The sequence below is a fragment of the Bradyrhizobium sp. MI1.10 genome (genome assembly GCF_055811035.1).
In genome coordinates this window covers 54,870-96,903 of the sequence record NZ_JBVVPN010000029.1, presented here as the reverse complement: position 1 = coordinate 96,903, position 42,034 = coordinate 54,870, and the positions used below count along the sequence as shown (strand labels likewise).

The window sequence follows — 42,034 nt, the reverse complement described above, 5'->3', positions numbered from 1 at the left end:
CCCGCAATCTCCGCCACTACTGCCGCTATCGCTGCTGGAACAGCTGCCGCCGTCGGTCGAGCTGCCGGAACTATCGCTGGAAAACCAGCTCCCCCACGAGAAGCCGTCGCTCGAGCCGGTGGCGGTGTCGCCACCGCCATTGCCGCCGGCCCCGGCGCGGGAGCGCCGCTGGCTGCGGTTCTGAAGATGGGTGATCCAGCCGTAGCCGATCGCGAAGACGACCCCGGCAGCGATCAATGCATTTATCATCGCGCTACCCATCATCGCCCTCCCCTGGCTGAGCTGCGGTCCATGTTAATTGGTCGCCCCCGGCAAAGGTGCCGTTCATTGATCATTCAATCGAAATATGGAACTTTACCCTCAAAGAGTTCCCGTGTGCTTTGTTCGAAAGGTCAGCCAATGAAGAAGTCGCTCCTGGCAATCGCTGCCGTCGCCGCGGTGGCCCTTAGCGCCGCTACACCAGCCCAGGCGCAACGCGGCGTCGCGGCGGGCGTGGCAGCCGGAATCATCGGCGGCGCCATTGTCGGCGGGGCGCTGGCCTCTCCGTATTATTACGGACCGAGCCCCGGCCCCGGCTACGCATATGGTCCGGGATATAGCCCGGGCTACTATCCGCCGCGCTACTACGCACCGGGCCCGGGCTACGTCGCCGACGACTATTATGGCGACGGCTGCGTCTGGCAGAAGCAGCGCTTCTGGGACGGTTATGCCTGGCGCGTCCGCCGCGTCAGAGTCTGTGGCTGAAGTCGCCCCAAGCAGATTCATTCCAGATGCGCCGTTCATCTCCGGGCCTGAAAAAGACCGCTTTTTCTCGTCACAGCTCCGTGTGCGTTTACCGGGGATTGACCATTTGCGCGCTTCCTAACTGCAAGGCCAATTCCATCAGAGTCTGCGTGAACCTTTGAACCCCGGACGCTCCTAACAAGGAGCATCCATCTCTCAGGAGAGCCAAGAGTATGAAGAAGACTTTAGTTGCCGCCCTTACGGTTGCGACGATCGCCGGTTCGCTGGTGACCGCCACTCCGTCCGCCCAAGCCCATGACGGCGTCGGCGCCGGCATCGCAGCCGGCCTGATCGGCGGCGCAATCGTCGGCGGTGCCATCGCATCGAGCCGTCCCGCCTATGGCGGACCGGTTTATGTGGCCGAGCCCGGCCCGCCGCCGCCGCCCTGCTACTGGCAGCGCCAGCGCTACTGGGACGGCTACGGCTGGACCGTCCGCCCGGTTCGCGTTTGCTACTGATCTGATCGCACGGCGTTCATGAGCGCCGCGATCGAAGCCCGGCCGAGCACCTCGGCCGGGCTTTTTCTTTGGCGAAGAACTGCGGCTCGCTATCGCGCCTGGATCGAGCGCAGCACCTCTTCGCTCGGCCAGCAATCGACCTTGAGGCCTGCCGACTTCTGGTAGGCGCCGAGCGCAGCGCGCGTCTGCATGCCCGCCTTGCCGTCGATCTTGTCCTTGTAGAGCCCGACGCGCGTGAGCCCGCGCTGCATCGCCTCGACATCCTTGGTGCGCAATTGCTTCGAGGCAGACCACGGCGTCGCGAACGGCTGCGGGCTCGTCATGCGGTCGGCGAGATGGCCGACGAACAGCACGTAGAGATCGGAGAAATTGTATTCCTTGATCACGAAGTAGTTCTTCGTGGTCAGGAAGGACGGGCCGTAGATGCCTTCCGGCTGCAGCAGCGAGGCCGGCTGCGCCTGCTCGGCGGCAGTGAGCTCTTGTCCGCGCACCGGCACAAAGCCTTCGCGCAGCCACTGGCCGATCGGCTTCGTCACCTCGGGCACGCCGGCGGTGCAATCGACCTTGGCCGGAGCTTGCACCTCGTAAGCCCAGCGTACGCCGCTCTGCCAGCCCTTGTTGACGAGCTGCTGCGCGGCGGAGGCCAGCGCATCCGGCACCGAATGCCAGATGTCGATGCGGCCGTCGCGGTCGAAATCGACGCCGTGCTTGTAATATTCGGACGGCAGGAATTGCGTGAGCCCGGTCGCGCCGGCCCACGACGAGCGCATGTCCTTGCGTGTCACCACGCCGTCACCGAGAATTTTCAGCGAGAGGATGAACTCGTTGCGATAGGTGTCCTTGCGGCGGCCGACATAGGCCTGCGTCGCCAGCACGCGCACGAGATCGTAAGGCAGCGTGTAGCGGCCATAGTCGGTTTCGCGGCCCCAGATCGCCAGCATGACGGTGGCGGGCACGCCGGAGTTTTTCTCGATCTCCGTCAGCGCGGGACGATATTTTTGCAGCAGCCGCTGCCCCTCGCCCGCGAGGCGCGCGATCGAGGCTTCCCTGACATAGTCGGCCGGCACCTGCACGAACTCGGCCTGCGACGGCGCCCCCGTTGCGGGCCGCCCCGGCAGGATCAGATCCGGCAGCTTGTAGTCAGGCTCGAGCCCGCGCGTCTCTCGCTCGAACGTCGCGCGCGACACGCCGGCGGCCTCCGCGTCCGGCCACAGCGAGGCGATGAACTGCGCGAAGGCGGCGTCGGCAGCGCGGGCGGGCGACAGGCCGCAGGTGATAGCGATCACCGCAGCTATGAGCACCCGCCGCATCATGCTGAGATCACCGCGTCAGCTTCTTGTACTTCACGCGATGCGGAATGATGCTGTCCTGGCCGAGCCGGCGCATCTTGTCCTTCTCGTAGTCCTGGAAGTTGCCCTCGAACCATTCGACATGGCTGTCGCCTTCGAAGGCCAGGATGTGGGTCGCGATGCGATCGAGGAACCAGCGATCATGGCTGATAATGACGGCGCAGCCGGCGAAATCCTCCAGAGCCTCTTCGAGCGCACGCAGCGTGTCGACGTCGAGGTCGTTGGTCGGCTCGTCGAGCAACAGAACGTTAGCGCCGGATTTCAGCATTTTCGCAAGGTGCACGCGGTTGCGTTCGCCGCCGGAGAGCGCGCCGACTTTCTTCTGCTGGTCGGCGCCCTTGAAGTTGAACGACGAACAATAGCCGCGTGAATTGACTTCCCTCTTGCCGAGCAGGATCAGCTCATTGCCGCCGGAGATCTCCTCCCATACGTTCTTGCTGCCATCGAGCGCGTCGCGCGACTGGTCGACGTAACCGAGATGAACGCTCTCGCCGACCGTGATGGTGCCCTTGTCCGGCTCTTCCTGCTTGGTGATCATCCTGAACAGCGTGGTCTTGCCGGCGCCGTTGGCGCCGATCACGCCGACGATTCCGCCGGGCGGCAGCTTGAAAGTGAGATCGTCGATCAGCATGCGATCGCCGAAACCTTTGCTGAGCCCTTCGAAGTCGACCACGTTCTGACCTAGGCGCTCGGCCACTGGAATCGTGATCTGCGCAGTCTGTGTCTGCTTTTCGCTCGCCTGCTTCAGCAGTTCGTCATAGCGCTGATAGCGCGCCTTGGATTTGGCCTGGCGGGCTTTCGGCGAGGACGCGATCCATTCCTGCTCGCGGGCCAGCGTCTTCTGATGCGCAGCGTCCTCGCGGCCCTCCTGCTCGAGCCGCTTCTGTTTCTGCTGCAGCCAGGACGAGTAATTGCCCTCGTAGGGAATGCCCTTGCCGCGATCGAGCTCGAGAATCCAGCTCGTGACGTTGTCGAGGAAGTAGCGGTCATGGGTGACGATCAGGATCGCGCCGGGATAGTTGCGCAGATGGCCTTCCAGCCACGACACCGATTCCGCGTCGAGATGGTTGGTCGGCTCGTCCAGCAGCAACAACTCAGGCTGGTCGAGCAGCAGCTTGCACAGCGCGACTCGGCGGCGCTCACCGCCAGAGAGTTTCGACACGTCGGCATCGTCAGGCGGACAACGCAGCGCGTCCATGGCCTGGTCGACCTTGCTGTCGAGATCCCAGAGGCCCTGGGCCTCGATCTCGTCCTGCAGCTTGGTCATCTCGTCGGCGGTCTCCTCGGAGTAGTTCATCGCCAGTTCGTTGTAGCGATCGAGGATAGCCTTCTGCTTGGCGACGCCCAGCATGACGTTCTCGCGTACGCTGAGTGCCGGATCGAGATGCGGCTCCTGCTCGAGATAGCCGACGCGGGCGCCCTGGGCGACCCAAGCCTCGCCGTTATATTCCTTGTCGAGGCCTGCCATGATCTTGAGCAGCGTCGACTTGCCCGAGCCGTTGACACCGAGCACGCCGATCTTGGCGTCCGGGTAGAAGCTCAGATGGATGTTATCGAGCACCTTCCGGGTCGGGTAGCTCTTGGTCAGGCCCTGCATGAAATAGATGAACTGGCGCGCCATCGGTCCCGAAAACCTTCGATTTGAGGAAATTTGCTTGCCGCCGATGTAGCGATCCCGCCCCCAAAGGGCAATGTTTTCCCTCCGTTCACCACGGATGAATACGGGCCGGACACCATCCCGCCACCGATCCGGACAATTGAAACTATCTTTTAATAAATCAGGCCAAAGCTCGGTTTCGCGCGGAAACAGCGCCACCCGCTCAGAATGAACGGGAGCACAGCGAGACAGCGTCATGGCCGTGATCGAGACCCATTCCCTTCCCGTTCCGGCGGAAGCCGGCAGCGCCTCCGCATTTGCCTCGGAGATCAAGGGCTTCTGGAAGCGCTTCTTCGCCACCGCTTTCAACCCCTACCGGCCCGAACTGCATTACATGCGCGGCCCCGGCCCCGCCTGGCGCGCCAAGCACGGCATGAATGCGCCGTTCCGGCTCAAGCCCCGCGACCTCTGAGCCCTTATCACCTGTCGGATTTTTGAAGACGCGAACGGCTTGCGCACGGTCCTGATTGCGCGCAACCATGGCCTGGTTCCACCTCTCGCCATGGAAGAACGCTGATGACGCGGCTGCGCAGTGCAATTCTGGACGACTATTTCAATCTCGCCCTCGAAGTCGCCGATTGGCAAAGCCTGTCCGACCGCATCGACGTCACCGTGTTCAGCCATCCCTTCGCCTCCGAGCAGGCCGCGGCGAGCGCGCTGGCCGATTTCGAGATCGTCTGCGCGATGCGCGAGCGCACCGCGTTCCCGAAGAGCCTGTTCGAGAGCCTGCCGAAGCTGAAGCTGCTGCTGACATCAGGCATGCGCAACGCCTCGATCGACATGGAGGCCGCCAAGGCGCGCGGCGTCACCATCGCCGGCACGCAATATTCACGCGATCCGACTGCGCCCCTCACCATGGGCCTGATCCTGGAACTGACCCGCGGCATCGGCCGCGAGAACGCGCGCATGCATGCGGGCGAGCCCTGGCAGACCTTTGCCGGCGTCGAGATCGAAGGATTGACGCTCGGCGTCGTCGGGCTCGGCAAGCTCGGCAGCAAGATGGCCGGCATTGCGAAGGCGTTCGGCATGAACGTGATCGCCTGGAGCCCGAACCTGACCCCGGAGAAGTGCAAGGATGCCGGCGTCGGCTACGCCACGAAGGAGGAGCTGTTCGCCAAGGCCGATATCGTCAGCATCCATGTGGTGCTGAGCGAGCGCTCGCGCGGGCTGGTCGGGGCTGCCGATCTCGCGCGGATGAAACCGACGGCCTTCCTCGTCAACACCGCGCGCGGGCCGATCGTGGACGAGCAGGCGCTGCTCGAGGCGTTGCAGCAGAAGAGGATTGCAGGCGCCGGCATCGACGTATTCTCGGTCGAGCCGCTGCCAACAGAGCATCCCTTCCGCAAGCTCGACAATCTCGTGCTGACGCCGCATCTCGGCTACGCCACCGAGGACGGCTTGCGCATCCACTACAGCCAGATGGTCGAGGCGATCGACGCCTTCACCAAGGGCGGCGAGCTGCCGCGGAAGCTGGCGTGATGCCTCAGGCCGCCGAGCGGTGGCTGGTGGGCTGCCGTGCCGCATCGGCAAAGCCGTCGCGCCAGGAGGCATGCGCCGGCAGCCAGCCGAGCTCGCGCTTGGCCTTGCCGTTGGAGGCTCCGCGCACCTCCGTCATCATCGCAACCATATGCTCGCCCGCAAGCAGGCGGCCGAGCCAGGCGGGAATGTGACGCGGCGGCTTGGCACCGAGCAATTCGGCCAGCGCGGGCAACCAATCCTTCACCTGCGCCGGATGATCGTCGACGATATTGTAGATGCTGCCGGCGCGCCCGCGTTCGAGCGCGGCAAGCGTGGCAGAGGCGGCATCTTCGGTGTGAATGAACGACCACGTGCCGCCGCCATCGCCGATCACCGGCACACGCCGGTGGCGCAGCTGGTCGATCATCGCAGGCGAGAGCGTGCCCGTGCCGGGTCCATAGAAGAATCCATAGCGCAGCACGATACCCTCCGGCTTCGTCGAAGCGGTGACGCTTCGCTCCAGATACCGGATTGCCTCAAGCGTGCGTCGCAGCTCTCGCGGCGGATGCGGGTCGAGCTCATCGGTCTCGGTCTTCACCGTTCCCCCGGCGCGACTGAAGGTCCAGCCGCAGAAGCTTTGCGCGATGAAGCGCCTGGCGCCGGCCTCGCGTGCGGCATTCAGCAGAATGTCGGTTCCGCGGGTGCGGAGCTCGTTGGTTCGCGCGAAGGCCCGATCGAAATGCCGGAGGTCCGTGGCGGCCGCGAGATCCGTCATCAGATCAATTCTTGCGAGGCCGATTCAGCGCACGGTGACCGGTGCGGGCAGCGGCGGCACCACTGTCGGCTGGGTGCCTCCGACCGGGCCGGCCTGCGCGGCCATCGGAGCGGGGCCGGCAGCGCCGGGCACGGGCGCGGCGGATGCGGTCGCAGTTCCCGGCGGCGGACCACCCGGCATCACGACCACGCGGGTGCCGACCTTGACGCGATCGAACAGGTCGGAGACGTCCTCGTTCAGCATGCCGATGCAGCCGGAGGACACGAACTTGCCGATGGTCGAGGGCTGGTTGGTGCCGTGGATGCGGTAGACGGTCGAGCCGAGATACATCGCGCGGGCGCCGAGCGGATTGCCGGGACCGCCGGCCATGAAGCGCGGCAGATAGGGCTGTCGCTCGATCATCTCGGTCGGCGGATGCCAATCCGGCCACTCGGCCTTGCGGGTGATCTTCTGCACGCCCGTCCAGGTGAAACCGTCGCGGCCGACGCGGACGCCGTAGCGGATCGCACGACCGTTGCCGAGCACGTAATAGAGGTAGGTATTCGGGGTATCGACGATGAGCGTTCCGGCCGGCTCCTTGGTCGCCAGCGAGACCTCCTGGCGGCGCAGGTTCTGCGGCAGCTGCGCCGGAGCGGCGTCAGGCTGCTCCTCGGGCGGCAGCGAGGCGATCGCCATCGGCCGGCCGTCGGCACCCACGGGCGGCTGACCGGCCTGGACCGTTCCGGTCGCGCCGGGACCACCGACCGCCTCGGGCGGACGCAGGCCGTCACTGCCGGGCGCCTGTGCCGGACGATCGGCGTAGATCACCGCGGGCGGGCCGGCAGGGCGGCCATAGCGCGGATCGTCGGGCGACGTCACGGGACCCTGCGGCGGCGCAGCCGAGTAGACGGGGGCACCTGCGGGACGGCCATAACGGGGATCATCCGGCGACATCACCGGACCCTGCGGCGGCGCGGCGGAATACACCGGGGGAGCGCCGGGCGGACGGCCGTAGCGCGGATCCGGGCCGGGCGGCGGCAGCGCTGCCTGCGGCATCGAATCGTCTTCATCGTCCATAGCGTCGAAATTCGGCGCGCGGTCGCCGGGCCGGTATTCGGCTGGCGCGCCATAGCTCGGCGCCTGCTGGACCGGATAGCTCTGAGCCTGTGCGAGCGAGGTTCCCGCCGCAGCGACTGTTGCGGCAGCGCATATCGTCAGAAAATGTTTGATCATCATCGCTCTTGTATAGTCCCCGGGCCCCGTCCGGACCGTTAACGGCCAGATGACGGAAGATAGCGGCACATTCAAGACATGACAGGCGGATTTGTGCCTGATTTGCCGATTTGTGATCCGCAAGACTACCGTTGCCTGGTTGCATCACGGGACGAAAATCAGCCCACGCCCGAGATTGCTGGACTAGCCGGCTCTGTTTTTTACGGAACGGCGCGGAATCGTTGCGGTATGTTCGAATCAGCCTGATTCGCCTCCGCTTTGAGCTTCGATCCCCCGCGTGGCGAACGCGGCAAGCAGTACCGTCACCGCGTTCAGATGGCTCATGGGCCCTGGCCACTTCGCCGCCGGGGCGGAAATTCGCAATCCCTCGATGCTTCCCGGCTTTCGCTTTCTGTTTGCCGCGATCCTGCTGTCAGCCTCCATCCTGGTATTCGGCCTGGGCGCCGCCGCGCTGCTGCGGGCGAGCCACGAGCAGTATGTCAGCAACCCCTCCTGGCGGAATGGTCCGCAGGAGCAGGTGTTTGCACAAGCTCCCGAGCCGGCCCAGCCGGTGCTCGCGGTCCTGCGCGCCGAGCCGGAGGCGGCCACCGATCCGACGCCGTCGCTGCGCGATCAAGTCCCGACCATCGCGCTGCCGATGAGCGAGCCCGAGCCGGTCGTCGTGGTGACAACCGAGACCGACGGTCAGCCGCAGGTCGTTGCAGCTCCGGCTGACGTCCCGGCCGAACCGGCCAATGTCGAGGCCAAGGCCGAGACGACGACGGACGCCGCGGCGCCGGCCTCAAGCAACACGCTTACTCCGGCCGACGCCAGCGCATCCATCGCCGAGGCCAAGCCGGTTTCGATCGCTCTCACAAGCAAACCAACACCTGCCGCCCCCAGCGCAGCCTCGGCTTCGTCCACGTTCGACATGGCGAGCGCGAAGTTCGCCGCATTGAATAACCTGGCGACCACGGCCTGGAAGGATCCGCCGGCGAAGGCCAAGGCCGACGCTAAGGCCGACAGCAGTTCGCCGGAGAGCAAGGCGACTAAGCCGCGGGCGCACCGGGTGAAGAAGCGCCGCCGCATTGTCCGGCGTCCGCCGCCGCCGGTTCAGCAACTCGATCCGTTCGGGCAGCCGCAACCCACGCTCGCCGCAACGACGACCGCGCGCGCACGCCAGTAGGGTTACGCCGGCCCCGTTGCGATTGGCGGTCCCTTTTCCTGGCCCCATTCTGACCATGAGCCGTCGTAGAGCGCGGTGTCGGTGATGCCGAGGCGATAAAGCGCCAGCGTCAGCACGCCGGCAGAGACCCCGGAGCCGCAGCTCGTCACAATCGGCGCATCGAGCTTGACGCCGGCGTTCGTGAAGGCGGCGCGGAGATCATCGAGCGGCTTCATCGTGCCGGTCGCGGCGTCGAACAGCAGGTTATAGGGCACGTTGCGAGCGCCCGGGATATGGCCGGAACGAATGCCCGCGCGCGGCTCCGGCGCCCGGCCCTCGAACCGGTCGGCGGCGCGCGCGTCGATCACCTGCTCGACACGGCTTTCGACGTTGGCGATCAATTGCTGCATGCTACGCACGCGCTTGGAATCGTAGCTCGCCTTGAACGTCGCGGGCTTCGGCTTCGCCTCGCCACTTTCGACCGGACGCCCCTCGGCGCGCCACTTCTTCAGGCCGCCATTGAGGATGCGCACATTGCCGTGGCCGAAGGCCAGGAACATCCACCACGCGCGGGGAGCAGCGACCCAGCCGCCGGCATCGTAGAGCACGACAGTATCGGCATTGGAGATGCCGAGTTGGCCGACGTCGCGGCCGAACTGCTCGGCGCTCGGATACATGTGCGGCAGCGGGTTGGAATGGTCCGAGACCGCATCGACGTCGAAGAACACCGCGCCCGGCAGATGCGCGGCGAGGTAATCGTCCTTCGGCAGCGGCAGCACGCCCGGCAGCTTGAAGCTGGCGTCGAGCACCTTGACGTTGGCATCGTTGATGTGGGCGGCGAGCCATTCGGTGGAGACGAGGGGATCGGTGGGGGTGGTCATTGGCTTTTCCTTGCAGTCATTACGGTGCGCGCGCAGCGCGAGAGAGTTTGATACGGCGCGCGGCAAATTCCGCTGTCATCGCCCGGCCAGTGCGCAATTGCGCACTAGGAACGGGCGATCCAGTACGCCGAGACGATTGTGCTTCAATCGATAGGCCGCGGCGTACTGGATTCCCCGCCTTCGGGGAATGACGCCGAAAATTGGAGCGGCAGCGCAGGACCCTCACCCCTTCTTCTTCGGCTCCCATTGCTCCACCGGCCCGCCGGCGTCGCGCCAGGCGGCGTAGCCGCCGGCGATGTGGGCGACGGGCTTGAGGCCCATGTCCTGCGCGGTCTTGGCGGCGAGCGCGGAGCGCAGGCCGCCGGCGCAATGGAAGACGAACTTCTTGTCCTCCTGGAACACCGGCTTGGCATAAGGGCTCTGCGGATCGATCCAGAATTCGAGCATGCCACGGGTGCAGGCGAACGCGCCGGGGATGCGGCCGTCGCGCTCGATCTCGCGGGGATCGCGGATATCGACGATAACGACGTCGCCGTTCTTCGAGATCTCGATGGCGTCCTTGGCGGTGAGCGTCTCGATCTCGGCATTGGCCTCGTCGATCAGCGCCTTGATGCCGCGGGTGATGGTCTGGGGCATGTGGCTCTCCCTCTTGTTGTCATTCCGGGGCGTGCGCAGCACGAGCCCGGAATCCATTTGTCTACACGTGCTGCGGCCCGATGGATTCCGGGTTCTCGCTGCGCGAGCCCCGGAATGGCAACAGCTAGTGCGTCAATTCCTTCATCGCACCCTCGAGCCCCTCGATCGTGATCGGATACATGCGGTTGGCGAAGATGCGTTTGATGATGGTGGTGGATTCCGAATAGTCCCAATGCTTCTGCTGCACAGGGTTGAGCCACACCGCATGCGGATAGGTGCGGATGATGCGGTCGAGCCAGACCGAGCCGGGCTCCTCGTTGACGTGCTCGACCGAGCCGCCGGGTACCATGATCTCGTAAGGCGACATCGAGGCGTCACCGACGAACACGATCTTGTAGTCGTGCGGGTATTTGTGCAGCACGTCCCAGGTCGGGGTGCGGTCGGTGAAGCGGCGCTTGTTCTGCTTCCACACGCCTTCATAGAGGCAGTTGTGGAAGTAGAAATATTCCATGTGCTTGAACTCGCTCTTCGCCGCCGAGAACAACTCCTCCACCTGCTCGATATGCGCGTCCATCGAGCCGCCGATGTCGAAGAACACCAGCAGCTTCACCGCGTTGCGGCGCTCGGGCCGCATGTGCACGTCGAGATAGCCGTGATTGGCCGTTTCGCGGATGGTGGTGTCGAGGTCGAGTTCATCAGGCGCGCCGGTGCGCGCGAATTTGCGCAGGCGCCGCAGCGCCACCTTGATGTTGCGGATGCCGAGCTCGACATTGCCGTCGAGGTCTTTGAACTCGCGCTTGTCCCACACCTTCACGGCGCGGTTGTTGCGGTTCTTGTGCTGGCCGATGCGTATGCCTTCGGGATTGTAGCCATGGGCGCCGAACGGCGAGGTGCCCGCCGTGCCGATCCATTTCGAGCCGCCCTGATGGCGGCCCTTCTGCTCCTCGAGGCGCTTCTTCAGGGTCTCCATGAGCTTGTCCCAGCCCATGGCCTCGATCTGCTTCTTCTCGTCGTCGGTCAGGTATTTCTCGGCGAGCTTCTTCAGCCATTCCTCGGGGATCTCGGCCCCCTCCATGGCGTCGAGCAGGCTTTCCAGTCCCTTGAACACGGTGCCGAAGACGCGATCGAACTTGTCGAGGTTGCGCTCGTCCTTCACCAGCGAGGTGCGCGACAGATAATAGAAATTCTCGACCGAATAGTCCGACAGATCAGCATCGAGCGCCTCCATCAGCGTGAGGTATTCGCGCAGCGTCACGGGGACCTGCGCATCGCGCAGAGAAGTGAAGAATTGCAGGAACATGGGTGACAGATTGCCCGTCGGGGGGCGAACGTCAAGGGGCGGAGGCCACTGCTCTGCGCTGGACCGGGAGGCTTTTTGCTCTAGAATTGGCGGTCTCACGGGGTTGTTTTGGGGACGTTTGCAATGGGAATTCTCGCAGCGCTCATCATTGGCGCGATCGCAGGCTGGCTTGCCGGCAAGATTGTCCACGGGGCGGGATTTGGGCTGATCGGCAACATCGTCGTCGGCATCATCGGTGCACTCGTGGCCGGCTGGATTCTGCCTCAGCTGCACATCCAGCTCGCAACGGGCACGGTCGGAGCCATCGTGGATGCCACGATCGGCGCGGTGATTGTGCTCGTCATCCTTTCGCTGATAAAACGGGTCTGAAAGCCTGACCGAACCAGGAACGGCCGCCACGCGCGGCCGTTCCCATGTCGCGACCGGGGCAATGCCGGGACGACGACCAACAAGGACGCGCGATGAAATTTACCGGCACCAAGGACTATGTTGCGACCGACGATCTCAAGGTCGCGGTCAATGCCTCGATCGTGCTGGAGCGCCCGCTGCTCATCAAGGGCGAGCCCGGCACCGGCAAGACGGTGCTGGCGGAGGAAGTGGCGAAGGCGCTGAACGCCCCGCTTCTGACCTGGCACATCAAGTCCACCACCAAGGCACAGCAAGGCCTCTACGAATACGACGCGGTGTCGCGCCTGCGCGACAGCCAACTCGGCGATGCGCGCGTGTCCGACATCAAGAACTACATCAAGCGCGGCAAGCTGTGGGATGCCTTCACCGCCGAGCAGCGCCCGGTGCTGCTGATCGACGAGATCGACAAGGCCGATATCGAATTCCCGAACGATCTCTTGCTCGAGCTCGACCGCATGGAATTCCATGTCTACGAGACCGGCGAGACGATCAAGGCCAAGCAGCGCCCGATCATGATGATCACCTCCAACAACGAGAAGGAGCTGCCGGACGCGTTCCTGCGCCGCTGCTTCTTCCACTACATCAAGTTCCCCGATGCCGATACCATGACCCGGATCGTCGATGTCCACTTCCCCGGCATCAAGAAGCGGCTGGTCGAGGAAGCCCTGCGCATCTTCTTCGAGGTCCGCGAAGTGCCCGGGTTGAAGAAGAAGCCGTCGACCTCGGAGCTGCTCGACTGGCTCAAGCTGCTGCTCAACGAAGACATGAGCGTCGAGCAGTTGCGCGAACGCGATCCGCGCAAGCTGATCCCGCCGCTGCACGGTGCGCTGCTCAAGAACGAGCAGGACGTGCATCTGTTCGAGCGGCTGGCGTTTCTGAGCCGACGGGAAGTGTAGACAACGGCTCTGCACGCTCGCAATCGCAAGGCGAACGCGCGACGAGCGAACCTGCCTGGACCGGGGGCCCGATCACAGCAGGACAATTCCGTAGTCCTGGCGATCGCTGCTGTTTCGCAACGGGCCAGAAATCCGTCGCGGGCATATGCCGCAAGCCTTCGCGTTGCCGAATTCGTCACCCGGAGCTCAAGCTCGGACGTCCGGGCTGCGACGAGCACTGGTGTTGCGTTGCCTGGCTTTCCGGCGATCACCAGCTTTTCCACAACGCTCTCGACATTGCGCGATACGCGCGCGAGCTTCCTTGGCGCCGGACCACTCATCGGTGTCGAAGGCCCGTTCCCATTTGCCGGCAAATGGTCGTTCGATATGCCGGCGACGCCGCCCTGCTCCTCGGCCGGCAACGGTCGGCGACCAGTTCGTCGAACCTGTTCTCGGTAACGCCGTCGGTCCTTTCTCTCCTCGTTCCAATCGCGAATACGCTCAACACGGGCAACGATCGGCACGGCCCCCGCGTCACGCTCGCGGGAGGTCCGAGGCCAGGTAGGCCACCCGGCCATCCGCAGACCGGTACGCGAACGGGATCTCTGGGCGATTTCGAGCCGCCCTCGCGCAACCGGATGCTCGGCGGTGACCTGCCCTTCGCCAAATCCACTGGTTGCGCACCGGGAGCCACGCTAGAATTCCCCCATGACAGTGACCGACATTGCGAGCCGAACCTATAATCACAGCTGGCGGCTGGATCCCATCATCCGCAGCCTGCTTGATACCGACTTCTACAAACTATTGATGTTGCAAATGATTCGGGAATCTTACCCGCATCAGCAGGTGACATTCTCGGTCATCAACCGATCGCGCCATGTGCGGCTCGCCGAAATCATCGACGAGGGCGAGCTGCGCGCCCAGCTCGACCACGCCCGCACCATCCGCTTCACCAAGAAAGAGCTGATCTGGCTTGCCGGTAACACTTTCTATGGCAAGACCCACATGTTCTCGGCGGACTTCATCCGCTGGCTCGCCGAATTCCGGCTGCCCGAATACGAGCTGCGCAAGGTCGAAGGCCAGTACGAGCTGCACTTCCACGGGCCGTGGAGCCATACCACGATGTGGGAGATTCCTGCGCTCGCCATTCTCAACGAATTGCGCTCGCGCGCAGCGATGAAGGGCCGCGGCCGCTTCGAGCTCGACGTGCTCTATGCCCGCGCCAAGGCCAAGCTTTGGACCAAGGTGGAGCGGCTGCGCAAACTGGATGGCTTGCGGCTCTCCGATTTCGGCACCCGTCGCCGCCATGGCTTCCTTTGGCAGCGCTGGTGCGTGGAGGCCGTGAAGGAAGGCCTGGGCCCGTCCTTCATCGGCACCTCCAACGTGCTGCTCGCGATGGACAATGATCTCGAAGCCATCGGCACCAATGCCCATGAACTGCCGATGGTCGCCGCGGCGCTCGCCAAGGACGACGAGGAATTGCGCTGGGCGCCCTATCGCATCCTCGACCAGTGGCGCCAGACCTATGGCGGCAACCTCCTGATCGCGCTGCCCGACGCTTTTGGCACCAAGGCGTTCCTGCGCGATGCGCCGGAATGGGTTGCAGACTGGACCGGCTTCCGCCCCGACAGCGCGCCGCCGATCCAGGCCGGCGAGGAGATCATCAAATGGTGGGAGCAGAAGGGCCGCAATCCCAGGGACAAGCTGCTGGTGTTCTCCGACGCGATGGACGTTGGCTCGATCGAGGAGACCTACCACCACTTCACCGGCCGGGTGCGGCTCTCGTTCGGCTGGGGCACCAATCTCACCAATGATTTCGTCGGCTGCACGCCGGACGGATCGTTCAATCTCGATCCGATTTCGCTGGTCTGCAAGGTGTCATCGGTCGACGGACATCCGGCCGTCAAGCTCTCCGACAATCCCGAGAAGGCGACCGGCCTGCCTTCGGAGATCGAGCGCTATTTGCGCGTCTTCGGCGACGCCGGCCGCGTGCGCAAGCCGGTGCTGGTCTAGCGGCAGGGCAATCTCTCCATCGGGTAAACCACTTGGGGCGAATGCGCGACATCGGCTCGCCGATGTCGCGTCAGTTCCGGTTCGACGGCATTTGCAACGATCTGCCAGCATCCGCTTCACAACGCCTTCACCCTGCGACGCAGTCTCCCGGCATTTTCAAGTCGAGTTAAGCACCTTTCGCGCGTAATCCGCGTTATGAGCGGATCGCTCCGCTGGGGTCGTTGAGCGACTTGGGGAAACGCAACGTGTTTCGCAGAACAGCGCCGTCAACGAAGGGACGCAACTTCCTTCACGTCGTCAAACTCGTCTCGCCTTTCGTCACGGTCGTTCTGCTGCAGGCGGCGATCGCCGGATTCAGCCTGGAGGTTATGTCCTCGGTCCGCGCCTATGTCGCGGGCGAAGCGCTATGGTCGCGCTCGCAGAAGAACGCCGTCTATTTCCTCAATCTCTATCTGCATTCGGGCGACGCCAGCCAGTTTGCGCAATATCAGACCTCGCTGGCCGTTCCCATCGGCGACGAGTTCGCGCGCTGGGCACTCGAGCGCGATCCGGTCGACGTCGAGGCCGCCCGCATCGGCTTCCTGCAAGGCGGCAACCATCCCGATGACGTGCCGGGACTGATTTGGCTGTTTCGCTACTTCAAACAGGTCAGCTTTCTCAAGGAAGCGATCCGCGAGTGGGCCGCCACCGACCCCATGCTGCTGGAGCTGAGCGTGTTCGGCGAGGTCATCCGGTCAGAGTCGAAGAACGGGCCGGTTCAGGACGGCAAGCGCCGGCAATTGTTGTCGTCGCGGCTGTCGGAGCTCAACACTCAGTTCACGGTGCACGCCAACCGGTTCTCCACCGTTCTCGGTGAAGGCTCGCGCGCCATCAAGATGACGCTGACTGGCGTCAATATCGTCACAGCCGCGACGCTGATCCTGCTCCTGATCTGGCACACGCGGCGATTGGTGCTGCAACGACAGGCGTTCGAGGATGCCCTGCATGCCGAGAAAGAGCGCCTGGCCTGGCAGGCGTCGCACGACTGGCTGACCGGCCTGTCCAACCGTCGCGCCTTCGAGGCCCGCCTGCAAAGCGAGTTGGACGACACCGCGGCGGGTTCGGTGGGCCTGATCCTGCTCGATCTCGACCAGTTCAAGGACGTCAACGACAGTTGCGGTCACCTCGCCGGCGACCGTCTGCTCCGCCAGATTTCGCGCCTCCTGCTACAGGAGCGGCGGTCGCATGACCTGGTGGCCCGGCTCGGCGGTGACGAATTCGGCTTAATCCTTCCCCGATGCACGCCGTACGACGCCGTGGATATCGCCGAACGGCTGCGCCGGTCGCTCGAGCTATCCGTCTTCGCCTGGGACGATCGTTGCTTTGCAGTGACGGCCAGCATCGGCGTTGCCTGCATCACCGACGGCAACGCCACGCTCGAGGACGCGATGCGGCGCGCGGATGCCGCCTGCTATCGCGCCAAGGAGAACGGACGCAACCGTGTTCAGGTCGACAACGGGACGACGGACGTCGTCGTCGTCACCTCGCGGCAGCGCAAGGCCGCCAGCGCATAGCAGCGCTCAGCACGTTATCGCATTGGCAGAATCCCGAGCCCCGCGAGATGCGCATCCAGAAATTGTTCGACCTGCTGGCGCAGCATCTGCGGCGGTACGGCCACCATGCGCTCTTCGAGGCCGAGCGAGATGATCCCGTGCACGGCGGAAAACAGGGTGCGTGACAGCAGCGCGATCTGCACGTCGTCTGCCTTCGGAAGCAGCCGCACCAGGGGCGCATGCATCAGCGCGAAGGCCTCCATCACCATCTGAAGGATGTCATCGGGGTAAGGGCGGTCGTCCTCCATCCGATGTTCGAACAGCGAGCGCAGCAGATTGGCGTGCTCCGCGAAGAATTCGAGGTAGGTCGCAGCCAGCCCATAGAGCTGGCGAACCGGATCCTCGGCTGGAACTTGGCCCAGCCGCACCGTTAGGACATTAACGGTCTCCCGATTCACGGTCAGGATTACGCCGTCGAAGTCGCCGAACTCGTTATAGACACTTCCAACCGAGCAGCCGGCGGCGTCAGCGACGTCCCGGACTTTCAACGATTTCAGCCCTTTAGTGGCAATAATGCTGCGAGCGATCTCCACGATCTGCTGCCGCCGTCGAGTTTTTTTGCGGTCTCGCAACGATTCGTCTTGAACATTGTTCATTTTCGGGCTACTCATCTGAACAATGTTCAAGTTAGCCCGGAGACCTTCAAAATGCAAACCCTCGCTGTTGATATCGCCTTCACCTTCGTCGATGACGCCACAGCTCTCGTGACCGGATTTGGCCGCGCGCTCCTGCGGCTCGCAATGGGGCCGATCGATCGCATCGCAAATGCCTGCGACATTGCAGGCGTCCTGACTGAGCGCCGCGCGACCTTCCGGATGTGGCGGGCCAACCGCCGCGTTCGTCATGAGGGCCGCCGCTTTAACCTGCTCGGCCGCCTCTCGCCCTTTCGCCGCCTCGCCCATCTCACCTGAGGCGCGCACGCCTCCTTGCCGGAGCGTGATAGAGCCGCGACCAACCATTTGCGAACCAAATGTCGCCACGCGGAGACCAACAGGATCGGAAGGCAAAGAGCAGGCCGGGGACGATCGTCGTCAACCCGCAAATGCCCGTCGCATCTCCTCCGGTCCCGACGCCCATCGGACAATGAAACAACCTCAGACAGCGTTTCCAAAACAGGACTAGTCATGATCAGGGATTTGATGTCGTCACGCCGCTTCGCGCCGCTGTTCTGGGCGCAATTCTTCTCGGCGCTGAACGACAACGTGCTCAAGAACGCACTCGTCATCATCCTGCTTTACAGTGCCGCGACCGGCCACGGAGATGCGCTGGTGACGGTCGCGGGCGCCGTCTTCATCTTCCCCTACTTCATCCTGTCCGGGCTCGGCGGCCAGCTCGCCGACAAATATGTCAAATCCGTCGTCGCAAGGCGGCTCAAATTCGCCGAGATCTTTGCCGCGGGCTTTGCCGCGGCCGGTTTCTTCCTGCACTCGGTGCCGCTGCTGTTCGCAGCGCTCGCACTGTTCGGCGTCATCGCCGCGCTGTTCGGTCCCGTGAAATACGCGATGCTGCCGGACCAGCTCGAGCTCGGCGAGCTCGCGACCGGCAACGCGCTGGTCGAAGGCGCGACCTTCATGGCCATCCTGCTCGGCACCGTTGCCGGCGGCCAGTTCGTGGCCGGCTCCGCGCATATGGGCTGGGTCGCATCGGCCGTGGTCGTGCTGGCCCTGCTGTCCTGGGCCTTCGCCTCCCGCATTCCCGCGACGACGCCGTCCGCACCCGATCTGCCGGTCAACGGCAATCCCTGGACCTCGACGCTCGGCCTGTTGAAGACCTTGCACGCCGACCACCGGCTGTGGGACGGCACCGTGATCGTCTCCTGGTTCTGGCTGGTGGGCGCCATCGTGCTCTCGCTGCTGCCGGCGCTGGTCAAGGAGGTCATCGGTGGCACCGAGGGCGTGGTGACGTTGTGTCTCGCGATCTTCGCAATCGGCATTGCCATCGGCTCGCTGTTCGCCGCGAATCTGAGCCATGTTCGCCCGAACCTCGCGCTGGTGCCGATCGGCGCCATCATGATGGGGTTTGCCGGCCTCGACCTCGCCTGGGCGATCGGCGTGACCGCCAAGGGCCAGGACATCACCGCCGCCGACTTCGCGACCTCGTTCGCGGGCCTGCGCATGCTGGTCGATTTCGTCGCCTTCGCATTCGGCGGCGGGCTGTTCGTCGTGCCTTCCTTCGCCGCCGTCCAGGCCTGGTCCGCCCCCTCCGAGCGCGCCCGCATCATCGCCGCCGGAAACGTGCTGCAGGCCGCCTTCATGGTAGCCGGCTCGCTGTTCGTCGCGCTGTTGCAGGCCGGCGGATTGCACATCGGCTGGATTTTCTTCGGCCTCGGCGTCGCCAGCTTCGGCGCAGTCTGGTTCGTGCTGACGAAGTGGGGCAAGGAAGGCGTTCGCGACTTTGGCGGGCTGCTGTTCCGCGCGCTGTTCCGCACCGAGGTCCGCGGGCTGGAGAACCTGCCGCCTGCTGGCACGCGCATGCTGATCGCGCCCAACCATGTCAGCCTGATCGACGGCCCGCTGCTGCACGCCGTGCTGCCGATCGACGCGAGCTTCGCGGTTGATACCGGCATCGCCAAGGCCTGGTGGGCCAAGCCGTTCCTGCGGGTGGTCAAGCACTACACCATGGACCCCAGCAAGCCGCTGGCCGCGCGCGACCTCATCAAGCTCGTCGCCGCCGGAGAGCCGGTGGTGATCTTCCCGGAGGGACGCATCACCGTCTCCGGCTCGCTGATGAAGGTCTATGACGGCACCGCGATGATCGCGGACAAGGCCGACGCGGTCGTCGTCCCGATCCGCATCGAAGGCGCCCAACGCTCGCATCTCAGCTATCTCAACGGCAGCCAGATCAAGCGCACGTGGTTTCCGCGGGTGACCGTCACCATCCTGCCGCCGGTTAAGCTGCCGGTCGATCCGTCGCTCAAGGGCAAGACGCGCCGCAATGCCGCGGGCGCAGCACTTCAGGACGTGATGATCGACGCCATGGTGAAGAACGCCATGCTCGATCACACTCTCTTCGAAGCGCTCGGACACGCCTATCGCGACCGCGACACCGGCAAGGTCATCGTCGAGGACGCGCTCGGCACCAAGCTGACCTATCGCAAGCTGATCCTGGGCGCCCAGGTCTTGAGCCGCAAGCTGGAGAACGGCACCGCTGTCGGTGAGAATGTCGGCGTGCTGCTGCCGAATTCCGCAGGAGTCGCCGTCGTCTTCATGGCGCTGCAGAATATCGGCCGGGTGCCGGCGATGCTGAACTTCTCGGCCGGCCCGGTCAACGTGCTCGCCGCCATGAAAGCCGCGCAGGTCAAGACCGTGCTGACGTCGAAAGCCTTCATCGAGAAGGGCAAGCTCGACAAGTTGATGGCCGCGATCTCCGCAGAGGCCCGAATGGTCTATCTCGAGGACGTCCGTGCTTCGATCGGCACGGCCGACAAGATCAAGGGCCTGCTCGCCGGTACCACGCCGCGCGTCGTCCGCCAGGCGGGCGATCCGGCCGTCGTGCTGTTCACGTCGGGCTCGGAAGGCACGCCGAAGGGAGTGGTGCTGTCCCACCGCAATATCCTTGCCAACGCCGCACAGGCGCTGGCGCGGGTCGATGCCAACGCCAATGACAAGGTGTTCAACGTGCTGCCGGTGTTCCATTCTTTCGGGCTGACCGGCGGAATGGTGATGCCGCTGCTCGCGGGCATTCCGATCTACATGTACCCCTCGCCGCTGCACTACCGGATCGTTCCCGAGCTGATCTACCAGACCGGCGCCACGATCCTGTTCGGCACCGACACGTTCCTCACCGGCTATGCACGCTCGGCCCATGCCTACGACTTCCGCACCCTGCGTCTGGTGATCGCCGGCGCCGAGGCGGTCAAGGATCGCACCCGGCAGGTCTTCATGGAGCGTTACGGCATCCGCATCCTCGAAGGCTATGGCGTCACCGAGACCGCGCCGGTGCTGGCGATGAACACGCCCATGGCCAATCGTCCCGGCACGGTCGGCCGCCTGTCGCCGCTGATGGAAAGCCGCCTCGACCCCGTCCCCGGCATCGAGGAAGGTGGACGCCTGTCGGTGCGCGGACCGAACGTGATGCTCGGATACTTGCGGGCCGAAAATCCGGGCGTTCTCGAACCGCTCGCCGAGGGTTGGCACGACACCGGCGACATCGTCGCGATCGACCCGGCCGGCTTCATCACCATCAAGGGACGCGCCAAGCGCTTTGCCAAGATCGCCGGCGAAATGGTCTCGCTGTCGGCGGTCGAGAACATCGCGACGACGCTGTGGCCGCAGGCCGCATCGGTCGCGGTGTCGATCCCGGACCCGCGCAAGGGCGAGCGCATCGTGCTGCTGACGACGGAAAAGAACGCCGAGCGTAGCGCCATGCAGGGCCACGCAAAGACGATCGGCGCGTCCGAGCTGACCGTTCCCGCAGCGATCATGGTGGTCGACAAGGTGCCATTGCTCGGCACCGGCAAGACCGACTACGTCACCGCAACGACGATGGCCCGCGAGCAGGCATCCGCGCCGGAGCGCGAGGTGGCGTAAGAGAGATGCACGAGGCGTCTCAATCAAGCGAGGCGCGATGCCCTGGAGTGGTTCTGCTTCACGGCATCGCGCGCACCTCGGCGTCCCTGATCAGACTGGAACGGGCGCTCCGGGCCAGCGGCTTTGCAACGCTCAACATCGACTATGCCAGCCGCCGCAAGACGATCACGGCGCTCGCGGACGATATTCACCTGGAAGTCGCCCGCTTCGCCGAGCGTGAGGCGCCGCTGCATTTCGTCGCGCATTCGATGGGCGGTCTGGTGACGCGCGCCTATATCGCGAAATATCGTCCGGACCGGCTTGCCGGCGTGGTGATGCTGGGCACGCCAAACGGCGGCAGCGAGGTCGCCGATCTCCTGAGCGGATATCGCCTCTACAGCGCATTCTACGGACCCGCCAGACTCGAGCTCACCACCACGTCCACGCGCCGGTCTGACGTCCTGCCCGCGGCGGACTATCCCGTCGGCGTGATCGCGGGAAACCGCTTCATCGATCCCGTCGCCGGCCTCTTGGTTCTGCCGAAGCCAAATGACGGACGGGTCTCAGTGCAAAGCGCGATGGTCGCCGGCATGGCCGACCATATCGTCGTGAAGGCGTCCCATACCGGACTTCCGCGTCACGCCGCCGCCATCGAACAGACCATCGCTTTCCTGCGCGATGGCCGCTTCCGCACCATCTGAATCAAGAACCGGCATCGCTGCGTCGCTCCTGCGCGTAACGCACCAGTGCCGCAAAGCGATAGATGCCGTGCACGAACTTGCCGTACGGCATGGTGACGAACAGCGCGAACACTGCACCCAAATGCAGCGCCAGCAGCGGCCCCATGGCTGCAGTCTCGCGCAGAATCAGAAGCAGCATGCCGATGAAGCCGGTGAGGAATAACATGGCGATAAAGCCGACATCCATGCCATAGCGCTGCTCGTCGAGCAGCGCCGGATCGCGCCGCATCTTGGCGACGAACAGGCCGATCGGCCCGATGATCAGACCGATGCCACCGAGCGTGCCGAGCACCACCGGCAGATCCCACCACGGATACGGCGCCTCGCGCCCGAGCAGATAGTGATACAGCGTGGCGACCGAGGTCGCGGCGAAGCAGAGCAGGAAGCCGTAGAAGGTCAGGTGATGGAAAAGCTTGCGCCGGTCGGTCGGCTTGTCATCCTCATTGTAGCAGCCGACGCCGCCACCATGGAGATAGCGCAACTCACCAGCGTCCCGCATCGCCTGAAAGATCGAGCCACCGTCCGCACGGCCGCCGATCGGTGGACCGATATCCCGCCAGAACGCGCGCACGCTCATCACCAGCGCGAAGATCGCATAAAGGAAGGCCGCGCTGAACAACGCCGCCATCGCGTTGTGCGGCATCAACTTGTAGAAAGCGCCGGGGCCGGTGTGCACGCCGAACAGCACGGTGCGGTCGTTCAGGGCCGCGAAGCCGAGGATGAAGGCGGCCATGCTGAGCGCGGCGACGATGCTGATGACGAGACCGTTACGCGCGAAGACACCGGACAGCGCCTGCGGCCAGGCATAGGCCGCGTAGGATTCCGCGCGCGCGATCGCCAGCGTCTGCGGAACGTTGACGTTGAATTCGTGCGGCGGCGAGAACTGGCAGTCGACGTAGCAGGCGCCGCAGCCATGGCAGAGATTGGCGAGATAATTGAGGTCGCCGTCGGAAAAGGCGCGACGCATCTCCATGGCGGGAAATACCGCGCAAAGACCCTCGCAGTAACGGCAGGAATTGCAGACCGTCATCAGGCGGTCGGCTTCGTCCAGAATTTTGGTTCCGTGCATGGCTTTACTTCGTCAGGCCTTTGCTCTCGAGCCATTTCTGGATCAGGGCTGCGACCTCGAGGTTGTTCTTGTCCATCATCACCATATGCGAATTGCCCTTGATGCCGGCCTGCGGGAGATCGACGATGCCGACGCTGCCCCCGGCCGCCTTGACGGCGTCCGCAAAGGCGATGCCGTTGGCGCGGATCTTGGGCCAGCGCGAATCGCGCTCGATATAGTCGCCGTAGATGATGAGGGTCGGAATGTTCTTCAGCACATCCGCTTTGGCGGGATCGCCGATGCCGGCCGGCTCGATCGCAATCAGCGCCTTCACCTTGTCGGGGCGGGCTTGCGCGACCTTGAAGCCGAAGGTGCCGGCTTGGCTGTGGAACAGCAGCACCGAGGGGCCGACGCGATCGATCTCGGCGATATAGGCGGCGATGGTCGCATCGTCGGTCGTGGTCCAGCGGGGCACGTTCTGCTTGACGAAATTCTCGTAACCCTCGACGGGGAATTGGTTGCCCGGCAACAATTTTCGCTTGGCGGGATCGGGATCGTAGGAGTTCGGTCCATCGCCGATGCGGAAACGCTCGAACGGATTGGCCGTGGTCAGGAAGACCGGCTCGCTCTTGAAAATATCGGGGTACTGCGCCCAGCCCGCGCGTCCGCGCTCTACCGCGTCGGAGTTATAGACCGCCCACCCCTTGCGCAGAAAATAATTCAGCCAGCCTTCGCGTCCGTCAGGCGTGGTCTCGTAGGTGACGCCGGTCAATCCGCCGCCGTGCCACATCAGCAAAGGATAGGCACCCTTCTCGTTTGCCGGCAGGAAATACTGCACGTACATCTGCTCGACCTGATACGTGCCGTTGGGATCGACCTTGGCCGGCACTCCGCCGGGCGCGAACACGACCTCCCTCACCGGCTTACCGGAGATTTCGACAAGACGCCCACCGACATGGAACGAACCCATGTCTCGCAGCGTGATCGGCTCGGCCGCGTGGGCGTGGCCGACGATCAGCAGCGCCGCGATCGAGGCAATGGCAATGCGTGACATGGTTCCTCCCTCGTGTCTTTTCTTCGTCCTAGTTCTTGGCGTGGCGTGCCGCTTCCCGTCCTGCGATCCGCCCGAACACGCTGCCGATGGTCATGCCTATGCCGGCGGCATAGCCCTTGCCGAGCACGTTGCCGGCCATGATCTCGCCGGCCGCGAACATGTTGGCCGACGGCTTGCCGTCAGCCATCAGCATCCGCGCCTCCCTGGTCACGCGCGTGCCGAGATAAGTGAAGGTGATGCCGGGCCGCACCGGATAGGCAAGGTAGGGCGGCGTCTCGATCCGCCGCGCCCAATGGGTCTTCGGCGGTGTGATGCCTTCGGTGCGGCAATCGTCCAGAATGGTGTGGTCGAAGGTGCCGGGCCGCACCGCGGCATTGAATTCGGTGATGGTCTTTTCCAGCGCGGCCGGATCGAGCTCGAGCTTGCCGGCGAGCTCGGCAATCGTCTGCCCTGCGATCGGCGGGAACAGCGTCGGCATGAAGCTCGTGACCACGGTGGAATCGAATATGATGTAGGCGATCTGGTCGGGTTGCGCGGCCACCAGCCGGCCCCAGATCGCGTAACGCTTCGGCCAGATGTCCTCACCTTCATCATAGAAGCGCTGCGCGTGCTTGTTGACGACGATGCCGAACACAACGGAGTCGTGGCGCGTGATGATGCCACCGTCGAATTTCGGCGCGCGCGCGTCGATCGCGACCGCATGGCATTGGGTGGGATCGCCGACCTCCTGCACGCCCTTGGCGAGCAGCATCTTCAGGATTGAGCCGCGGTTATAGGGCGTGCCGCGGATCAGGAAATTGTCGGCGGCCTCGCCCCAATATTGCTTCAGCCATTCGATGTTGGCCTCGAACCCGCCGGCGGCGGCGACCAGTGACGTCGCGCGTATCTCGGTGTCGCCCTTGATAGGCCGCTTGAGGCAGGCGGCGAGAAACATGCCGTCCTCGATCACGAGGTCGGTGACCTCGGCGTCGTATTCGACTTCGACGCCGAGCTTCTCGGCGGTGAGATAAAGTGCGTTCAACATCGCGCGGCCGCCCCCGAGAAAGAAGGAGTTGGTGCGACCGAGGCTCAGCGTGCCGCCAAGCGAGGGCTGCCAGCGCACGCCCTGCTCGACGATCCAGTTCAAAATGTCCTTGGACTCGCGGATCATGTGCCGGGCGAGTATCTCGTCGGTCTGGCCGCCGGTGACGCGCAGGAGATCCTCCCAGAACTCCTCCTCGGTGTAGGGGCCGGTGAGGATTTCGGTCGCCTCGTCATGCGCGCAGCGCATGTTGCGGGTGTGGCGCGTGTTGCCGCCACGATAGAATTTTGGCGCGCCTTCGAGCACCAGCACCGACGCACCACCGCGTCGCGCGCTGATCGCCGCACACAGTGCCGCGTTGCCGCCGCCGATCACCAGCACATCGTATTTTCCGCTCATGCCGTCTGCCCGATGCGACGAAGTTGGAGACATTCTGCCCGCCGGCGGCCCCGGTCAATGTGGCTGGCCATTGCGCACCTTTGTATACAAAGATATACACACGTCCGGCAAGCGCCGTCCCTGCATGGGCAGGATGCGCGTGGCGAGCCCACGAGGATGGATGGCAAGACGCCCGACAAAGGCAGGCGGCTCGATCGCGCGCGGCGGCGGCGTGGCGCTCGGCGAAGCCGTGTTCCGCTCGCTCTGCGAGGCGCTGCAGGCCGGCAGCTATCGCGCTGGCGACCGCCTGCGCGAGGAAGAGGTCGCCCAGCGGCTGAAGGTCAGCCGCACGCCGGTGCGGGAGGCTCTGGGCCGGCTTGCGGCCCGCGGGTTCGTCGAACCTGCCGGCGGCCGCGGCCTGATCGTACGCAACCTCGACATCTCTGAGGTACTCGAACTCTATGCGATGCGCGAGATCATGGAGGGCGCCGCCGCCCGACTTGCCGCCGAGCACGCCTCGGCGCCCGAGGTCGATGCACTCAGGGATATCGAGCAGGCTTTCGTCGAAGCGTCCGAGACCGACGCGGGCGAGATGGCAGGAGAAATGGCAAGGCTCAACCGCGCCTTCCACGAAGCGATCTGCCGCGCCGCGCGCAACCGCTATCTCGACAACGCTTCGCGGGAATTGCAGGACTGGATCGCTCTGCTCGGTCCGACTACGTTCACCGTATCGGGCCGCCCTTCGACCAGCCACGGCGAGCACCAGGCCATCATCGACGCCATCGCGGTTCGCGACGGCGGCAAAGCGGAGCAGCTTGCGCGTGCACACATCGGCGAAGCGCTGCGCTGTCGGCTGAAGCTGTTGCAAAAGCAGTAGCAGAACGCCGCGCTCAGGCGACCAGTTCCGCGACGATCGCCTTCAACACGTCCCGCACATCGCCTGGACTGAGCCGCACCTGCAGTCCGCGCTGACCGCCATTGACGTACACTTGGTCATGTGCGAGCGCGCTCTGCTCGATCACGGTGCGCACGGGCTTCCGCTGCCCGAACGGGCTGATACCGCCAACCTTGTAGCCGGTGAGGCGCTCGGCCTCAGGCGGCTTCATCATCTGCGCCGACTTGCCGCTAACAGCAGCGGCGAGCTTCTTCATCGAGACTTCCTGATCGGACGGGACGATCACGCAGACCGGCTTGCCGTCGACCAGCGCCATCAGCGTCTTCAACACGCGCGCGGGGTCCTCGCCGAGTGCGGCAGCCGCCTGGAGGCCGATGCTTTCGGCGTCGGGATCGTAGTCGTAAGAGTGGACGGAGAAGGCTACACTGGCGGCTGTGAGGGCGCGTGTGGCGGGGGTGGCTTTGGACATATGCGATGTCTAGCACCGCCGCTGCGAGGAGCGAAGGGACGAGTACGGCGCAGTCTCTCCCCGAGTCGTCCTGGCGAAAGCCAGGACGCATTACCCAGGGAGGCGTTTGGCGAAGACCAGTCGTTCGATACTACTATCACCCGAAATCGATAGATTCCGCGGTATGGGTCCTGGCCTTCGCCAGGACGACACTGAGGGTTGGCAACGTCGTGCCGCCACAACACCACCGAGCGCCTACTCGGCCGCGTCCCGCAACTCGGCGCGCTCGGCTCTCGCCGCGCAGAACTTGAACTCCGGGATCTTGCCGAATGGATCGAGCGCCGGGTTGGTCAGGAGATTGGCCGCCGCCTCCGCGTAGCAGAACGGCATGAACACCATGTTCTCGGGCACGTCGCGGTCGGAGCGGACCTTGACCTCGACGGCGCCGCGGCGGGTCTCGAGCCGGATGAAATCGCCCGGCGCGAGCTTCTTCCTGTGCATGTCCTTCGGCGACATGAACGCGACCGCCTCCGGCTCGATCTGGTCGAGCACCTGCGCGCGGCGGGTCATCGAGCCAGTGTGCCAATGCTCGAGCACGCGGCCGGTCGAGAGCACCATCGGATACTCGGCGTCGGGAATCTCGTCCGGCGGGATGACGTGGGCCGGAACGATCTTGCCGCGGCCGCTCGCGGTCGGAAATCCCGTGGTGAAGATGATCTCGTTGCCGGGCACGTCGGGACCGTCGACGGGATAGGTGACCGCGCCCTCGCGGACCAGACGTTCCCAGGTGATGTTCTTCAGCGACGGCATCAACTCCGCCATCTCGGTGAAGACCTCGCCGGGACCAGCATAATTCCACGGCAGCCCCATGCGCTTGCCGATCTCCTGGATGATCCAGAGATCCTGCCGCGCATCGCCCGGCGGCTTGATCACCTGGCGCGCGAGCTGCACGCGACGATCGGTGTTGGTGAAGGAGCCTTCCTTTTCGGCAAACGCCGAGGCCGGCAGGATGACGTCGGCGTGGAATGCGGTCTCCGTGACGAAGAGGTCCTGCACCACGAGATGATCGAGCATGGCAAGCGCCTGGCGCGCGTGCTGGAGATCGGGATCGGACATCGCGGGGTTCTCGCCCTCGATATACATGCCCTTGATCTCGCCGGCATGGATCGCGTTCATGATCTCGACCACGGTCAGGCCGCGCACGGGATCGAGATCCTGGCCCCACAGCTTCTCGAAGGCACCGCGCATGTCGTCGCGGCCGACCGGCTGATAGTCCGGCAGGAACATCGGGATCAGACCGGCATCGGAAGCGCCCTGCACGTTGTTCTGGCCGCGCAGCGGATGCAGGCCGGTGCCGGGCCGGCCGACCTGGCCGGTGATCAGCGCCAGCGCAATCAGGCAGCGCGCATTGTCGGTGCCGTGGACATGCTGGCTGATGCCCATACCCCAGAAGATGATCGACGATTTTGCCCGTGCATAGGTTCGCGCGACCTCACGCAGGGTCTGCGCCGGGACGCCGCAGATCGGCTCCATCTTCTCCGGCGTGAACTCCTTGATCTTCTCCTTGAGGTCCTCGAACCCCTCGGTGTAGCCGGCGATGTACTGATCGTCGGTCAGCCCTTCGGTGATGATCGTGTGGATCATCGCGTTCAGCATGGCGACGTCCGAGCCCGGCTTGAACTGCAGATGCTTGGTCGCATGACGCGACAGCGTCTGACGGCGCGGATCCATCACAAACAGTTTCGCGCCGTTCTGCTTGACCGCGTTCTTGATGAAAGTCGCAGCGACCGGATGGTTCACGGTGGGGTTGGCGCCGATTACGATGATGACCTCGGCGTCCATCGCCGCCGAGAACGGCGCCGACACGGCGCCCGAGCTCAGGCCTTCGAACAGCGCCGCGACCGACGAGGCGTGGCACAGGCGGGTGCAATGGTCGACGTTGTTGGAGCCGAAGCCGGTGCGCACCAGCTTCTGGAACAGATAGGCCTCCTCGTTCGAGCCCTTGGCCGAGCCGAAGCCGGCCAGCGCCTTCACACCCTTCTCGTCGCGGATCTTGACGAGGCCCCTGGCCGCGATGTCGAGCGCTTCTTCCCAGCTCGCTTCGCGGAAATGCGTGAACGGATTGGCGGGATCAACCTGGTCGTTGGAATCCTTCTTCGCATTCGGCAGCCGCACCAGCGGCTTGGTCAGTCGATGCGGATGGTGGATGTAGTCGAAGCCGAAGCGGCCCTTGACGCAAAGACGGTTGCGGTTGGCCGGGCCATCGCGGCCCTCGGCATAGATCACCTTCTCGTCCTTGACCTCATAGGTCACTTGGCAGCCGACGCCGCAGAACGGGCAAAGCGAATCCACCTTCTTGTCGGCATAGACGACACGGGTCTGCTTCTCGTCCAGCATTACGGCCGGCATCAGGGCCCCGGTCGGACAGGCCTGAACGCATTCGCCGCAGGCGACGCAGGTGGACTCGCCCATGGGATCGTCGAAATCGAACACGATTTTCGAGCCGTGGCTGCGATAGGCCATGCCGATGACGTCGTTGACCTGGACCTCGCGGCAAGCGCGCACGCAGAGGCCGCACTGGATGCAGGCATCGAGATTGACGCGCATCGCCGGATGGCTGGCGTCGGTCGCCCAACGCTCGGCGGCGGGGAAGCGGCTCTCGGTGACCCCAGTGGTTTCGGCCCAATGCCAGAATTTGGACTCCGGATCGTGCGAGGTCTCGCGCGCCGGCTGATCGGCAACCAGCAGCTCCATGACCATTTTTTGCGCGGAAACCGCGCGCGCGCTCTCCGTCTTCACCTTCATGCCGACCGATGGCGTGCGCTTGCAGGACGCCGCGAGCACGCGCTCGCCCTCGATCTCGACCATGCAGGCGCGGCAATTGCCGTCGGGACGATAGTCCGGCGCGGGCGAATAGCACAGATGCGGAATCTCGCGACCCTGGCGTTTTGCGACCTGCCAGATCGTCTCGCCTGCATTGGCCTCGACCTGCTTGCCGTCGAGCTCGAACGTAATCTTCGTCATTCGGCCGCTTCCTTGAACTCGTCAGGGAAATATTTAATCACGGTGGCAAGCGGATTCGATGCCGCCTGTCCAAGCCCGCAGATCGAGGCATCGCGCATCGCCTGGCTCAATTCGTCCAGGAGAGCGCGGTTCCAGACCGGTTGCTGCATCAGCAGTGCGGCCTTCTGAGTTCCGACGCGACACGGCGTGCACTGGCCGCAGCTCTCGTCCTCGAAGAACTTCATCAGGTTCAACGCGGCCGCGCGCACGCTGTCCTTTTGCGACAGGATCACGATCGCGGCAGAGCCGATGAAGCAGCCGTATTTTTCAAGCGTGCCGAAATCGAGCGGGATGTCGTCCATCGCCGCCGGCAGGATGCCGCCGGACGCACCACCCGGGAGGTACGCATAGAATTGATGGCCGTCGGCCATGCCACCGCAATATTCGTCGATCAGCTCGCGCACGGTGATGCCAGCAGGCGCGAGTTTCATGCCGGGGTTCTTGATGCGGCCCGAGACCGAGAAGCTGCGTAGGCCGTGCCGCTCATGGCGGCCGTGGCCCTTCCACCAGTCGGCGCCCTTCTCGACGATATCGCGCACCCACCACAAGGTCTCGATATTGTTGATCAAGGTCGGCAGGCCGAACAGGCCGACCTGGAATGGATAAGGCGGCTTGTGCCTGGGCAGGCCGCGCTTGCCCTCGATGCTTTCCAGCAGCGAGGATTCCTCGCCGCAGATATAGGCGCCGGCGCCGCGGCGCATGTGCAGCGTCGGACCGCCCGGCGGCAGCTTCGCGATCTCACGCTCGAGGATTTCGCGTGATGCGGGATATTCGTCGCGCAGGTAGATGTAGATATCCGAGGCCTGCACCACATGGGCGCCGATCAGCATGCCCTCGAGGAAGCGGTGCGGATCGCTTTCGAGATAGACGCGATCCTTGAACGTGCCGGGCTCGCCCTCGTCGCCGTTGATCGCCATCAGCCGCGGGCCGGGTTCACCCAGCACTGCGCGCCATTTGCGTCCCGTCGGGAAGCCGGCGCCGCCGAGACCGCGCAACGAGGCGTCGTCGAGTGCCTTCAGCAGGTCGTCGGTCGCTAGCTCGCCCGAGCGCAGGCGATTGAGCAGCTTGTAGCCGCCACCGGCGACATAGGCGTCATAGCCGATATAGTCGGGCAGATGCGCGTGGGTGTCGCCTGCCTTCGCCGCCGCCATCACATTGGCGACCCTGGCGTGGTCAACAAAGTTGTGTCCGACTTCCGCCGCAGGCGCCGTATCGCAGCGGCCGACGCAGGGCGCGCGCACGACGCGGATGCCGGGACCGGACGCATCCTGCAAATCGGCGAGCAGCTTCTCTCCGCCGAGCATCGCGCAGGTCAGCGAATCGCAGACGCGGATCGTCAGCGGTGCGATATCGGGCTCCCCTTCTTTCACCACGTCGAAATGCGCGTAAAAGGTCGCGGTCTCGAACACTTCGGCGAACGCGAGCTTCATCTCGTCGGCGAGCGCAGCGAGATGCGCGGCCGAGATCTGGCGATACTTGTCCTGGATCAGATGCAGATATTCGATCAACAGGTCGCGACGCCGCGGCCTGTCGCCGAGCAGCTGCGCGATCTCATGCGCGGCGGTGGGATCGACCTGCCGCCCCTTGGGGGTGGATTTGGCGCGCTTCCGTCCCTGGCCCGGATGCTCGAATTCTCTGATCTTGTGAACGTCGTCGTGGCCCATCGCTGCGTCGTAGCCTTCTTCAGAACAGGGTCCAACCCTAGCCCTTGGCATACCAGATGCCAAGAAAATTCGTATGTTCTACAAAGCATTTGAGGGAGCTGGAGCCCGACAACCTCCACGCCCCGCACCGAATGGGATGTGCGCCGTCTCAGCCCTTGTTCATGCACTCTTCGATGTAGAACCAGCGGTCATCGCCGGCGAGGCCCTTGGATTTCACGTCGGCGCGACAGGCCTTGAGCTTCGGCTTGTTGGCCGCCCACTTCGCCTTCATGTCCTTCAACTTCTGCATGGTGAGCTTCATCTTGCCAGGCTTGGCTTCCGTCGCTGCAGCAGGCGCCGCCGGCGTCGTCGTCGTCTGCGCGGATGCGGCATGAAGGCCAGCGACGAGCAACACGGCCGCAAGGCAAGTTCGAATACAAATTCGGGTGCGAATCATTTCAATCCCCCTAAGTCCCATTCCTGATGATGTCTGAAAGGCCAACGAAGCGGGACGCCTGATGAGCATCCCGCTTCTGTCTCGACGGCGGTCAGAAGATCTTGACCGCGCTCTCCAATGTCTTCCAGACACCCCAAAGCAGGGGAACGCCGACGAAGGCCCAGAACAGCGCCGCCTTGGCGTCAAGCCCGCCAAAACCGATGCCGTAGGAGCCGTGCGGCCCCGCGGCTGCGGCGCTGGCGCTTGCCGCCTGCAACTTGGCGACATCGGCCTCCTTCATGTGCCATTTCGAATCGACCGGCTTGATCAGGTAGTTGCAGATCAGACCGGCGATCAGCATCGCGCAGAGAATGTACATGGTCGTGTTGTAGAGCTGGTCGCGCGGCACGCCCGCCGCGAGCTGGAACTCGCGGATGTAGTTCACCACGACGGGGCCGATGATGCCCGCGGTGGACCACGCCGTCAGCAGCCGGCCATGGATGGCGCCGACGAACTGGGTTCCGAACATGTCGGCGAGATAGGCCGGCACGGTGGCGAAGCCGCCGCCATACATCGACAGGATGATGCCGAAGCCAAGCACGAACAGGAGCTTCGAACCCATCGCCGCAAAAGTCGGCGCCAGCGCGTAAAGCGCGATGCCGAGGATGAAGAACGTATAGTAGGTGTTCTTGCGCCCGATCTTGTCCGACAGCGATGCCCAGAAGAAGCGGCCGCCGATGTTGAACAGCGACAGCAATCCGGCGAAGCCTGCGGCGATCGCGGCGATCTGCGCCTTCTGTCCCGCATCAAGCGCGTTGAAGCCGACGTTAGGCAGGCCGATCAGCTTGCCGGCGAAGATCTCCTGGAGCATCGGCGAGGCCATGCCGATCACGCCGATGCCGGCCGACACGTTCAGGCACAGCACCCACCAGATCAGCCAGAACTGCGGCGTCTTGTGCGCGTCGTTGAGATGGACGTTGGCCTTTGAGATCATCGCGTTGGCCTTCGACGGCGCTGTCCAGCCCTCGGGCTGCCAGCCGGGCGGCGGCAAGCGATAGCGGAACGCGCCGATCGTCATGAACACGAAGTAGATGACGCCCATCGTGACGAAGGTCTCCCAGACGCCGACCGAGGTCGGGGTCTTGAAGTAGTTCATCAAGAGGTTCGCCAGCGGCGCGCCGATCATGGCGCCGCCGCCGAAGCCCATGATGGCCATGCCGGTCGCCATGCCGCGGCGGTCCGGAAACCATTTCACCAGCGTGGACACCGGCGAGATATAGCCAAGGCCGAGACCGATGCCGCCGATCACGCCCGAACCCAGCCACAACAGCCAGAGCTGATGGGTGTAAACCCCGATCGCACCGAGGAAGAGGCCGCCGCACCAGCACAGCGCCGAGACGAAGCCGGCCTTGCGCGGGCCTACGCGCTCCAGCCAGCCGCCCCAGACCGCAGCCGCGATACCGAGCAGCACGAAAAAGAGCGTGTACATCCACCCCATGCTGGCGACCTTCCAGTCGCAGCTGGTCGTGAACAGCTCTTGAAACAGCGACATGTCTGCGCACGCCTTCGGCGCGGTCACGCCGATCGCGCGCGACAGCGGCAGCCAGAACACCGAGAAGCCGTAGGCCATGCCGATGCAGAGATGGATGCACAGCGCAGCCGGCGGCACCAGCCAGCGATTGAACCCGGCGGTCGCGATGGTCCGCTCGCGATCCAGAAAACCTGCGCCGGCACCCGAAAGTGTTCCCGCGCTCTCGATGGTAGACATGCATTCCTCCCCTAAAGCCGCCCTTCTGAACGGCCTGCCACGACGGTCCTGTTCCTCAGCCTGCAGCGCAGCCTTTGTCCCTGCTGCTCCGCACAATGATCGACGCGCGCCAGGATCGTCACGCGCATCCGAGACGTTAAACCCCTAACCTTGGGGGCTATGCCCGACGCCACGGCCGGGCTTCTTTCGATGGCCCATTTGCTCCGCATATCGCAGGCAAGACTCGACCTCCGCGTCTCGGCGGAGCAAGTCAATTGGGGCAGAAGTGACGATCGATGTCGATAGACAAAAGGTAGGTATCAACCGAGTGACCGCTGGCTAATTGGGCGGCGCACCATTGATATTTTCGATCGATCGATCGGCCTTCTCAATCAAGAACACGATACGCAGCTCGTTGCGCTCGGTGATCTCCACCGTGTCGCCGGTCTCCCGGATCAGGTTTGGAATGTCAATCACCGACAGGGGATCCGTGCAGTGCACTTCGAGCTGATCGCCCGGCTGCAAGGGCTTCAGCGCTTTGCGCGTCTTCAGGGCGGGCAGCGGGCATTTCAGTCCGGTGAGATCGAGCGTCGTTCTGGTCATCGGCGCAACATGGCGGGAGGGGCCGATGGCGTCAACGCCAGGACAGCGCCAACGCAACGCCAAGACTCAGAGCAGATCGGCATAGGACAAGAAACCCACGCTCTGCCCCGGCTCGACACGCGTGACCTCCTCATCGAGCTCGATGAGGCCGTCGGTGCCGACCAGTGAGGACAACAGCCCAGCGCCCTCGCGTGGAAACTTGATGGCCTCAAGTGCGCCGTCCTGCGTCCGTCGTAACGAGGCGCGAACATATTCCCGTCGGCCCGCCCTCTTCTTGTAGGTGAATGCCGCTCGCACCGGAATCGGCAGCAGCGGCTCCGGCAGGCTCCCCGCAAGCGCCAGCACCGTCGGCCGCACCACATGCACGAAGGTGACGAAACTCGCGACGGGATTGCCCGGCAATCCGATCAGCGGCGTTCCCTCGATGATGCCCATCGCCACGGGCCGTCCCGGCTTGATCGCCATCCGCCACAACACCAGCGAGCCGATGCTTTCGACGGCCGCCTTGACGTGATCCTCCTCTCCGGTCGAGACGCCGCCGGTGGTGAGGATCAGATCGTGACTGCCTGCGACTTGCTTCAAGCCATTCGCGAGCAACGTCCGCTCGTCGCGCAAGATGCCGAGATCGCTGACTTCGCAGCCGAGCCGGCGCAGCATCGCCATCAGCATGAAGCGATTGGAGTCGAACAGCTGCGAGGCCGCGCGCGGCTCGCCGGGCGAGGCCAGTTCATCACCAGTCGAGAACACTGCGACGCGGATGCGCCTGACGACGTCGAGCCGGACCAGGCCGAACGCCGCCGCGAGCGCGACATGTTGCGGCAGCAAGCGCTGGCCTGCGCGCAGCGCGATGTGGCCCTGGGGAATGTCCTCTCCCGCAGGGCGGACATTCGCGCCCGGCTTCAGCCCCGGCGGCAGCACAATTCGACCGGCCTCGTCGATGCGGACATCTTCCTGCATGAAGACGGTTTCGGCATCCGGCGGCATCGGCGCGCCGGTGAAGATGCGCGTGGTGTGGCCGGCCTTGATCAGCGCCAGTGCCAGACCGCCGGCCTGGATGCGGCCGTCGAGCGGGAATGCCCGCTCAACGCTATCAGGAAGATCTGCGTTGCGCACGGCGTAGCCGTCAACAGCGGAATTGGTGAAGGGCGGCAACGGCAGCGGCGCCGCGATATCGCGGGCCAGCACGCGCCCATCTGCATCGATGAGCGCCACGGTTTCGAGATCGACAATCGCGTTGACGCGCGTCGTGATCAGGCCAACGGCCTCGTCGACCGACATCATCGGTCCGCCGAAGGCAAAACAATCGTCCGACAATTGCGCCATGGTGCCTCGTCAGCGCATCGCAGCGCTTTTCGCGACCGCTTCCTCGACTGGCATCGCGGCGCGCAGCAGCAATTCCGCGGCGGCGGCGATATCGTCGAGATGGACGGTCGGCAGTCGGGTTTCAATGGCGACGTCGGCCGCGATCCCGAAAATTCCTGGATCATCGGGAAACAGCAACGGCTTGTCGTTGGCGGCGCGATGCACCTCGATCTTGCGATGCGGCTCGCGCTTGAAACCCTCGACCACGACGAGGTCGACGGCCGACAATTTGCTCAACAGTTCCGGCAGACGCGGCTCCGCCGCCCCGCGCAATTCGTGCATCAGCGCCCAGCGATTTGACGAAGCAACCAGCACCTCGGCCGCGCCGGCCTCGCGATGGCGCCAGGAATCCTTGCCGGGCACGTCGACGTCGAACTGGTGATGCGCATGCTTGATGACCGAGACGCGCAAGCCAAGCGCATTGAAATGCGGGATCAGCCGCGTCAACAGCGTGGTCTTGCCCGCACCGCTCCAGCCTGCAAGGCCGATGACTTTCATTCCAGCTCCGTCTCCGCGAGCGACCCGGTCCTTGATGGAACCACTCTCTTCTCCGTCATTGCGAGCGCAGCGAATCAATCCAGGAATGCATCCACGGCGGCAGCCTGGATTGCTTCGCTTCGCTCGCAATGACGAATAGGCGGCATTTCGTTCTCTCGCTAGCATGCTTATATCGGCTTGACCCGAATGTCATGCTAACGTCGCGGCCATGATGAAGATCGACAAAGCCCCCGTGCCCCTGATCGTCCCTGACACCGAGGACCCGCGCCTCACCGAGAGCGTGACCGGGACCGACCAGTCCGGCGCCAGGATCGAGATCAAGGTGCCGGTGGAGCGCCCGCTGACGCTCTACCTGAATTCGCAGGAGATCGTCACCATGATGACGATCGGCGACTATCCGGAATATCTGGCGCTGGGCTATTTGCTCAACCAGAATATGCTGAAGTATAATGACGCGGTCACCGAGGTCGAATACGACGACGACCTCCAAGTGGTGGTGGTGCGCACCGAGCACCACACCAATTTCGAAGCCAAGTTGAAGAAGCGCACACAGACCTCGGGCTGCGCGCAGGGCACCGCCTTCGGCGATCTGCTGGAGGCGGTCGAGAGCGTGGCGCTGCCGAAGGCCGAGCTGCGCACCTCCTGGCTCTACCAGATGACTCAGACCATCAACACCATGCCCTCGCTCTATCTGGAGGCCGGTGCGATCCACGGCTGCGTGCTGTGCAGGGAGGGCGAGCCGCTCTGCTACACCGAGGATGTCGGCCGTCACAATGCCGTCGACAAGATCGCGGGCTGGATGTACCGCCACGGCGTCGATGCATCCGACAAGATCCTCTACACCACGGGACGGCTCACCTCGGAGATGGTGATCAAGACGGTCCGCATGGGCATTCCGATCCTGGTGTCGCGCTCCGGCTTCACCGCCTGGGGTGTCGATCTCGCCCGGCAGGTGGGCTTGACGCTGGTCGGCCGCGCCCGCGGCAAACGGTTCATCGCGTTGTCGGGGGCAGAGCGCATCGTCTACGACCAGAACCTCGCTTACGTCGAGGAAGAATCGGCCAAGCACAAGCGCAAGGGTGAAGGTGGTGACGACTAGCTTTCCGACCACGCAAGGCGTGCTGCTCGCCGGCGGCCTCGCGCGGCGTATGGGCGGCGGCGACAAGCCGATGCGCACCATTGGCGGCCGCACCATTCTGGAACGCGTGATCGCGCGCCTATCGCCCCAATGCAGCGGGCTGATCCTCAATGCCAACGGCGATCCCGCCCGCTTCGCCGCGTTCGGTTTGCAGGTCATCGCCGACGACGTGCCCGGCTTTCCCGGCCCGCTCGCCGGCATCCTTGCCGCGCTCGACTGGACCGCGGCGAACCGGCCCGAGGTGAAGTGGGTGCTCAGTGCCGCCTGCGATTGCCCGTTCCTGCCGCGCGATCTGGTCGCGCGCTTGCATGAAAAACGCATCGCGGCGAATGCCGAGCTCGCCGTTGCGGCATCAGGCGATCAATCGCATCCGGTGATCGGCCTGTGGCGCGTTGGCTTGCGCGACGAACTGCGTCATGCGCTGGTGGTCGAAGACCTCCGCAAGATCGACCGCTGGACCGCGCGCTACCCGCTCGCGACCGTGACGTGGCCGACGGAGCCGCTCGATCCGTTCTTCAATGCCAACACCGTTGAAGATATCGCGGAAGCGGAACGGCTGACCGCACTGGATGACGCCGCTTAAGGCCGCGTGAGCTTGGGTTCGCGGGCCGTGAACCGAGACGAGAACGCGAGCGACCAATGATCGGGACATTGCCCGGATCAGCCATGACGGACCCCCTCTTGAACGTTATCTTCGAAGTGATCGATTTCGCACTCGATTGCTCGGTCGCAGTCGACGACACGAAGTGGCGGAGCAAGCCTGAAATCGTTGAGGGCCCGCTGCCGCCCGCCGCGCAGCGCGCACTTGCCGAAGCCGAGGAGCGGCAGCGCGTGCGCGAACAGACCGGCGGGGAGACAATCCAAACCTCGTAGCGGAGCGCTGACCGAACGATGCCAGACTACGCCGGTCGGAAGCCGGCGCGCTCCAGCGCGGCGCGCGCTTCGTCCGAGCCGAGCGCATCGAGAAAGGCCCGCACTGCCGGACGCTGCTTGCGCGCCGTCACCAGCGCGAAGTCATAATGTTCCTCCGCGAGCGGAATGAAACCGAGGCCAACCGCGTTGGCGACCGGCGCAATGGTCATGCCCCAATCGGCGCGGTGCTGTGCGACCGCCGCGGCCACCGCATTGTGCGAGCGTGGCTGGTTCCAATAGCCCTCCGGGCGCGCACCACCGAGCAACCGGTCGATCAGGATGCGCGTGCCGGCGCCTTGGTTGCGGTTGACCATGATGCAGGAGGGATCAGCGAGCGCCGCGGCCACGGCATCCTTCGCGCTGTGGCCTTCAAAACGCTTGTCGCCCTTGCGGAACACGATGCCCTGCATCCGCCGCCAGCCCGGCACGAGCTCGAGTCCTTCGGCGAGGTAAGGCGTATTGTAAGTCTCGCTCTTTTCGTCGAGCAGATGGATCGGCGCCAGATCGCATTCACCGCGCCGCGCCGCCGCAAGTCCGCCGAGGCTGCCGACGGCGATCGAGCGCACGGTCAGGCCGGCATGCGCGAGTTGCGCCGTGACGAGATCGAGGCCGGTGCAATGGCTGCCGACGATAACGAGATCGGGCACCCGCACATGCGGCGTAAACAGCGTCACCTCGGCCTCGGTCCCGGCCGGCATCTTGTCGGCGAGTGCGTCGATGCGCAGAAAGCCGTCGGCCTGCGCGAACGACGTGATCGCACCGGACCCCTTGCCGGAGGGATAGGCGATCAAGCCGTCCTTGCCTTCGACCAGCGAGACCATGACGAATTCGGTGCGGCCGAGCTCGGAAGCAATGCGCACCGGCACGGTCGCGTTCACCTTGGCATCGGAACGCGGCGGCAGTCCGGCCATTTTGCGCAGCACCGGTACGATCATGTCGTGAAAGGTGAACATCGCCGAAGTCGGAAACCCCGGCAGGATCACCACCGGCTTGCCGTCACACACCGCAAGGCACAGCGGCTTGCCGGGCTTGAGCGCAATGCCATGCGCGATGATGCCGGGCTGGCCGAGCCGGCCGATGATGCGATGGGACAGGTCGCCCGCGCCTTTCGACGTGCCGCCGGAGAGCACCAGCATGTCGGCGTCCGCCAGCGCACCCCTCATGGCGGCTTCGAGCTGAGCTTCGTCGTCCGGAATGGCGCCAAGGAAAACCGCCTCTCCGCCGTTCTCGTCGATCGCAGCAGTGACGATCGCGCCGTTGGTATCGTAGATCGCAGCGGGCGCGAGCACCTCGCCCGGCTGAACCAATTCGTCACCGGTGGAGATCACGGCAACACGAGGTTTGCGCACGACGCTCACCTCGGCAATACCACAAGCCGCCAGCATGCCGACCTCGCGTGAGCCGATGATGGTGCCGGCGCGCAGCAGCGCCTCGCCACGCGCGATATCGGATCCTGCGTAGGATATGAATTGCCCGGGCGAGGCCGCGCGACGGACGTCGATCGCACCGGACCCCGCCGGCTGGGTATGCTCGACCATGATCACGGCATCGGCACCGCGCGGCAGCGGACCGCCGGTGGCAATCGGCGTTGCCGTTCCCGCGGCGACTTGCACCGCCGGTACGGTGCCGCAGTGAATGGTCTCGCCATTCAGCCCGAGGCGAACCGGCGCGCCTTCGCCGGCTGTCGCAAGATCCGCAGAGCGCACCGCAAAACCATCGACATTGGAACGGTCGAACGGCGGCACGTCGATCGGCGCAGTGACGTCTTCAGCGAGCGACGCGCCAAGCGCAGCACCGAGCTTGCGCGTTTCGCTCGAAAGAGCGCGCGGGAACAGCGCGGCCTCGAAGCGTGCCAGCGCCTCCTCGCGGGAAAGGATTTCGAGGAACTGTTCCTGTTCGAGCGCGCTGCGGTCAGGCGATTGCGGGATCATGGTCATGCTAAACCCATATCATTCCCGCATCAGATAGGCATCGACCGGCGCGCCTGCTGCAAATCCCTCGTGGCTGGCGGGAACAAGCAGCCATGCATCCGCACGGGCAATTGCCTGGAGCGGCCATTCTCCTACCGCAAGCGGCACCCACGCATGATGTTCCTCGGCCAGCAGGACCATTTCGGCGATGCCGACGCTGGATGCAATTTTTCGCGCGAGCGGCAAGGCTATCGGTCGGCGCGGCAGCCGCGCCGACAGCCGGTCGACGAGCGGCAGCACGAGCGCAAGCCAGACCGCAAGCGCATGATCCGGCGATCCGGGCAAGGCCACGACAGGAATGGTTCCGAGCCGCCCGATCGCGGCGGTGCGCCCGGGCTGGAGCGCAAGACCATGGGCGATCACGTCACCACGCTGGGCCAGCGCCGTGACCGCTGCATCCCTGCGACCGACACCGCTGCCGCCGATCGTCAGCAGGAGATCGCAGGTGGGCGCCCCGATCGCCTCCGCGATCGATCCCGCGTCGCGCGCGCCGGCCTCGTGCGTTTGCACATCCAGCCCTGCGGTGCGTGCGATGTCCGCAATCAGATGCATGGTCAGCGTTGCACCTGGTACATTGACAATGCGCAGTCGCGGACGCCGCACGCTCAGCCGGTCCAGTCCGGCGGCACGCGCGAGCAACAGAGCGGCACGACCGACCGGATTCCCCTCTGCCGCGGCAGGCGTTCGTCCGTCGATGTCGCTTCCCGCACGCCTGACGCCCTGCCCCGGCACGCCCTCCGCCAACACCTGGACGAGCGGACCAGATAGCTCGACTGCGTCCGCATCGAGCACACAGTCGCATCCCGCCGGCATCGCGTCGCCGGCATCGACCCAGGCGGGCGCTGTTGCGAGAGGCAGCGGTGAATAGGAGGACGCGCCGACCAGATCATTGGCGCATACCGCCCAGCCATCCGCGACAGCGACGTCACGCGATGGTCGGGCCGCGAGCAGCGGATTGCCGGCCGCGATGCAGCCGACCGCTTCAGTCAGCCGCAACTCCACCGGCGCGAGCGGATCAAGCCCCTTCAGCAACGCGGCGAGCGCGGCGTCGAGCGGCGTCAGCGAGGGCGGCAGGCGCTGGGTCATGCGCCATGATGGACCATGCATCGCCCGGTTTGGCAACCGCTGGCGATACGAACGTCAGCCGCCCGACTTGTCCGCATTGGGGAAGAACAGTTGTTGTCCGTCGACCTTGTATCCGGCGATCGCCGCCTGCCCGTCAGGCGAGATCAGCCAGTCGACGAAGTCTTGCCCCAGCTCCTTCTTCACGTTCGGAAACTTCGCGGGGTTCACCAGCATCACGCCGTACTGATTGAGCAGACGCTTGTCGCCTTCGACGACGACGTCGAGATCGCCGCGCTCCCGAAAAGCGATCCAGCTGCCGCGGTCGGACAGCACATAGGCGTTCGCTGTGCGCGCTGCATCGAGGGCGGAGGCCATGCCCTGCTTGGCCTCGCGATACCAGCCGCCTTTGGTGCTCGCGATGTCGATGCCGGCGACGATCCAGAGCGCGAGCTCGGCGGCATGGGTGCCCGAACGGTCGCCGCGCGTCACGAACGGCGCGCCCTTGGCCTCGATCGCCTTCAGCGCGGTCGCGATGTCCTTGCCCTTCACGCCGGCGGGATCGCTCTTCGGCCCGATCAGCACATAGTCGTTGTACATCACGTCAAAGCGCTTCACCGCAAAACCGTCGGCAACGAATTTCTCCTCCTGCGGCCGTGCATGCATCAGCACGACGTCGACTTCGCCCCTTCGTGCCCCCTCGAGCACCTCGTCGGCGCGCCGCGCGATCACGGTCACGTCGATGCCGGTCTTCTCACGGAAGATCGGCAGCAGGTAATCGAGCAGGCCGGACTCCTGCGTCGCTGTGGTCGTGGCAAGCACGATCGCGCGGTCCTCCGCGGATGACGCCGCAACGCCTGCGGCAAGGCCGCAGAGAAGCACGAGTGCAACGGAGAGGCGGCGGACGGCCATGATCGGGTTCCCACTGGCTATGACGCGATCATGATGATGATCGATTGCGCCGCAC

38 protein-coding genes are annotated in these 42,034 nt (G+C 64.6%); 16 read left to right on the top strand and 22 right to left on the bottom strand.

Annotated features, from left to right (window positions below; translation table 11 throughout):
• The 3 genes from AC0L3K_RS27380 to AC0L3K_RS27370 all read left to right on the top strand — a co-directional run.
• Positions 1–184: hypothetical protein (locus AC0L3K_RS27380; protein WP_473367255.1), on the top strand; the 184-nt coding region annotated here is incomplete at its 5' end.
• Positions 185–399: 215 nt separating this feature from the next.
• Positions 400–744: a hypothetical protein gene (locus AC0L3K_RS27375; RefSeq protein WP_007600715.1), complete on the top strand. Its 345-nt coding sequence runs from the start codon at positions 400–402 to the stop codon at positions 742–744.
• A gap of 212 nt (positions 745–956) precedes the next feature.
• A complete protein-coding gene (locus AC0L3K_RS27370; RefSeq protein ID WP_007600714.1) occupies positions 957–1,241 on the top strand; it encodes a hypothetical protein in 285 nt (94 codons plus the stop codon).
• Between the two features lie 89 nt (positions 1,242–1,330).
• Here AC0L3K_RS27370 and AC0L3K_RS27365 read toward each other — a convergent pair whose 3' ends face one another.
• Together AC0L3K_RS27365 and ettA are read right to left on the bottom strand one after the other, a co-directional pair.
• Complete coding sequence (locus AC0L3K_RS27365; RefSeq protein WP_473367254.1) at positions 1,331–2,554, bottom strand: lytic murein transglycosylase; 1,224 nt, start codon at positions 2,552–2,554, stop codon at positions 1,331–1,333.
• A 7-nt stretch (positions 2,555–2,561) separates the two neighbouring features.
• Positions 2,562–4,211, bottom strand: a complete 1,650-nt coding sequence (gene ettA / locus AC0L3K_RS27360; protein WP_007600707.1) for an energy-dependent translational throttle protein EttA — start codon at positions 4,209–4,211, stop codon at positions 2,562–2,564.
• A gap of 232 nt (positions 4,212–4,443) precedes the next feature.
• Between ettA and AC0L3K_RS27355 the strand changes: the two genes are divergently transcribed.
• Together AC0L3K_RS27355 and AC0L3K_RS27350 are read left to right on the top strand one after the other, a co-directional pair.
• Positions 4,444–4,659: a hypothetical protein gene (locus AC0L3K_RS27355; RefSeq protein ID WP_007600706.1), complete on the top strand. Its 216-nt coding sequence runs from the start codon at positions 4,444–4,446 to the stop codon at positions 4,657–4,659.
• Positions 4,660–4,763: 104 nt separating this feature from the next.
• A complete protein-coding gene (locus AC0L3K_RS27350; protein ID WP_473367253.1) occupies positions 4,764–5,726 on the top strand; it encodes a D-2-hydroxyacid dehydrogenase family protein in 963 nt (320 codons plus the stop codon).
• Between the two features lie 4 nt (positions 5,727–5,730).
• Here AC0L3K_RS27350 and AC0L3K_RS27345 read toward each other — a convergent pair whose 3' ends face one another.
• The gene (locus tag AC0L3K_RS27345) at positions 5,731–6,480 is read right to left on the bottom strand and encodes an NAD-dependent epimerase/dehydratase family protein (protein WP_473367252.1); all 750 of its coding nucleotides are present in this window, start codon (positions 6,478–6,480) and stop codon (positions 5,731–5,733) included.
• Positions 6,481–6,504: 24 nt separating this feature from the next.
• Positions 6,505–7,692 carry a L,D-transpeptidase family protein gene (locus AC0L3K_RS27340; protein ID WP_354201073.1) on the bottom strand — a complete coding sequence of 396 codons (1,188 nt, stop codon included), beginning with the start codon at positions 7,690–7,692 and terminating at the stop codon, positions 6,505–6,507.
• Between the two features lie 322 nt (positions 7,693–8,014).
• On the opposite strand from AC0L3K_RS27340, the gene AC0L3K_RS27335 reads away from it, so the two are divergent.
• Positions 8,015–8,857, top strand: a complete 843-nt coding sequence (locus tag AC0L3K_RS27335; protein WP_007600702.1) for a hypothetical protein — start codon at positions 8,015–8,017, stop codon at positions 8,855–8,857.
• A gap of 2 nt (positions 8,858–8,859) precedes the next feature.
• On the opposite strand, the gene sseA is transcribed toward AC0L3K_RS27335, so the two are convergent.
• The 3 genes from sseA to AC0L3K_RS27320 form a co-directional block, all read right to left on the bottom strand.
• A complete protein-coding gene (gene sseA, locus AC0L3K_RS27330; protein ID WP_354168758.1) occupies positions 8,860–9,717 on the bottom strand; it encodes a 3-mercaptopyruvate sulfurtransferase in 858 nt (285 codons plus the stop codon).
• Positions 9,718–9,939: 222 nt separating this feature from the next.
• Positions 9,940–10,353, bottom strand: coding sequence for a rhodanese-like domain-containing protein (locus tag AC0L3K_RS27325; protein ID WP_007613708.1), 414 nt, complete (start codon positions 10,351–10,353; stop codon positions 9,940–9,942).
• Positions 10,354–10,477: 124 nt separating this feature from the next.
• Positions 10,478–11,653, bottom strand: coding sequence for a vWA domain-containing protein (locus tag AC0L3K_RS27320; RefSeq protein WP_007600698.1), 1,176 nt, complete (start codon positions 11,651–11,653; stop codon positions 10,478–10,480).
• 123 nt (positions 11,654–11,776) lie between these two features.
• On the opposite strand from AC0L3K_RS27320, the gene AC0L3K_RS27315 reads away from it, so the two are divergent.
• From AC0L3K_RS27315 to AC0L3K_RS27300, 4 genes are all read left to right on the top strand, one after another.
• Positions 11,777–12,022: a GlsB/YeaQ/YmgE family stress response membrane protein gene (locus AC0L3K_RS27315; RefSeq protein WP_007600697.1), complete on the top strand. Its 246-nt coding sequence runs from the start codon at positions 11,777–11,779 to the stop codon at positions 12,020–12,022.
• 92 nt (positions 12,023–12,114) lie between these two features.
• Positions 12,115–12,957 (top strand): AAA family ATPase, encoded by an 843-nt coding sequence (locus tag AC0L3K_RS27310; RefSeq protein WP_007600695.1) that lies wholly within the window; start codon positions 12,115–12,117, stop codon positions 12,955–12,957.
• A gap of 687 nt (positions 12,958–13,644) precedes the next feature.
• A complete protein-coding gene (gene pncB / locus AC0L3K_RS27305) occupies positions 13,645–14,949 on the top strand; it encodes a nicotinate phosphoribosyltransferase (RefSeq protein ID WP_007600693.1) in 1,305 nt (434 codons plus the stop codon).
• Positions 14,950–15,194: 245 nt separating this feature from the next.
• Positions 15,195–16,502, top strand: coding sequence for a GGDEF domain-containing protein (locus AC0L3K_RS27300; RefSeq protein WP_473367251.1), 1,308 nt, complete (start codon positions 15,195–15,197; stop codon positions 16,500–16,502).
• Positions 16,503–16,516: 14 nt separating this feature from the next.
• On the opposite strand, the gene AC0L3K_RS27295 is transcribed toward AC0L3K_RS27300, so the two are convergent.
• Positions 16,517–17,137 (bottom strand): TetR/AcrR family transcriptional regulator, encoded by a 621-nt coding sequence (locus AC0L3K_RS27295; protein WP_473367256.1) that lies wholly within the window; start codon positions 17,135–17,137, stop codon positions 16,517–16,519.
• A 528-nt stretch (positions 17,138–17,665) separates the two neighbouring features.
• Here AC0L3K_RS27295 and AC0L3K_RS27290 point away from each other — a divergent pair.
• The gene (locus tag AC0L3K_RS27290; protein ID WP_473367250.1) at positions 17,666–21,070 is read left to right on the top strand and encodes an acyl-[ACP]--phospholipid O-acyltransferase; all 3,405 of its coding nucleotides are present in this window, start codon (positions 17,666–17,668) and stop codon (positions 21,068–21,070) included.
• A gap of 5 nt (positions 21,071–21,075) precedes the next feature.
• Positions 21,076–21,750 carry an esterase/lipase family protein gene (locus tag AC0L3K_RS27285; protein ID WP_473367249.1) on the top strand — a complete coding sequence of 225 codons (675 nt, stop codon included), beginning with the start codon at positions 21,076–21,078 and terminating at the stop codon, positions 21,748–21,750.
• 1 nt (position 21,751) lies between these two features.
• On the opposite strand, the gene tcuB is transcribed toward AC0L3K_RS27285, so the two are convergent.
• Genes tcuB through tcuA form a run of 3 tightly spaced genes read right to left on the bottom strand, consistent with a single transcriptional unit; the run spans position 21,752 to position 25,311 of the window.
• Positions 21,752–22,858, bottom strand: coding sequence for a tricarballylate utilization 4Fe-4S protein TcuB (gene tcuB, locus AC0L3K_RS27280; protein ID WP_473367248.1), 1,107 nt, complete (start codon positions 22,856–22,858; stop codon positions 21,752–21,754).
• Between the two features lie 4 nt (positions 22,859–22,862).
• The gene (locus AC0L3K_RS27275) at positions 22,863–23,891 is read right to left on the bottom strand and encodes an alpha/beta hydrolase (RefSeq protein WP_007600682.1); all 1,029 of its coding nucleotides are present in this window, start codon (positions 23,889–23,891) and stop codon (positions 22,863–22,865) included.
• Between the two features lie 28 nt (positions 23,892–23,919).
• A complete protein-coding gene (gene tcuA / locus AC0L3K_RS27270) occupies positions 23,920–25,311 on the bottom strand; it encodes an FAD-dependent tricarballylate dehydrogenase TcuA (RefSeq protein ID WP_473367247.1) in 1,392 nt (463 codons plus the stop codon).
• A 160-nt stretch (positions 25,312–25,471) separates the two neighbouring features.
• Between tcuA and AC0L3K_RS27265 the strand changes: the two genes are divergently transcribed.
• The gene (locus AC0L3K_RS27265; protein WP_219685298.1) at positions 25,472–26,167 is read left to right on the top strand and encodes a GntR family transcriptional regulator; all 696 of its coding nucleotides are present in this window, start codon (positions 25,472–25,474) and stop codon (positions 26,165–26,167) included.
• Between the two features lie 13 nt (positions 26,168–26,180).
• Here AC0L3K_RS27265 and ybaK read toward each other — a convergent pair whose 3' ends face one another.
• The 8 genes from ybaK to mobB all read right to left on the bottom strand — a co-directional run bounded on the left by ybaK (position 26,181) and on the right by mobB (position 35,985).
• Positions 26,181–26,654 carry a Cys-tRNA(Pro) deacylase gene (ybaK, locus tag AC0L3K_RS27260; protein ID WP_473367246.1) on the bottom strand — a complete coding sequence of 158 codons (474 nt, stop codon included), beginning with the start codon at positions 26,652–26,654 and terminating at the stop codon, positions 26,181–26,183.
• Between the two features lie 234 nt (positions 26,655–26,888).
• Positions 26,889–29,657, bottom strand: a complete 2,769-nt coding sequence (fdhF, locus tag AC0L3K_RS27255; protein WP_007600675.1) for a formate dehydrogenase subunit alpha — start codon at positions 29,655–29,657, stop codon at positions 26,889–26,891.
• Complete coding sequence (locus AC0L3K_RS27250) at positions 29,654–31,360, bottom strand: NADH-ubiquinone oxidoreductase-F iron-sulfur binding region domain-containing protein (protein WP_473367245.1); 1,707 nt, start codon at positions 31,358–31,360, stop codon at positions 29,654–29,656. The genes fdhF and AC0L3K_RS27250 overlap by 4 nt, the downstream gene beginning before the upstream one ends.
• 148 nt (positions 31,361–31,508) lie before the next feature.
• Positions 31,509–31,796 carry a hypothetical protein gene (locus tag AC0L3K_RS27245; RefSeq protein WP_473367244.1) on the bottom strand — a complete coding sequence of 96 codons (288 nt, stop codon included), beginning with the start codon at positions 31,794–31,796 and terminating at the stop codon, positions 31,509–31,511.
• Positions 31,797–31,887: 91 nt separating this feature from the next.
• The gene (locus AC0L3K_RS27240; RefSeq protein ID WP_473367243.1) at positions 31,888–33,543 is read right to left on the bottom strand and encodes an OFA family MFS transporter; all 1,656 of its coding nucleotides are present in this window, start codon (positions 33,541–33,543) and stop codon (positions 31,888–31,890) included.
• A gap of 318 nt (positions 33,544–33,861) precedes the next feature.
• Positions 33,862–34,125, bottom strand: a complete 264-nt coding sequence (locus AC0L3K_RS27235; RefSeq protein ID WP_473367242.1) for a sulfurtransferase TusA family protein — start codon at positions 34,123–34,125, stop codon at positions 33,862–33,864.
• 66 nt (positions 34,126–34,191) lie between these two features.
• Positions 34,192–35,448 (bottom strand): molybdopterin molybdotransferase MoeA, encoded by a 1,257-nt coding sequence (locus AC0L3K_RS27230; RefSeq protein WP_473367241.1) that lies wholly within the window; start codon positions 35,446–35,448, stop codon positions 34,192–34,194.
• Positions 35,449–35,457: 9 nt separating this feature from the next.
• A complete protein-coding gene (mobB, locus tag AC0L3K_RS27225; protein WP_007600666.1) occupies positions 35,458–35,985 on the bottom strand; it encodes a molybdopterin-guanine dinucleotide biosynthesis protein B in 528 nt (175 codons plus the stop codon).
• A gap of 208 nt (positions 35,986–36,193) precedes the next feature.
• Here mobB and fdhD point away from each other — a divergent pair, with 208 nt between their 5' ends.
• Genes fdhD through AC0L3K_RS27210 form a run of 3 tightly spaced genes read left to right on the top strand, consistent with a single transcriptional unit; the run spans position 36,194 to position 37,996 of the window.
• Positions 36,194–37,084: a formate dehydrogenase accessory sulfurtransferase FdhD gene (gene fdhD / locus AC0L3K_RS27220; protein ID WP_007600665.1), complete on the top strand. Its 891-nt coding sequence runs from the start codon at positions 36,194–36,196 to the stop codon at positions 37,082–37,084.
• The gene (gene mobA, locus AC0L3K_RS27215; RefSeq protein WP_473367240.1) at positions 37,065–37,706 is read left to right on the top strand and encodes a molybdenum cofactor guanylyltransferase MobA; all 642 of its coding nucleotides are present in this window, start codon (positions 37,065–37,067) and stop codon (positions 37,704–37,706) included. Before fdhD ends, mobA begins: the two co-directional genes overlap by 20 nt.
• Positions 37,707–37,762: 56 nt before the next feature.
• Positions 37,763–37,996, top strand: coding sequence for a hypothetical protein (locus AC0L3K_RS27210; protein ID WP_245285994.1), 234 nt, complete (start codon positions 37,763–37,765; stop codon positions 37,994–37,996).
• Positions 37,997–38,022: 26 nt separating this feature from the next.
• On the opposite strand, the gene AC0L3K_RS27205 is transcribed toward AC0L3K_RS27210, so the two are convergent.
• The 3 genes from AC0L3K_RS27205 to AC0L3K_RS27195 are packed head-to-tail and all read right to left on the bottom strand — an operon-like array spanning position 38,023 to position 41,979.
• Entirely contained in the window at positions 38,023–39,972 is a 1,950-nt protein-coding gene (locus AC0L3K_RS27205; RefSeq protein ID WP_473367239.1) for a molybdopterin biosynthesis protein, read from the bottom strand.
• Positions 39,973–39,984: 12 nt separating this feature from the next.
• On the bottom strand, positions 39,985–41,091 hold the full coding sequence (locus tag AC0L3K_RS27200; RefSeq protein WP_473367238.1) for a molybdopterin-binding protein: 1,107 nt from the start codon (positions 41,089–41,091) through the stop codon (positions 39,985–39,987).
• A 54-nt stretch (positions 41,092–41,145) separates the two neighbouring features.
• A complete protein-coding gene (locus AC0L3K_RS27195; RefSeq protein ID WP_007600660.1) occupies positions 41,146–41,979 on the bottom strand; it encodes an ABC transporter substrate-binding protein in 834 nt (277 codons plus the stop codon).
• Positions 41,980–42,034 lie beyond the last annotated feature (55 nt).

Excerpts from the sequence above, each read along its gene's own strand:
- AC0L3K_RS27275 (WP_007600682.1), bottom strand. The coding sequence starts at position 23,891 with ATGTCACGCATTGCCATTGCCTCGATCGCGGCGCTGCTGATCGTCGGC.
- AC0L3K_RS27195 (WP_007600660.1), bottom strand. The coding sequence starts at position 41,979 with ATGGCCGTCCGCCGCCTCTCCGTTGCACTCGTGCTTCTCTGCGGCCTT.
- AC0L3K_RS27340 (WP_354201073.1), bottom strand. The coding sequence starts at position 7,692 with ATGATCAAACATTTTCTGACGATATGCGCTGCCGCAACAGTCGCTGCG.
- AC0L3K_RS27250 (WP_473367245.1), bottom strand. The coding sequence starts at position 31,360 with ATGGGCCACGACGACGTTCACAAGATCAGAGAATTCGAGCATCCGGGC.
- AC0L3K_RS27235 (WP_473367242.1), bottom strand. The coding sequence starts at position 34,125 with ATGACCAGAACGACGCTCGATCTCACCGGACTGAAATGCCCGCTGCCC.
- AC0L3K_RS27285 (WP_473367249.1), top strand. The coding sequence starts at position 21,076 with ATGCACGAGGCGTCTCAATCAAGCGAGGCGCGATGCCCTGGAGTGGTT.
- AC0L3K_RS27365 (WP_473367254.1), bottom strand. The coding sequence starts at position 2,554 with ATGATGCGGCGGGTGCTCATAGCTGCGGTGATCGCTATCACCTGCGGC.
- AC0L3K_RS27295 (WP_473367256.1), bottom strand. The coding sequence starts at position 17,137 with ATGAACAATGTTCAAGACGAATCGTTGCGAGACCGCAAAAAAACTCGA.
- AC0L3K_RS27245 (WP_473367244.1), bottom strand. The coding sequence starts at position 31,796 with ATGATTCGCACCCGAATTTGTATTCGAACTTGCCTTGCGGCCGTGTTG.
- tcuB (WP_473367248.1), bottom strand. The coding sequence starts at position 22,858 with ATGCACGGAACCAAAATTCTGGACGAAGCCGACCGCCTGATGACGGTC.
- AC0L3K_RS27370 (WP_007600714.1), top strand. The coding sequence starts at position 957 with ATGAAGAAGACTTTAGTTGCCGCCCTTACGGTTGCGACGATCGCCGGT.
- AC0L3K_RS27230 (WP_473367241.1), bottom strand. The coding sequence starts at position 35,448 with ATGGCGCAATTGTCGGACGATTGTTTTGCCTTCGGCGGACCGATGATG.
- ettA (WP_007600707.1), bottom strand. The coding sequence starts at position 4,211 with ATGGCGCGCCAGTTCATCTATTTCATGCAGGGCCTGACCAAGAGCTAC.
- sseA (WP_354168758.1), bottom strand. The coding sequence starts at position 9,717 with ATGACCACCCCCACCGATCCCCTCGTCTCCACCGAATGGCTCGCCGCC.
- AC0L3K_RS27375 (WP_007600715.1), top strand. The coding sequence starts at position 400 with ATGAAGAAGTCGCTCCTGGCAATCGCTGCCGTCGCCGCGGTGGCCCTT.
- tcuA (WP_473367247.1), bottom strand. The coding sequence starts at position 25,311 with ATGAGCGGAAAATACGATGTGCTGGTGATCGGCGGCGGCAACGCGGCA.
- AC0L3K_RS27315 (WP_007600697.1), top strand. The coding sequence starts at position 11,777 with ATGGGAATTCTCGCAGCGCTCATCATTGGCGCGATCGCAGGCTGGCTT.
- AC0L3K_RS27265 (WP_219685298.1), top strand. The coding sequence starts at position 25,472 with ATGGCAAGACGCCCGACAAAGGCAGGCGGCTCGATCGCGCGCGGCGGC.
- AC0L3K_RS27320 (WP_007600698.1), bottom strand. The coding sequence starts at position 11,653 with ATGTTCCTGCAATTCTTCACTTCTCTGCGCGATGCGCAGGTCCCCGTG.
- ybaK (WP_473367246.1), bottom strand. The coding sequence starts at position 26,654 with ATGTCCAAAGCCACCCCCGCCACACGCGCCCTCACAGCCGCCAGTGTA.
- AC0L3K_RS27290 (WP_473367250.1), top strand. The coding sequence starts at position 17,666 with ATGATCAGGGATTTGATGTCGTCACGCCGCTTCGCGCCGCTGTTCTGG.
- mobB (WP_007600666.1), bottom strand. The coding sequence starts at position 35,985 with ATGAAAGTCATCGGCCTTGCAGGCTGGAGCGGTGCGGGCAAGACCACG.
- fdhF (WP_007600675.1), bottom strand. The coding sequence starts at position 29,657 with ATGACGAAGATTACGTTCGAGCTCGACGGCAAGCAGGTCGAGGCCAAT.
- AC0L3K_RS27310 (WP_007600695.1), top strand. The coding sequence starts at position 12,115 with ATGAAATTTACCGGCACCAAGGACTATGTTGCGACCGACGATCTCAAG.
- AC0L3K_RS27240 (WP_473367243.1), bottom strand. The coding sequence starts at position 33,543 with ATGTCTACCATCGAGAGCGCGGGAACACTTTCGGGTGCCGGCGCAGGT.
- pncB (WP_007600693.1), top strand. The coding sequence starts at position 13,645 with ATGACAGTGACCGACATTGCGAGCCGAACCTATAATCACAGCTGGCGG.
- AC0L3K_RS27205 (WP_473367239.1), bottom strand. The coding sequence starts at position 39,972 with ATGACCATGATCCCGCAATCGCCTGACCGCAGCGCGCTCGAACAGGAA.
- AC0L3K_RS27355 (WP_007600706.1), top strand. The coding sequence starts at position 4,444 with ATGGCCGTGATCGAGACCCATTCCCTTCCCGTTCCGGCGGAAGCCGGC.
- AC0L3K_RS27335 (WP_007600702.1), top strand. The coding sequence starts at position 8,015 with ATGGGCCCTGGCCACTTCGCCGCCGGGGCGGAAATTCGCAATCCCTCG.
- AC0L3K_RS27325 (WP_007613708.1), bottom strand. The coding sequence starts at position 10,353 with ATGCCCCAGACCATCACCCGCGGCATCAAGGCGCTGATCGACGAGGCC.
- AC0L3K_RS27200 (WP_473367238.1), bottom strand. The coding sequence starts at position 41,091 with ATGACCCAGCGCCTGCCGCCCTCGCTGACGCCGCTCGACGCCGCGCTC.
- AC0L3K_RS27350 (WP_473367253.1), top strand. The coding sequence starts at position 4,764 with ATGACGCGGCTGCGCAGTGCAATTCTGGACGACTATTTCAATCTCGCC.
- fdhD (WP_007600665.1), top strand. The coding sequence starts at position 36,194 with ATGATGAAGATCGACAAAGCCCCCGTGCCCCTGATCGTCCCTGACACC.
- AC0L3K_RS27345 (WP_473367252.1), bottom strand. The coding sequence starts at position 6,480 with ATGACGGATCTCGCGGCCGCCACGGACCTCCGGCATTTCGATCGGGCC.
- AC0L3K_RS27210 (WP_245285994.1), top strand. The coding sequence starts at position 37,763 with ATGATCGGGACATTGCCCGGATCAGCCATGACGGACCCCCTCTTGAAC.